Source organism: Citrobacter sp. Res13-Sevr-PEB04-36 (genome assembly GCF_015672735.1).
Classification (GTDB): Bacteria; Pseudomonadota; Gammaproteobacteria; order Enterobacterales; family Enterobacteriaceae; genus Citrobacter.
Map to the genome: position 1 here is coordinate 1 of NZ_JADABY010000076.1, position 57,671 is coordinate 57,671.

44 protein-coding genes and 1 pseudogene are annotated in these 57,671 nt (G+C 53.2%); 10 read left to right on the top strand and 35 right to left on the bottom strand.

The features are described from left to right. The coding region (locus IMQ48_RS21380) for an AAA family ATPase (RefSeq protein ID WP_196210567.1) at positions 1-472 on the bottom strand (472 nt) is incomplete at its 3' end. Positions 473-477: 5 nt separating this feature from the next. Next, positions 478-708 carry an AlpA family transcriptional regulator gene (locus tag IMQ48_RS21385; protein WP_023308174.1) on the bottom strand — a complete coding sequence of 77 codons (231 nt, stop codon included), beginning with the start codon at positions 706-708 and terminating at the stop codon, positions 478-480. Positions 709-785: 77 nt separating this feature from the next. Between IMQ48_RS21385 and IMQ48_RS21390 the strand changes: the two genes are divergently transcribed. Beyond that, positions 786-1,757: a LuxR family transcriptional regulator gene (locus IMQ48_RS21390; protein ID WP_370551874.1), complete on the top strand. Its 972-nt coding sequence runs from the start codon at positions 786-788 to the stop codon at positions 1,755-1,757. Between the two features lie 577 nt (positions 1,758-2,334). On the opposite strand, the gene IMQ48_RS21395 is transcribed toward IMQ48_RS21390, so the two are convergent. From IMQ48_RS21395 to guaB, 4 genes are all read right to left on the bottom strand, one after another. Then, positions 2,335-2,964, bottom strand: a complete 630-nt coding sequence (locus IMQ48_RS21395; RefSeq protein ID WP_096889733.1) for a hypothetical protein — start codon at positions 2,962-2,964, stop codon at positions 2,335-2,337. 123 nt (positions 2,965-3,087) lie between these two features. Further along, complete coding sequence (locus IMQ48_RS21400; RefSeq protein ID WP_096889731.1) at positions 3,088-4,278, bottom strand: site-specific integrase; 1,191 nt, start codon at positions 4,276-4,278, stop codon at positions 3,088-3,090. 307 nt (positions 4,279-4,585) lie between these two features. Beyond that, the gene (guaA, locus tag IMQ48_RS21405) at positions 4,586-6,163 is read right to left on the bottom strand and encodes a glutamine-hydrolyzing GMP synthase (protein ID WP_196210569.1); all 1,578 of its coding nucleotides are present in this window, start codon (positions 6,161-6,163) and stop codon (positions 4,586-4,588) included. A 64-nt stretch (positions 6,164-6,227) separates the two neighbouring features. After that, on the bottom strand, positions 6,228-7,694 hold the full coding sequence (guaB, locus tag IMQ48_RS21410) for an IMP dehydrogenase (RefSeq protein WP_196210570.1): 1,467 nt from the start codon (positions 7,692-7,694) through the stop codon (positions 6,228-6,230). A gap of 160 nt (positions 7,695-7,854) precedes the next feature. Between guaB and xseA the strand changes: the two genes are divergently transcribed. Beyond that, positions 7,855-9,225 carry an exodeoxyribonuclease VII large subunit gene (xseA, locus tag IMQ48_RS21415; RefSeq protein WP_196210571.1) on the top strand — a complete coding sequence of 457 codons (1,371 nt, stop codon included), beginning with the start codon at positions 7,855-7,857 and terminating at the stop codon, positions 9,223-9,225. A gap of 112 nt (positions 9,226-9,337) precedes the next feature. On the opposite strand, the gene IMQ48_RS21420 is transcribed toward xseA, so the two are convergent. The 16 genes and pseudogenes from IMQ48_RS21420 to IMQ48_RS21490 form a co-directional block, all read right to left on the bottom strand. After that, positions 9,338-14,959 carry an adhesion domain-containing protein gene (locus IMQ48_RS21420; RefSeq protein WP_370551873.1) on the bottom strand — a complete coding sequence of 1,874 codons (5,622 nt, stop codon included), beginning with the start codon at positions 14,957-14,959 and terminating at the stop codon, positions 9,338-9,340. A 143-nt stretch (positions 14,960-15,102) separates the two neighbouring features. Next, positions 15,103-16,071, bottom strand: coding sequence for a SinI family autotransporter-associated protein (locus IMQ48_RS21425; protein ID WP_196210573.1), 969 nt, complete (start codon positions 16,069-16,071; stop codon positions 15,103-15,105). A 57-nt stretch (positions 16,072-16,128) separates the two neighbouring features. Beyond that, complete coding sequence (gene sinH, locus IMQ48_RS21430; protein WP_196210574.1) at positions 16,129-18,321, bottom strand: intimin-like inverse autotransporter SinH; 2,193 nt, start codon at positions 18,319-18,321, stop codon at positions 16,129-16,131. Next, positions 18,311-18,358, bottom strand: a pseudogene (locus tag IMQ48_RS23245) (hypothetical protein); the annotation flags it as partial. The pseudogene IMQ48_RS23245 and the gene sinH, both read right to left, overlap by 11 nt. 156 nt (positions 18,359-18,514) lie before the next feature. Next, positions 18,515-18,733 carry a zinc ribbon domain-containing protein gene (locus IMQ48_RS21435; protein ID WP_196210575.1) on the bottom strand — a complete coding sequence of 73 codons (219 nt, stop codon included), beginning with the start codon at positions 18,731-18,733 and terminating at the stop codon, positions 18,515-18,517. A gap of 179 nt (positions 18,734-18,912) precedes the next feature. Continuing rightward, positions 18,913-20,457, bottom strand: a complete 1,545-nt coding sequence (locus tag IMQ48_RS21440) for a peptide MFS transporter (protein WP_196210576.1) — start codon at positions 20,455-20,457, stop codon at positions 18,913-18,915. A gap of 297 nt (positions 20,458-20,754) precedes the next feature. Then, positions 20,755-22,227 (bottom strand): ribosome biogenesis GTPase Der, encoded by a 1,473-nt coding sequence (der, locus tag IMQ48_RS21445; protein WP_135324767.1) that lies wholly within the window; start codon positions 22,225-22,227, stop codon positions 20,755-20,757. A gap of 117 nt (positions 22,228-22,344) precedes the next feature. Then, a complete protein-coding gene (bamB, locus tag IMQ48_RS21450; RefSeq protein WP_196210577.1) occupies positions 22,345-23,523 on the bottom strand; it encodes an outer membrane protein assembly factor BamB in 1,179 nt (392 codons plus the stop codon). A 10-nt stretch (positions 23,524-23,533) separates the two neighbouring features. After that, positions 23,534-24,154, bottom strand: coding sequence for a YfgM family protein (locus IMQ48_RS21455; protein ID WP_196210578.1), 621 nt, complete (start codon positions 24,152-24,154; stop codon positions 23,534-23,536). 13 nt (positions 24,155-24,167) lie between these two features. Continuing rightward, on the bottom strand, positions 24,168-25,442 hold the full coding sequence (gene hisS / locus IMQ48_RS21460) for a histidine--tRNA ligase (protein WP_196210579.1): 1,275 nt from the start codon (positions 25,440-25,442) through the stop codon (positions 24,168-24,170). Between the two features lie 110 nt (positions 25,443-25,552). Continuing rightward, positions 25,553-26,671 (bottom strand): flavodoxin-dependent (E)-4-hydroxy-3-methylbut-2-enyl-diphosphate synthase, encoded by a 1,119-nt coding sequence (ispG, locus tag IMQ48_RS21465; protein ID WP_181617588.1) that lies wholly within the window; start codon positions 26,669-26,671, stop codon positions 25,553-25,555. A 26-nt stretch (positions 26,672-26,697) separates the two neighbouring features. Beyond that, complete coding sequence (gene rodZ / locus IMQ48_RS21470) at positions 26,698-27,699, bottom strand: cytoskeleton protein RodZ (RefSeq protein WP_196210580.1); 1,002 nt, start codon at positions 27,697-27,699, stop codon at positions 26,698-26,700. Positions 27,700-27,984: 285 nt separating this feature from the next. Further along, positions 27,985-29,151, bottom strand: coding sequence for a bifunctional tRNA (adenosine(37)-C2)-methyltransferase TrmG/ribosomal RNA large subunit methyltransferase RlmN (locus IMQ48_RS21475; protein ID WP_196210581.1), 1,167 nt, complete (start codon positions 29,149-29,151; stop codon positions 27,985-27,987). A gap of 289 nt (positions 29,152-29,440) precedes the next feature. Beyond that, the gene (ndk, locus tag IMQ48_RS21480) at positions 29,441-29,872 is read right to left on the bottom strand and encodes a nucleoside-diphosphate kinase (RefSeq protein ID WP_196210582.1); all 432 of its coding nucleotides are present in this window, start codon (positions 29,870-29,872) and stop codon (positions 29,441-29,443) included. Positions 29,873-30,080: 208 nt separating this feature from the next. Continuing rightward, positions 30,081-32,387 (bottom strand): peptidoglycan glycosyltransferase PbpC, encoded by a 2,307-nt coding sequence (pbpC, locus tag IMQ48_RS21485; RefSeq protein ID WP_196210583.1) that lies wholly within the window; start codon positions 32,385-32,387, stop codon positions 30,081-30,083. After that, positions 32,388-37,319: an alpha-2-macroglobulin gene (locus IMQ48_RS21490; protein WP_196210584.1), complete on the bottom strand. Its 4,932-nt coding sequence runs from the start codon at positions 37,317-37,319 to the stop codon at positions 32,388-32,390. Positions 37,320-37,526: 207 nt separating this feature from the next. On the opposite strand from IMQ48_RS21490, the gene sseA reads away from it, so the two are divergent. Beyond that, the gene (gene sseA, locus IMQ48_RS21495) at positions 37,527-38,372 is read left to right on the top strand and encodes a 3-mercaptopyruvate sulfurtransferase (protein ID WP_196210585.1); all 846 of its coding nucleotides are present in this window, start codon (positions 37,527-37,529) and stop codon (positions 38,370-38,372) included. A gap of 98 nt (positions 38,373-38,470) precedes the next feature. Here sseA and sseB read toward each other — a convergent pair whose 3' ends face one another. The 11 genes from sseB to trmJ all read right to left on the bottom strand — a co-directional run bounded on the left by sseB (position 38,471) and on the right by trmJ (position 47,382). After that, positions 38,471-39,247: an enhanced serine sensitivity protein SseB gene (gene sseB, locus IMQ48_RS21500; protein ID WP_196210586.1), complete on the bottom strand. Its 777-nt coding sequence runs from the start codon at positions 39,245-39,247 to the stop codon at positions 38,471-38,473. A 109-nt stretch (positions 39,248-39,356) separates the two neighbouring features. Next, entirely contained in the window at positions 39,357-40,640 is a 1,284-nt protein-coding gene (pepB, locus tag IMQ48_RS21505; RefSeq protein WP_196210587.1) for an aminopeptidase PepB, read from the bottom strand. A gap of 178 nt (positions 40,641-40,818) precedes the next feature. After that, the gene (iscX, locus tag IMQ48_RS21510) at positions 40,819-41,019 is read right to left on the bottom strand and encodes a Fe-S cluster assembly protein IscX (RefSeq protein ID WP_196210588.1); all 201 of its coding nucleotides are present in this window, start codon (positions 41,017-41,019) and stop codon (positions 40,819-40,821) included. 11 nt (positions 41,020-41,030) lie between these two features. Beyond that, positions 41,031-41,366 carry an ISC system 2Fe-2S type ferredoxin gene (gene fdx, locus IMQ48_RS21515; RefSeq protein WP_003037690.1) on the bottom strand — a complete coding sequence of 112 codons (336 nt, stop codon included), beginning with the start codon at positions 41,364-41,366 and terminating at the stop codon, positions 41,031-41,033. Position 41,367: 1 nt separating this feature from the next. Beyond that, on the bottom strand, positions 41,368-43,218 hold the full coding sequence (gene hscA / locus IMQ48_RS21520; protein ID WP_196210589.1) for a Fe-S protein assembly chaperone HscA: 1,851 nt from the start codon (positions 43,216-43,218) through the stop codon (positions 41,368-41,370). A gap of 14 nt (positions 43,219-43,232) precedes the next feature. After that, positions 43,233-43,748 carry a co-chaperone HscB gene (gene hscB / locus IMQ48_RS21525; protein WP_196210590.1) on the bottom strand — a complete coding sequence of 172 codons (516 nt, stop codon included), beginning with the start codon at positions 43,746-43,748 and terminating at the stop codon, positions 43,233-43,235. A 79-nt stretch (positions 43,749-43,827) separates the two neighbouring features. Continuing rightward, on the bottom strand, positions 43,828-44,151 hold the full coding sequence (iscA, locus tag IMQ48_RS21530; protein ID WP_003835203.1) for an iron-sulfur cluster assembly protein IscA: 324 nt from the start codon (positions 44,149-44,151) through the stop codon (positions 43,828-43,830). A 20-nt stretch (positions 44,152-44,171) separates the two neighbouring features. Beyond that, the gene (gene iscU / locus IMQ48_RS21535; RefSeq protein ID WP_002913991.1) at positions 44,172-44,558 is read right to left on the bottom strand and encodes a Fe-S cluster assembly scaffold IscU; all 387 of its coding nucleotides are present in this window, start codon (positions 44,556-44,558) and stop codon (positions 44,172-44,174) included. A gap of 25 nt (positions 44,559-44,583) precedes the next feature. After that, on the bottom strand, positions 44,584-45,798 hold the full coding sequence (gene iscS, locus IMQ48_RS21540; protein WP_096756165.1) for a cysteine desulfurase: 1,215 nt from the start codon (positions 45,796-45,798) through the stop codon (positions 44,584-44,586). Between the two features lie 177 nt (positions 45,799-45,975). Beyond that, positions 45,976-46,467, bottom strand: a complete 492-nt coding sequence (iscR, locus tag IMQ48_RS21545; protein ID WP_196210591.1) for a Fe-S cluster assembly transcriptional regulator IscR — start codon at positions 46,465-46,467, stop codon at positions 45,976-45,978. A gap of 183 nt (positions 46,468-46,650) precedes the next feature. Next, positions 46,651-47,382, bottom strand: coding sequence for a tRNA (cytosine(32)/uridine(32)-2'-O)-methyltransferase TrmJ (gene trmJ / locus IMQ48_RS21550; protein ID WP_196210592.1), 732 nt, complete (start codon positions 47,380-47,382; stop codon positions 46,651-46,653). A gap of 118 nt (positions 47,383-47,500) precedes the next feature. On the opposite strand from trmJ, the gene suhB reads away from it, so the two are divergent. Beyond that, the gene (gene suhB, locus IMQ48_RS21555) at positions 47,501-48,304 is read left to right on the top strand and encodes an inositol-1-monophosphatase (RefSeq protein ID WP_182269359.1); all 804 of its coding nucleotides are present in this window, start codon (positions 47,501-47,503) and stop codon (positions 48,302-48,304) included. A 73-nt stretch (positions 48,305-48,377) separates the two neighbouring features. Here suhB and IMQ48_RS21560 read toward each other — a convergent pair whose 3' ends face one another. Continuing rightward, on the bottom strand, positions 48,378-49,358 hold the full coding sequence (locus IMQ48_RS21560) for a nickel/cobalt transporter (protein ID WP_196210593.1): 981 nt from the start codon (positions 49,356-49,358) through the stop codon (positions 48,378-48,380). Continuing rightward, positions 49,349-49,987, bottom strand: a complete 639-nt coding sequence (locus IMQ48_RS21565) for a DUF1007 family protein (protein ID WP_196210594.1) — start codon at positions 49,985-49,987, stop codon at positions 49,349-49,351. Before IMQ48_RS21565 ends, IMQ48_RS21560 begins: the two co-directional genes overlap by 10 nt. Before the next feature lie 414 nt (positions 49,988-50,401). Between IMQ48_RS21565 and IMQ48_RS21570 the strand changes: the two genes are divergently transcribed. The 6 genes from IMQ48_RS21570 (at position 50,402) to IMQ48_RS21595 (ending at position 57,185) form a co-directional block, all read left to right on the top strand. Further along, complete coding sequence (locus IMQ48_RS21570; RefSeq protein ID WP_135911600.1) at positions 50,402-51,385, top strand: autoinducer 2 ABC transporter substrate-binding protein; 984 nt, start codon at positions 50,402-50,404, stop codon at positions 51,383-51,385. A gap of 103 nt (positions 51,386-51,488) precedes the next feature. Beyond that, positions 51,489-52,997, top strand: a complete 1,509-nt coding sequence (locus IMQ48_RS21575; protein ID WP_196210595.1) for a sugar ABC transporter ATP-binding protein — start codon at positions 51,489-51,491, stop codon at positions 52,995-52,997. Further along, positions 52,990-53,979, top strand: a complete 990-nt coding sequence (locus IMQ48_RS21580; RefSeq protein ID WP_196210596.1) for an ABC transporter permease — start codon at positions 52,990-52,992, stop codon at positions 53,977-53,979. The genes IMQ48_RS21575 and IMQ48_RS21580 overlap by 8 nt, the downstream gene beginning before the upstream one ends. A gap of 1 nt (position 53,980) precedes the next feature. Next, the gene (locus IMQ48_RS21585) at positions 53,981-54,934 is read left to right on the top strand and encodes an ABC transporter permease (RefSeq protein ID WP_196210597.1); all 954 of its coding nucleotides are present in this window, start codon (positions 53,981-53,983) and stop codon (positions 54,932-54,934) included. 17 nt (positions 54,935-54,951) lie between these two features. Continuing rightward, the gene (locus IMQ48_RS21590) at positions 54,952-56,589 is read left to right on the top strand and encodes an FGGY-family carbohydrate kinase (RefSeq protein WP_196210598.1); all 1,638 of its coding nucleotides are present in this window, start codon (positions 54,952-54,954) and stop codon (positions 56,587-56,589) included. Next, a complete protein-coding gene (locus IMQ48_RS21595; protein ID WP_115257774.1) occupies positions 56,586-57,185 on the top strand; it encodes an SIS domain-containing protein in 600 nt (199 codons plus the stop codon). Before IMQ48_RS21590 ends, IMQ48_RS21595 begins: the two co-directional genes overlap by 4 nt. Positions 57,186-57,671: the final 486 nt, after the last annotated feature.

Here is a 57,671-nt window from a genome sequence, read left to right on the forward strand (position 1 = left end):
TTCCAATGACTTTGGACATTGCTGCGCTATTATTCTCATCCTCCTGGTGGAAACGGCGAAGAGTATCCAAAATTATTAAACGTCTACCTTTTGAAACTTCATTGATCAAGTTGCTCCAATCCGGCAAGAAAATATTTGGACACTTCCCTACTAAAGGTTCGACCAATAGCTTATCAGCTACAATCTGCTGCTGACGTGCTGTTAGATATTTCCCCAAAGAATATAAACGATGGTGAACGATGGTTTCAGAGTCCTCCACAGGTAAATATGCCACCAACCCAGTCGGATATTCACCAAAGTTTAAAAGATCTACACCACAAGTAATCTGCACAGCCAATTGTAATGCCAGCATTGACTTTCCAACGCCTCCCGGAGAAACCATCGCTCCGATAGTACCAATAGCCAAATTAGGCAAGACGTAATCAATTGGTTGTGGCTTAGCTTCAAATGCTTCCATTATGTTCAATGACATTGCTGTTACCTACCTAAAACAACACCGGGTCTGGCCGCTTTAAACATTGCTGATTTACGATCCGCAATCCACTGCTCTACTTCGGATAACTGCCATGCAACATTTCGGCTAGTAAGTGCTATACGGCGAGGAAACTCGCCTCGCTGTTCAAGGTTATAAATAGTGCGGGCTGATAATGGGATCATTTCCAGAAGTGTTTTTCTGTTAATGAGCGTGCTATGTGCTTTTGTTTGCATCTGCCTTCCTCCTGTTTCCAATCAGGCCTATACAATGCCAAGCATTACCACTTGCTAAAACCTATTCATTGGCTAAAATGGTTGACATGAAAATTACTATCTGGAAAGGCTGTGACCTCACAGTTGCAGCTGCAATTAAATTATTTGAAGAGCGTAGTTCTCCGTACTCCATATTTTCACGGAGGTATCCAATACTGCGTCTCATACAGGAAGTTATTGATCCAGCAGTAGCTGCTTATGTAAATTCCCTGTCACCAAGTCATAAAGACTACATTTCTGGAGTAAATCTAGGATTTAGCGAAATACTTAAAAAAGTGGGCTTAAACGTCGTAGTACAGGCACAAAGACTTCTTTTGCGTAATTTCGTTCTGACTTTAGATCAACAAACTTCTCTTGATAAATGCTTTACCGCTACGATTGAGTCTCTTATTGAATTAGTCAGTGAGTGCGCATCCAAGCGGCCGAAGAAATCCTCTCCTGCAAAAGGAGTAACTATAAATTCACAGCGCAAGCTCGGTTATTGCGAGTTCTGCGGTAATCTAACCGAATTTTCCAAGTTGATCAGTGAGATATCAGAATTTGTTGCTAACGATAATGAGTTCCCCGTTCATGAAAAACAGGTCCTTAGTCATCGATATTGTTCTGACCATAGGCCCAAACTCATCAATGGTCTATGGAATCCCAAATACAGACAAGGAAAGCGGTCTCTCGAACAGTTCAATAAAGAATTAATAAGGCTTAGACGGCAATGCGCTAAACCGCATAAAGCTAACGCAAACACAGGGGATATATTGATTGATACATATTTTCATGAGTGGATACAGGGTCAAACTTTAACCCCAGCAGATCTAGATAAACTTAGGAATATCGCCAGACGAATGGTTGACTCCAAACTCACTGATACTAAGAAAAAAATAATCATATTAAAACACCAAGGTTTTAACCAGTTTGAAACCGCACAGGTTTTAGAAAAAAATCACTACACAACTATGACAAAGCAGGCTGTGTCCAAGGCCTTAGCGTCGGTGAGGAAAGAATTTTATATTTAAAATAGTATATCCACGAACTATTATGGTGGCAGTTTAAGTCTTAATATCATCCACTTTATTAAATTATAACCAGCCACTTACAAGGGTTTTTCGCGATTACCCTGCTTCAAATTGATGATTTTGAAAATACAGTATTATAGTTTATTGTTTGTAGCGCAGCTGTAAGCGTTATGCAAAACGGATCACAGTGATACTACCTCACCAGTAAATCACTGAAGCCGATCTGTAATGACATAGAACGAATTGGTTTTATGGTTATGCAATGGCTCATCCCCTTACTTGTCCCTGACCATAAAAAGCATTCGCTTTCCTGAAAGCAAGTCTAAGCCAAGGGGCGTTTACAGTTGTCTTATCTTGGCTCATTAGATACTGGCTTAATTATTAGAATCATGTCGGTGGCATTTAAGTCAAAACATGCCCAAAATTTTAGCAGCTAAAATTCGTTTTCTCATGTAGGGTCAAGAAACTTATGACTTAACCTATTGATTATGTGAATTACCTTGTGAGTATTACTCGTAGGATGGAATCTTCCAAAACTCTGACAATTCACTCTAAATGTATGACAAAAAAGGATAGTTTAGACTATAGTTTGTCCAGCGTTAAATTTCTCCAGATAGACTTCCATTTCGCGAGTCCACCTTGGAGTAGGTACCGAGGTGGCCATTAGCCACGGAAACCACCATACAAGCATAAAGGCCATCATAAGCGGTGCGATCATTTCGGCCGAAGCATGAGAAACTATATAGACTATGAATACTATCAGTAGAACTGCGTTTGCAATCTGACCTGCCAGAAAAAGACGCCAGCGATAACAATGCCATTTCCTGTTGAACACAATCCGTCCATCCCGTTCTTCGAGCCAGTTACGCCACGGCTTGAGATAACCAGCCCGCAACCCATAACGATCACACATTATTACAGCCAAATCCTGCAGCCGATAGTTATACAAGCCTGTGAGCCGATGAAGGCTGCGCTGACGAAGCTCACGCTTTGCCAGACGGACCGCATTTTTATTCAAATATGGCTGTGTCAGCATTTGCTCTAGCCGGCGCTTCCTAAGATTGAATAGTCCACGAAATACACTTCCAGATTCAGCATTAATTACTCTGTGACGAACTACACCGAGTGCAATATAGACACACAGCAATAGCCAGCCGGTCTTAGGGTATTGATTCATCCATTGTATAATTACAGACAACTCAGGCACTCTTATTTTTCCTTTTTATGCAATCCAGATAAAACCAGTAAAGATTCAGTAAATTTTAGCGGCTAAAATTGCTCTCCTAGCGTAGATAAAAGAAGCATATCCACTTAACTTACTGATTGTTAACTACTTACTAGTCCATTCATCAATCATATTCGCCCAATCTTGTAGCATCTCAGCCCTCTGCTCACGATATTCAGCCTTGTTATAAACAGCTCGTACCCCTTTTTGTTCATGGGCAAGGCTCTTCTCAATCCAGTCAGTATTGTACCCGGCCTCATGTAGCAAGGTGCTGGCTGTACGCCGTAAGTCGTGGGGACCAAACTTAGGCAACAACTCCCCTTCTTTCTGAGCCAGGCGATACGTCAGTGTCAAAACCCGGTTTAAAGTAGCGCTACTCATTGGTGCATCGGAATCGTACCGCGAAGGAAGGATAAAATCAGAGCTACCGGCAAAGGTTTTGAGAGCAATCATAATATCCATTGCCTGTCTGGAAAGAAAAACCAAATGTGGATTACGTCGTTTCATCCTCTCCTTTGGTATCGTCCATAATGCCTCACTAAAATTGATCTCGTTCCAGGTTGCGTTAGTAAGCTCACTTTTACGTACCATCGTTAACAGCAATAGTTTAACCGCTGCTCTGATTGATGGCGTCGTTCCTACCCGTTCCATATACCGATACATCAGACCAATTTCAATTGGCGTCAATGCTCTGTCTCGAGGCTCAAATTTCGCTATGCTTGCAGGCCGTACCAGATCAGCTGGATTCTCCACCTTCTGACCGCGCTCAATAGCCCAGCGATAGACTTGCAATACAATCTCTCTGGCGTGTACAGCTGTCGCCGGTGCCCCTCTCTCGACAATGTTATCGGTTAATGCGCGTAAGTCTTCATGTGTAATCTCATTAAGTTTCTGCTGGGCAAATTTTGACTTCAACTCCCTTTGATATACCGAACGCCGCATATCACGCGTCGATTCAGCCATTTGATAACCGCGTAACCATTTCTCAGCCCACGCACCAAAAGTCTCCGCATCTTTGATACGCGCTTTATCTCTGGCTTTTTCCCTCGCAGGCGATCTTCCACTGGCAACCATTTTTTTAGCTTCATTGAGCCGTTCACGCGCTTCTGCAAGCGTGATCCCTCCAACACCATAGCGGCCAAAAGTAACGGTCTCCTGTCTTCCGTTTATTGAATAGTTATAACGAAATGAAATAGTTCCAGCCGGAGTGACCGCAACATACAGACCATCACGGTCATTAACTTTATAGAGTTTTTCCTTCGGCTTAAGGTGACGCAGCCTGGTGTCAGTCAACATGGTTTATTGTTTTCCTTTATCAAAAAATACCATGTTGTAAAAAATTCAGAAAAGTTGTTTAACTCTCTGTTTTTAATTGAGTTATAAAAAACAAATACCATAACTCAACCGAAATTTATCACATGGTACTTTTTCAAACCTGAATTCGAAATCAGAGAGTACCATCAAAAATTCCATTGAAAAAACCGTGCTTCCCGTTGCTAACAGCTGCCAGAAAGTGCCAGACATAAAAACAAAAAAGCCCGCAGTTACGCGGGCTTAGAGGTACTTTACTGCTTTTACGTGCAGGCTGTTGCCAGACGCGAAATCATTCCCACTCAATGGTAGCAGGCGGTTTACCGCTGATGTCATACACCACACGAGAAATACCGTTTACTTCGTTGATGATGCGGTTGGACACGCGCCCCAGGAAGTCATACGGCAGGTGTGCCCAGTGGGCGGTCATGAAGTCGATGGTTTCAACAGCACGCAGGGAAACCACCCAGTCGTACTTACGGCCATCGCCCATTACACCAACAGAACGGACCGGCAGGAATACAGTAAACGCCTGGCTGACTTTGTTATACAGGTCAGCTTTGTGCAGCTCTTCAATGAAGATAGCGTCCGCACGACGCAGCAGGTCGCAGTACTCTTTCTTCACTTCGCCCAGCACGCGTACGCCTAAACCTGGACCCGGGAACGGGTGACGGTACAGCATGTCATAAGGCAGACCCAGTTCCAGACCAATTTTACGCACTTCGTCTTTGAACAGCTCACGCAACGGTTCAACGAGGCCCATCTTCATCTCTTTCGGCAGACCGCCTACGTTGTGGTGAGATTTGATGACGTGTGCTTTCCCGGTTGCAGAAGCGGCAGATTCAATCACGTCAGGGTAGATGGTGCCCTGTGCCAGCCATTTAACATCTTGCAGTTTCAGCGCTTCTTCGTCGAACACTTCAACAAACACACGACCAATAATTTTGCGTTTCGCTTCCGGGTCGTTCTCGCCTTTCAGCGCGTCGAGGAAACGCTGCTCGCCTTTAACGTGAACGATGTTCAGACCGAAGTGGTCTCCGAACATGTCCATGACCTGCTCGGCTTCGTTCAAACGCAGCAGACCGTTATCAACGAATACACAGGTCAGGTTTTTACCAATTGCACGGTGCAGCAGCATGGCGGTTACGGAGGAGTCAACACCACCGGACAGGCCAAGGATCACTTTGTCGTCGCCAACCTGTTGACGGATACGCTCCACGGCGTCGTCAATGATTTTTGCCGGCGTCCACAGGGCCTCACACTGGCAGATGTCACGTACAAAACGCTCCAACATACGCAGCCCCTGACGGGTGTGAGTCACTTCCGGGTGGAACTGCACACCGTAGAAGCGTTTTTCTTCATGCGCCATAATGGCAAACGGGCAGCTTTCGGTGCTGGCAACAGTAACGAAGCCTTCCGGGATGGCGGTGACTTTATCGCCGTGGCTCATCCACACGTCCAGCAGCGGTTTGCCGTCTGCGGTCAGTGAATCTTCGATGCCACGGATCAGTGCGCTGTCGGTCTGAACTTCAACCTGTGCGTAGCCGAATTCACGCTCGTGAGACCCTTCAACATGGCCACCGAGCTGCATCGCCATGGTCTGCATTCCGTAGCAAACGCCGAATACAGGCACGCCTGCATTGAAGACGTACTCTGGTGCGCGCGGGCTGTTCGCTTCGGTGGTACTTTCCGGGCCACCGGAAAGAATAATACCGCTTGGGTTGAATTCGCGAATTTGTGCTTCCGTAACATCCCATGCCCACAGCTCACAATAGACGCCCAGTTCACGAACGCGACGTGCCACAAGTTGAGTGTACTGAGATCCGAAATCGAGGATGAGAATGCGATGTTTATGAATATTGTCTGTCATTGACGCTAATTCCGAGGCAAGTGAAACAAATTCGCCCGGCATAGAAGCCGGGCGCGGAAACTGATCAGGAGCCCATACGGTAGTTAGGGGACTCTTTGGTGATGGTCACATCATGAACGTGACTTTCCTGAATACCCGCACCGCTGATGCGTACAAACTCTGCTTGAGTGCGCAGCGCGTCGATAGTACCACAGCCGGTCAGACCCATACAGGACCGCAGACCGCCCATCTGCTGATGGATAATCTCTTTCAAGCGGCCTTTATAGGCAACGCGACCTTCGATACCTTCCGGAACAAGTTTGTCAGCGGCGTTATCGCTCTGGAAATAACGGTCAGAAGAACCTTTGGACATTGCTCCCAGAGAGCCCATGCCACGGTAGGATTTGTAAGAACGGCCCTGGTAGAGTTCAATTTCACCTGGGGATTCTTCGGTACCGGCCAGCATGGAGCCCACCATTACTGCCGCCGCACCGGCTGCGATTGCTTTCGCAATGTCACCGGAGAAACGGATACCGCCATCAGCGATAACCGGAATACCGGTACCTTCCAGCGCTTCAACCGCGTCAGAAACCGCAGTAATCTGCGGAACACCCACGCCGGTGACGATACGAGTCGTACAGATAGAACCTGGGCCGATACCTACTTTCACCGCGCTGCAACCGGCTTCAGCCAGCGCACGAGCGCCAGCGCCCGTTGCGACGTTACCGCCAATAATTTGCAGGTCCGGATATTTAGCACGGGTTTCACGGATACGCTGAAGTACGCCCTCAGAGTGGCCGTGAGAGGAGTCAATCAGCAGCACGTCAACACCTGCGGCGACCAGCGCATCAACGCGATCTTCGTTACCCGCACCCGCGCCGACTGCCGCACCAACACGCAGACGGCCATGCTCGTCTTTACAGGCGTTAGGTTTACGTTCAGCTTTCTGGAAGTCTTTTACGGTGATCATGCCGCGCAGATGGAAGCTGTCGTCAACAACCAACGCTTTCTCCACGCGTTTTTCGTGCATTTTTGCCAGCACGACATCACGGGCTTCGCCTTCGCGAACGGTAACCAGACGCTCTTTCGGCGTCATGTACACGCTAACCGGCTGGCTGAGGTCAGTCACAAAACGCACGTCACGACCAGTAATGATACCCACCAGCTCGTTATCATCCGTCACAACCGGATAGCCTGCAAAACCGTTACGCTCAGTCAGTTCTTTTACTTCACGCAGCGTGGTGGTTGGCAGTACGGTCTGTGGGTCAGTCACCACGCCAGATTCGTGTTTCTTCACGCGACGGACTTCTTCAGCCTGGCGCTCGATAGACATGTTTTTGTGGATAAAACCAATGCCGCCTTCCTGGGCCAGGGCAATCGCCAGGCGCGCTTCCGTCACGGTGTCCATGGCTGCGGAGAGCATAGGAATGTTCAGGCGAATGGTTTTCGTCAACTGCGTGCTGAGGTCAGCAGTATTCGGCAGAACGGTAGAATGAGCGGGAACGAGGAGGACGTCGTCAAACGTCAGGGCTTCTTTTGCGATACGTAGCATGGGCAATATCTCACCTGGGAGGTTATTAAATATTGCCGCGGCATTATACAGAGCGTAACCGATTGCATCCACACTTTTTTGCAAAAAAACCTTGCGATCCCCGGTGAGCGGGTTACTATCGATTGAATAACCTGCTGATTTAGAATTTGATCCCGCTCACATGTTATCCTCTCAAACCTCATCAATCTTTACCGTAAGTCGCCTTAACCAGACGGTGCGTCTGCTGCTCGAGCAAGAGATGGGGCAGGTGTGGATCAGCGGCGAAATTTCTAACTTTACTCAGCCCTCTTCCGGTCACTGGTACTTCACCTTAAAAGACGATACCGCCCAGGTACGCTGCGCGATGTTTCGCAATAGCAACCGCCGCGTCACGTTCCGTCCGCAGCACGGACAGCAGGTACTGGTACGTGCCAATATAACGCTGTACGAACCGCGCGGTGATTATCAAATCATCGTCGAGAGCATGCAGCCAGCGGGTGAAGGTTTATTACAACAGAAGTATGAACAGCTAAAAGCCAAATTGCAGGCAGAAGGGTTGTTTGATCAGCAGTTTAAACAATCACTCCCAACACCTGCTCATTGTGTCGGAGTGATCACCTCGAAAAGCGGGGCGGCGCTGCACGATATTCTCCAGGTTCTGAAACGTCGCGACCCTTCCCTGCCGGTGGTTATCTACCCCACAGCTGTGCAGGGCGACGATGCGCCGGGGCAAATTGTCCGCGCGATTGAACTGGCAAACCGGCGTAACGAGTGCGATGTGTTAATCGTCGGGCGCGGCGGCGGTTCGCTGGAAGATTTGTGGAGTTTTAACGATGAGCGCGTAGCACGGGCCATTTTCGCCAGCCGCATTCCTGTGGTAAGCGCAGTCGGCCATGAAACCGATGTAACCATCGCCGATTTTGTCGGTGACCTGCGCGCACCCACGCCGTCTGCAGCAGCAGAGATTGTCAGTCGTAATCAACAGGAATTGCTGCGCCAGATTCAGTCCGTCCAGCAACGTCTGGGTATGGCGATGGACTACTACCTTGCCAACCGCAGCCGTCGCTTTACGCAGACCTTCCACCGCCTGCAGCAGCAGCATCCACAGCTCCGCCTGGCTCGTCAGCAAACTACGCTGGAACGTTTGCATCAGCGGATGAACTTTGCGCTGGAAAATCAGATCAAGCAGGCCAATCAGCGCCAGCAGCGCATGCTGCAGCGTCTGAATCAGCAAAACCCGCAGCCGCGTATTTATCGTGCGCAAACTCGCATCCAGCAACTGGAATTTCGGCTGTCCGAAAACATTCGCGCACGCCTTAGCGAGCAACGCGAACGTTTTGGCAACGCAGTGACACACCTCGAGGCGGTGAGTCCACTAGCGACACTGGCTCGCGGCTATAGTGTTTCTACCAACACCGGCGGTGGCGTGGTGAAAAAGATCAAGCAGGTGAAAGCTGGCGATGTCATCACCACGCGCCTGGAAGACGGCTGGGTGGAGAGCGAAGTTATAACAATCACCTCACTGAAGAAAACTCGCCAACGTAAAACCTGACGCACAATGTCGGAATTCGGTGCCTGATGTCGGCTTCGCCTCCATCCGACTTACGCCCGTGTCTGTTTCCAAACGCGCATCACCTTATGGCAATGTGCGTTCCTCATAATCATCACTGCGCCAGACAGATGCCAAAGCCGAAACTGGCAGGGTTATCTGGTTTCGTACTTCGCACTCCGGTGGTTTCGTTAAACGAGTAGTAACCGGTGCCATCCTCCGCGAGAGTCTGCGACAGATAGTCATTTGATGATGAAGACGACGTCGGCCAGTGCAGTTTCCCAATAACACCCTGTAGCGCTTTCAGATCATCCAGCGTGGCAACGTTCTCCATGCCACAAAGATAATTCAACGCGGACTCGTTATGGCCAGAATCCTTATAACGCACTTTAGTCCAGTACTCATTGTCAGTGTACAAATATGAGGGCCCCACTACCGCTAATTCGGTTCTCAACGCCGGACGGTGGAATGTCTTGCCGTTTAGCACCACTGTATCCGGCAGATGGCCCCAGTATGTGGCATTAGGCGAATCCGGGCTGGTCTCGATGGTAAATATGGCATCCTGACTCGCCGTCATCGTGGGTTGATCCACAAGTGCGGCAGTAATGGCCGTTTTCCAGCCAAGCGACTTATCCTGGTTTAAAGTAAACTGTAGCGTCCCGTCATCTCCGGTCATAGCTAACCATTTACCCGAACTACTGTTAAAAGCCGTAGCGGTGCCTGCCGGCGATACCGGCGTCAGCGTCATGTACGTCGAGGAGGAGGTGCTAGACTCTGCCGGGCCAATCACCCATGGGAAGGCCGGAACGTTTGTGCCATATATCTTCCCGCGTGAGTAGGATTTCTCGCGCGTAATTTGCACAACCACCCCCTTCTGCGGCTGCCCGGCAGCGTTGATGACCGTCACGGCCATCGGCATTGACTCGCCTTTCTTCACATCGGCGGCGGATTTATCCGCATTCCATGCGGTCGAGGAGAGCGTCATCGATAACTGACGCGGCGCAGTCAGGCATATTTGAAAATAGTTTTCGTTCCCACCGTTATAACCACTGTCGCCGGACTTCATATCGACATACTGATAATTAACACTCTGATTAACCAATAGCGAATCACCTGACCACCATCGTGGCTTTGAAGAGCCAGTGACGGTCAATGGCATACCTAAGTCCATTTCCAGCTTGCCATTGGGATGATCGGCATACAATGAGGCAAGATCTGCCAGCAGTGGCATTTGATTCAAACCACAGGCTCCAATTCCTTGTGACTTGACCAGGCTTACTTTTAGCGAGAGCCACGACTCATTGTTTGCAATGATATAGGACGTATCGGAACTGGCCCCCTCTTCATTGCGCAGTTGAGGGCGTTTGAACTCCGCACCGTTGCTGGCACTGAAGGTTTCTGGCATATGGCCCCACATGTTGGCCAGTACGTTGTTCGGGCTGGTGATAGTAGTGAAAATCACTGGCAACGACGACGCCACCGTCGATCCCTGATACAGGCTGGCGGTGATAACGTTTTTCACACCAGGTGCATCAGATGAAGTCACACCCATAACGAATGTACCGTTGCTGCCGGTTACACCGTAGTAGGGATAACTGGAACCTTTGGTGGTGTTCCAGGTCCAGTCAACACCTCGACCATCTGACAACAGGTTTAACACCGAAGACGACTCTGGCTTATAACTGGTATTGCGCGCCGTTCCCGCATCACGCGTTAGCATAAAGGGCGCGTTGCCCACCGGATTACCCTGCACGTCAGTGGTGGTGATCACAGTTGGAATCATCTCGCTGCTGGTCACTTTAATCGCCTTAACGTCGGCGTCCTGCGCCAGAGAAGAAGAAAGCACTATCTGCGTCGCCAACGAGGAATTGGCGCTACAAATCTGATACTGCGTATCGTTAATACTGGAGTTGCTTATCAGACGGCGAGAGTCATCGTTAAGATCGACGATATAATATTGCGTTGGTTTACCGGTCGCGATCGGATTCCCGGTCGTACCCATACCCCCTGACCAGTAAGAACGGATAACCGGCCAGCCCTGCACACTTTTTATGCTGCCGTTCGGGTAGGCATTGTACAGCGCGTCCAGCGCCGTCAGCGTAGGATGATAGCCGCTGGCGCAGTTATCCGGGTTGGTCTTAGTCGTTCCCGGCCCGTAAAACGCTGCCCAGTATTCATGGTCCTCGAGATAGTGGACCATGTTAGTTCGACTTTGTAATTCATTTTCCAGCAGGGGGCGATGATACACCGCGCCGTCCTGGCCCGTCAGCGTATCCGGCATATGGCCCCACATCACCGCCACAGAGACGTCGGGGCTTGTGACCACGGTGAAGACGGTGTCAATACTGGCGCTGACGCTGGCGTTGTCGTACAGCGTGGCGATAACGGCGGTTTTGGTGCCGTTCGTGTCCGGCCGCGTGACGCTGATGGTTTTAGTGCCATCCGCACCGGTGACGGCCCCCATTTTAGTGGTGGTCCAGGCTATCGATTCGCCGTCGATCACCACTGGCGTGACGAGATGCTCCAGGTCGTTACCTTCCGAAGCCGTATGCTTTTCATTCTGCCGGGTATAACCGTCGCCGCGAGTGAACACAAACGGCGCTTCCGGCACCGGATTGCCGCTGGCGTCTTTGACCGTCACTTTAAGCTGCAACGTGTCGCCTTTTTTCACCTTCACCGCATGCTCACCGTTGCCGTCATACCATAGCGATGAATCTACCGGTTCAATGGTGATCGAGGCCGCCACCGGGTTATCGGTGGTCAGGCAACTGGTGTAAATAGTGGAGGTGCCGCCCGCAAATTCACTGCCGGTAGAAAGTGCAATCAGTTTCCACGTGCTGGCGGTCTGGTAGGTGGAAGACCAGTAGTTAATCAGCGTCGGCCAGCCATGGATGCTTTTAATAGCGCCGCCGCTGTTGTCGTTGTATAACGCTTCGAGTTGATCGATATGTGGCAGGCGGTTCACCGCGCAGCCGCCCGCATCCGTATTGCCTGCGGCATCAGCATGTGAAACGCGCGCCCAGGTTTCGTTGGCCTCCAACTGGGTTTTGGGGCTGGTGTTGGCAGAAACTTCTGACGCCAGCTTAGGCCGCTCAAAAGTCAGGTCGCCCACGGTGATGGTGTCTGCCATATGGCCCCACATATTGGCATTTGCCGTATCCGGGCTGGTGGCGACGGTAAACTTCACGCTGCGGGAAAGAGGGAGGTTAAGTAATGACTCCGCCGGCTCCACGGTTAACGGCGTCAGTATCCCCACGCCCTTCGGTTGCGTGAGAACAATTCTCGCGTCGCCGTGAGTATCGGTTATCCCGTGATACACCGCCGTCTGTGCGGCGCTATAGGCAACACCATCAAAAAACAACTGGCCGTTTGTGGGGTCGGTAAACCCGGTGGTCAGGCCATCACGCTGTTTACCGGGAGCCAGGGTAACGGTAAAGTCAGCATTGGGTATTGACTGCTGATTAAGGGCGTTTCTTGAGTGGACGTTCAGAATAATCTGCTCGCCCGCTTTGGCAACCGCAAGGCCATTCTGCGTAGGATCGTCATTGAAGTACGCATCAAGCCGCGCCACCATTTCGTTGGCGGAACAGGTCAGGTAGTTTGCGCTGCCGGTGCCGGGGTTCCCGTTCTCAAGATTCACGTTCGCCGGTGGCAGAACAGCACCTGAATCGGCATCAATATAGGCGTGAAGCCCGGTCGGCCAGCCGTGTTCGGTCAGCATTTCATTGTTGGGATGCTCGCCATACAGATGCGTGAGCGAGCCTGAATCCGGCACCTGGCCCGTACCGCACTGACCGGTCGCCGCCGTCACCGTGTCAAACGTGGCCCACTCTTCGTTATTTTCGCTTTGCCCGCCGCTGGCGCTGCTTGCCTCTGCCTTCAGCGGCGGGCGTTTATACAGGTTGCCCGCATCCACCACGCCGCGCATATGGCCCCACATATTGGCCACGGCCACGTCCGGGCTGGTGATAACGGTGAAAATCACGCTAAAGGGCAGCTCGACGCTTCCCCGTTCATCGTCAGGCATCACGATGCGAATCGGCGTCTGTACGCCCAAACCGTGATTGTGCTGTAGCGTTAAATGTGCCTGACCGTTGGCGTCGGTCACACCGGTATAGTGCTCCGGCGACGAGGCGCGTATATCTTCGGAGGAAATAGTGACCCGCAGGTTATCCCACTCATCCTTATGCACTCCCTGGCGGTTACTCGCCGGATCAACGAACAGTTCCATATAGCGGTAAGGCAGAGGTTTTTTGGTGTCTCTGTCCACCACACTCATCACCAGATCAATGGAATCACCGACCTCTGCTTCGTAAGGCCCTTCCGGGGAGAGCGTGATTTGCGGATGCGCCGCTGGCAGGGCTTTATCCACACAGCTAACCAGGAAAGAGGAACCGCTGCTTTCCCGCACCACCGAACCGCTGATCATCTGGACGGTATAATGGTACGAATCCAACTGATCTTTGGTGGATGACCAGTATTCAGCATTACCCGTTAGCGGCCAGCCGGTGTAGGTATCCAGAGTGTCATGGGCGTTTCTCATCGCTACCAGCTGTTCGGCGGCTGGCAGAATGTCGCAGTGGTTATCCGCCTTGCTCCAGTTAAACTGCGCCCAGGTTTCGTTAATACCATTAACGGTATCTCTGGTTCCGCCGATTTCTGCCGCCAGCTTCGGTCGGGTGAAAGTGTAAGTGATGCCGTTCAGATCCGCCGTGGTGCTGTCAATCATATGGCCGTACATATTGGCCAGATCGGTGTCAGGGCTGGTCAGGGTGGTGAAAATGACGTTAGCCTCGGCATGAAGCGTCGGGTAATTGACGGCGCTAACAATAAGGCGCGTTTTCACGCCGGGGCCTTTAGCCTGCGTCACCACCACCGTCGCCTTGCCGGTGTCGTCAGTGGTGCCGTGATATTCCGTGGCCGTGGTGGTCAGTTCGGTGTCGCCAACGTGTACCGGCTCGCTGTTGTTGACTTCACCCTGGCGATTTTTGGCATCGTCACGACGGATAACAAAAGATCCATTGGCGAAGATTTTGCCATCACAGCCGGTAGTGGTCACGGTCAGGGTAATGCTCTCCCCCACCTTCACCTTTGACGCTTTAAACGCCTCGTCAATATGATCGGCACTCACCGAAACCGGATTGTCTTCGGCGGCCTGGATATTAATGGTCACTTTCGGGTTAAGCAGTGGAATCGCAGAGCTATTGGGTTCACCCGTGAGGGTAGACAGAAACAGCGCGGGAACGGCGACTGAATCGTCCTCTTGTGGCCAGACAACCAGTTGCCGCCCGGACAGATTCTGGGCACAGAACGTCTGGTTAATCGCTGGCTGCGGGGAGAGCGGCGTATCAGGTGTTGCGGCGTCTGCCCATAACAGACCCACCGTCGGCGGCTGGTTGCCTTCCCAACTCACTATTGGTGTCGGCGACTGGGCAAATAGATCGCCTTCAGTATCGGATGGATTCACCACCTGCATCTGACTTGGCAAGGCGCTCGCACTAAAATCACGCGGCATAGCCGTGTAATTCACTGAATGAACCTCACCAGGCGGCAAGAGATGGCTGCCCTGATAAATCGGGATGGTGGCACCGTCGGCCTGCGGAATAGTGCCATTGATAGGATCCGTTGATGTATTCAGCTCTTGCCAGGTACCGCCTTTCAATAGCGCCTGCGCGGGTGGGCTCGCCGCAACCAACGCGACCAGCAATACCTGAAAGAAGCTAAAAACTTTATTCACTTGCCGATTCCCGTCCATGAGCAATAGCCACCTACCTGTTTGCCATATTCATTGTTCCAACACACTTTGCTTAACCCAAAACTAAGCAAAATACACTGCCAGTTCTGCCATTCCCTATTGGGAATGGCAGCAGTTGCATAGCCTTATTTAAGACGATAATCGATAGACAGACCGAAGCCCTGTACGCCGTCAGTACCAATAGTTACACCACCAGATGCGCCTTCAAATTCTGTCTTCGCTTCGGCGTTAGTAATTGGTATAACGAGATCTCTGTTGTTCCAGCTCTCGTTGACAATACCAGCTGCGCCCGTACCAGCAATTTTACTGGTACCCGTAAATTTCCAGCGGTAATCGTACTTGTCAGTAACCTCTTCACCCGCATCGTATCTATCTGCTGTACCACCCGCTTTATCTTTCCAAAGCAGAACTTTATAGGTGGCATTAGTTTTGAGATTCGTCGTCGTACCCAACAGGTTAGTGTTTGAGGTTGACTCGTAAATCACCACATGGACATTTTCATCGACTACCGGACCTTCCGGCACATCATCGCTATCCGAACCACCACCCGTATTGGTCGAAAGATCATTCAACAGCAGTTCCGTTGCAATATTCGGATCACCGGTAGTGGTGGTTGGTGTAATTTTAATACCGATATAACGGCCAGCATCAGAAGCCTGAACTTCATAGGTATCGCTGCCTGCAGTACCAATCTCCTGCCCATCGCTACCACTCTGATCGCTGTAGCTCATCCACTGAACCGTACCTTTGGTCGCGGTATTATTGGTGTCCAGATCCCCCTGTTCATCACCAATAGCCCAGTTAACCGTGACTTTATCACCCACATGAAACTGTTTATCACCATCACTAGTTACGGTGCGGGAACCGCGATCGATCGTCACCGAAACATGCGCTTTGTCAGTTTCGGCGATCTCGGTAGCTGAACGGGTGATCCACGGCACAGTCCCCTGAATAGTACCCGTGGTTTTCGTGACAATTTGCCATTGGCCACTCTTGAGATTGCCATCGGCCGCCATGGCCGGGATGGAACAATATCCTGCGACCACAAGTGCAAGAGCGACCTTGGTCAACCGTTGTCGTAATAATGCCTGCATTAAGACTCTCCTTTTCTTTGTGTATCAGCGATTGGCCGCCCAGCCACTACGCTGTCGCTATTTCTGGCTATACGAAACCTGTATGCCATATCCCTGAACCCCATCCTCGACATTCGCGCCAAACTTCTGCGCGGCATCTTTATTGGTTACAGGAAGAACGAGATCATCATTGATGGTATTTGGCTGGGCGCCGGTATGCCCGTTGGTGCTCTGCCCAGTGAACTCCCACTGGTAGTCGTACTGCTCCATTTCTTCTTTCGTCAACTGCTCTGAGACCTGGAATACGCTATCGCTGTTGGCATCACGCCAAAGTACGAAGCGGTAGGTATTGTTAAGCGTGGGGTGTTCTTCTTCTTTGCCAATCAGGTTTACCGGATGTGCGGCTTTTACCTGGTAGATGATGCCGTTGACATCACCGGAGTCGCTTTTCAGGAAGGTAACGTCAACATAGTTACTGTCGCCATAAACATCGGCTTTCGCTTTCCAGCGGTAGGTCCCTGGCAACGTGCTTGACAGCGTCACCGTGCCTGCCGTTTTGTCACGATTGGCGATAAAAACACAGGGACTCTCTACAGTACAAGCCGTGGTCGACAGCGCGACTTTTTTATCATTACTGTCGTACAACCCGGGCGTCATGACGTCATCGACCAGTTCGTTGCCGTTACGATCGGTAGTATCACCATTAGAGTCGGTTAACAGTACGTCCAACACCACACCATCAGCACCATCAGCCTGTGCGCTGGCATCATGGCTGTGATCGGTACGATCGGTATCGGCAATGTTATCGACTATCAGCTCAATTTTACGGTCCTGCTGTACAGTGATTTCCGCAATCCCCGAGTTCTGCTTATTACCTTTCTCATCTTCCAGCGTGATACGGACTTTCCAGGTATTCAACGCCGTACGTTCTTCTTCCGTGCTGGCATTGATCCACGCAGGCAGTACCAGGTTCCAGCGGTTATTGTTACCTTCTGTAAGCATGTTCGCTTTTACTACCGGCATCACCAGTGTGCGGTTAGCATTGTTCTTTGCCTGCCATGATGCGGTAATAATTTTGTAGCGATGATTAATGAGAGCGTTGATCGTCCACTTGCATTTTTCCAGGCCAATGCCAGCTTCCGGTTTGTCCTGAATGACGCATTCAGGGTTTTCATTGGTTTCATCAGCTTTCAGCCACAATGTGACATCCAGCGGATCCTTTTCGCGGTACTCAAGAATGATAAAGTTATTACGATCGACAAAGTCGGTACGGCTACCGGTTAACGAATGCTGAGTCTTCACATTTTCGGGATCAAGCTGTGCAGTCAGTGGAGTGCCAAACTGGTAGGTCATTGAAGCCGTGACGCTTAAATCCGTATTGTCTCCCGTACCGGCTTTGTAATCCGTCCCTACTGTAAATAAAGGAATCGGTGTATAACTCATCCCAACAGTCACGGCATGAGGATTTTTTTGCAGATTATCCGTACCGAACAGCGCAACTTCATCACCATAATACTGTTCATAAATCAGCTTTCCACCAAGCTGTGGATAAAATGGTAGCCACACTTCCGTTCGAATATCCCAGCCGCGCGCCGGGCGTTCCTCATAGAATTCAAAATCTTTAGAGTCTTTCCAATCTGACAGAGGATGGTAATAGTTACCGGAGAAATGCAAAAAATCGGTCCATGCCTCGCTGCCTAAACCTATACGGCGATGTCCACGCGTAAAGTCGTAGTCATAAAACACGTTACTCCCCAGCAGCCAATCTCCGACATTTTGACGCACGCCGAAGCCCATATTGCCAATGGTACGATCCTCTTTGCGCTGAGCTGAAAACTGACTAAAAAACAATGTGCTTTGGTTATCGTACCAGGGAACAAAATAATCCAGCGAACTGCCTTCCAGATCACCATCTTCACCTATTGCCAGGCTGGTACGCACTTTACCATAGGGCGACATTAATGCTTCAATTCCGGATTGTGCTGATGAAGTTATTTGGCTCTGAAGATAGCTACGAGCCTGAGATTCCATTGCTTCTGGCGTTAGATTATCAAACCCTTGCGTGGCAGAATTCGTAATATAATCTGCACCTTTTTCTTTAAAAGATTGCCCTTTATTTTCTTGTTCTTCTCTTTCTACCGCGCCACTGGACAGATCGGGTAATGTGGATTCATTAATATTATTTACAGAGACAGGGACGCTAATATTGGTCTCGGCGCTTACTACACCAGATACCAACAATAAAATAAATAAGCGCACGCCTGAAACCATAGATTATCCCTGTGTTAGAACTATCCTCCGCACACAAAAATATTATATCTATGATTTAGACCAAACTATAATTTAGTGGCCTAAATATATTCCTAAAAAGCTGACATTAAGAAAAGCAACGCATAGATTCACGTGGAGTATATAACCACCTTGAAATATAGTTTATTCCTACTAAACGATTCAATTTATACAACTAATTTCCAATAATGAAAACAACGCGTTTTTTTGAAATAAGCCCATGCCCATTCTGACAAAAGTAGTCCACCGCACCACAGGCTTTTAACACCTGGAGTAGCTGATGGCACTCCGGGCAGCGCGCTTCAAGTAGCACGTCCTTTTGACAACTGTCGCAGTGCGCCACACCATTTTGGTGCTCCAGTTCCGCATGACAATCCGGGCAAATAATCGACATAATGGCTCCTTGAGATAATTGGTACTGACTGGATTTTAACACAATTCACCAAATGAATGAGACCCGCACCTGCACAGGTCACTCAAAATAGTGCAACGATGTCGTCGTGATAAAAAAGGAACGATAGGGGGTCTGGCGGGATTGCCGGGGCATATCGCCACCCCGGCAAAATCGAGGAATTACTTCGCGGTAGCTGCCGGTTTGGTCTGTGTATTTTCCAGCATACGACGAATTGGAACAATGAGAACAGTCAGTACTGCGGCGCAGATAAGCAGCGCGATAGAGCAACGCGCAAATAAGTCTGGCAGCATATCGAGCTGGTCGGCCTTCACGTGCCCCCCAATCAGACCCGCTGCAAGGTTGCCCAGCGCACTTGCGCAGAACCACAGCCCCATCATCTGGCCACGCATTCTTTCAGGTGCCAGAAGCGTCATGGTCGCCAGACCAATTGGGCTCAGGCATAGTTCGCCTAGCGTCAGCATCAGGATGCTACCCACCAGCCAGAATGGAGATACGCCCGCGCCGCCATTTGCCAGCACGTCCTGCGCCGCCAGCATCATCACACCAAAGCCCGCCGCAGCACAGAGAATGCCGATAACAAACTTAGTGATGCTGCTCGGGCGAATATTCATGCTCGCCAGTTTTGGCCACGCCCAGCTGAATACCGGGGCCAGCAGGATGATAAACAGCGCGTTTACCGACTGGAACCAGACGGCCGGGATTTCAAAATCGCCGATCATACGGTTGGTGTAATCGTTGGCAAACAAGTTGAACGAGGTAGGTTTCTGCTCAAACGCAGACCAGAAGAACGCCGCAGAAACCAGCAGGATAAAGCAGACCAGCAATCTGGCGCGCTCTTTACGGTTCAGACCAGCAAAGATGAACAGGTAGATAAAGTAGAGTGCAACGGACGCTGCAATCACATACACCAGCATACTGGCAACCGCGACCGGGTTAATCACAATCACGCCCTGCGCAATCAGTGTAACGATAACCGCCACACCGACGGCCAGCGCCAGCAGCCACGCGCCCACACCGTTACGTTTCACTACCGGGCTGTTCCAGGTAGAATCCAGTCCCACTTCGCTGTCGTAGCGTTTCATCGATGGGACGGCAAACACGCGGAAGATGATCAACGCCACCAGCATCCCAATACCGCCGATGCCAAAGCCCCAGTGCCAGCCGTGAGTTTTAATCAGCCAGCCGGAGATCAGCGGCGCGATGAACGACCCCATGTTGATGCCCATATAGAACAGCGAAAAACCGCCGTCGCGGCGTGCATCGCCTTTTTTATACAGCGTGCCAACCATGACCGAAATACAGGTCTTAAACAGACCAGAGCCGAGCACGATGAACATCAGGCCGATAAAAAACAGGTTGTTACCCATAACGGCAGAGAGCGCAATCGACAGGTGCCCGAGCGCAATCAGAATGGATCCGTACCACACCGCTTTCTGCTGGCCGAGCCAGTTATCTGCCAGCCAGCCCCCCGGCAGCGCGGCAAGATACATAGTACCGGCAAATATACCGACAATCGCCGAGGCATTTTCACGCGCCAGCCCCATGCCACCGTCATAAACAGTGGCCGCCATAAACAGGATCAGTAAAGGACGGATACCGTAAAACGAAAAGCGCTCCCACATCTCAGTAAAAAATAGCGAGCCTAGCGGATAGGGATGGCCGAAGAACGTTCGGCTTTCTTTTTGATTAACAGAGGATTGCATAATTCTCCCGAAAAAGTATGTCGTTGTGCTTGTAAACACCGCAATGTACGCCAGCCAGTTATGTATCCGGCCGATTTTTTACATGCGACGAAGGGTTATTTAACCATTTGATAACCTGACGCTAGTTTTGTCTAGTACCAACCCCAGGACTTTAAGATGAAAGTTCGACAATTGTCTACTTTCTTAGATTTAAACTTGGCAAAAAACGAATAGTCATTGACATTGTACAGTCAAATAGAGGCTACAAACAGACGAAAAAAACCCGCGACGAGCGCGGGTTTTCAACATTATCAGGGGCTATTTACTTTTCTTTATGTGTTGAATCAGTCGCTTACGTTTGCGCATTTGCGTTGGCGTCAACGTATTACGTTTATTCGCATACGGGTTTTCCCCTTCTTTGAACTGAATACGGATCGGCGTACCCATCACTTCCAGTGACTTACGGAAGTAGTTCATCAGATAGCGTTTGTATGAGTCAGGCAGGTCTTTAACCTGGTTGCCGTGAATCACCACAATCGGCGGATTATAGCCACCGGCATGCGCATATTTCAGCTTCACACGACGACCGCGTACCAACGGTGGCTGATGATCTTCTGTCGCCATGGTCATGATGCGGGTCAGCATTGCCGTGCTGACACGGCGGGTTGAACTGTCATACGCTTCACGTACTGACTCAAATAAATTACCCACACCGCTGCCGTGCAGCGCAGAAATAAAGTGCACGCGGGCAAAATCGATAAAGCCCAGACGGAAGTCCAGCGTCTCTTTAACCTGCTCTTTCACTTCCTGGGTCAGGCCGTCCCACTTGTTGACGACAATAACAAGTGAGCGCCCACTATTGAGAATAAAGCCCAGCAGCGACAGATCCTGATCAGAAATACCTTCGCGAGCATCAATCACCAGCATCACCACGTTGGCGTCTTCAATAGCCTGCAGTGTCTTGATAACAGAGAATTTCTCTACCGCTTCGGTAATTTTGCCGCGCTTACGCACACCCGCGGTGTCAATCAGCACATATTCGCGCCCATCGCGTTCCATCGGAATATAAATACTGTCACGCGTGGTTCCCGGCATGTCGTAAACCACCACGCGGTCTTCGCCGAGAATACGGTTAGTGAGTGTGGACTTACCTACGTTCGGACGACCGACAATCGCCAGTTTAATTGGTAGATCCTGCGGGTTGAAGTCATCTTCTGGCTCTTCTTCACCGTTTTCTTCGGCTTCCAGTTTTGCCCAGTATTCCGCGTCTTCATCCACTTCTTCCTGCGGTGCAACATCATCCATCCACGGCAGCAAAACGTGTTCCAGCAGGCTGAGAACGCCACGACCATGCGACGCCGCGATCGGGTGAATTTCACCTAACCCCAGCGAATAAAAATCAACAACCGCCTGATCTGGATCGAGTCCGTCAGTTTTATTAGCGACCAGGAACGTCGGTTTTTGGCGCGAGCGCAGATGTTTGGCAATGGCTTCATCTGCAGGCATCAGTCCGGCACGTGCATCAACCATGAACAGCACAACGTCCGCTTCTTCGATGGCTAACAGCGACTGTTCAGCCATGCGGGTTTCGACACCATCTTCGGTGCCGTCAATACCGCCGGTATCAATACAAATAAACTCGCGGCCTTCAATCTCAGCACGACCGTACTTACGGTCACGAGTCAGACCCGGGAAATCCGCAACCAGCGCATCTCGGGTGCGAGTTAGACGGTTAAATAACGTGGATTTGCCAACGTTAGGGCGCCCGACAAGCGCGACCACAGGTACCATGTTTAAAGCCTCATTTAAAAAATCATCAGACAACAGTCGCATTTTTGCGCCATTGTTAAAAACAGTAAAACGGCCCCTGCACCAGGAGCCGTTTTTCAAAGCGGGCAGCCGGGACGATTAACGCGTAATGGAATACAGCGTACCGTCTTTCGCCTGGATCAGCAGTTTACCATCAGCCGATACCGGCTCGGTCAGAAAACCAGAGCTGTCGACTTTCTGCTGGGCCACAAAGCGGCCATCATCAACGTTGATCCAATGCAGGTAGCCTTCGCTATCGCCAACAACCAGGTTGCCATTATACAGCGCCGGAGACGTCAGCAGACGGTGCAGCAGATCGCTCTGCGTCCACAGCGTTACGCCACCGTCAGTGGTCAGTGCCAGCACGCGGTCATTCTGATCAACCAGATAGATACGGTTACCGTCAACGATGAAATCATTCACCGAGCCGAGCTCGCGTTTCCACATAATCTGGCCGCTACGCAGATCCAGCGCCGTCAGGTTACCATTATAAGCCAGGGCGTACACAACGCCATTAACGATAACCGGCGTGGTGTCGACATCACTCAGACGGTCGATTTCAGTTGGACCAGTCGCCTGAGAAATACGTTGCTGCCAAATCATCTGACCCTGTTGCATCAGCACGGCGCTCACACGGCCGTTATCACCACCGACAATCGCGGCACCGAAAGCGCTAGCCGGGGCAGATTCACCGCGTAACGAAAGCGATGGCATATCCAGGTTGACGGTCCATTTGACGGTGCCGTCAGCTTCGTTCAATGCCTGCAGCTGACCATTGCTGGTGTGAATCAATACCACGCCATCGCTCACCACCGGGCGAGACAGGGCTTCACCGGCGACTCGGGTCTGCCATGCAATAGTACCGTCACTGGTGTTAAGCGCATAAACCTGGGCTTTTTCACTGCCAATATAGACATGACCAGCGGAAACCGTCACACCACCGGAAAGCTGCGCAGATGCGCGGGAGAACCAGCCATCTTTCTCACCCAGATTAATCGACCAGACCTCTTTACCGTCGTCCGCGTTTAGCGCTTTAACGACACCTGCGCGATCGGCTGCATAGACAACGTTATCCGCCAGCGCAGGATGAAGATTGGAATAGAAATCACCAATACCGTTGCCTACAGACGTGCTCCAGTCAGTAGACGGGGTAAACTGGTTTTCAACCACCGGTAATGGGGACATCTTAACGACATCTTCTTCGCCACTAAACAGTGAACAGCCGCTCAATAGGGTAACGGAAAGCAGCCCTGGCAGAAGTAATTTACGCAATTGCATCGGGTCCCTCTCAGATGGACAAATTATTGATTTTCATCTGCATCATTTCGCTCAGAGCAGGAGAGGCATCGCTTTTCACGCCCGCTTCCCATGCGCTACGCGCACCTTGTTTATCGCCTTTGCTCAGCAATGCTTCGCCACGCAGATCGGCGACAATTGCCGCCCACCCTTCACCTTTAATGGCGTCGAGTGTTTTCAGCGCAGTATCGGCTTGTTTAAGCTGAATCTGAACACGCGCAAGACGCAGATTAATCACCGCCTTGAGATTCTCATCGCTGGTGGCCGCCAGCCCTTGTTGCAGCTGAGTAGCGGCTTTCTCAAGTTCGTTTTGATCAACAAACTGCTGCGCCAGTTCCATCGAAGCCAGCGCGCCGTATGTGTTTTTGTTCTCTGCCGCAAATTTCTCTGCGGCAGGAATGCTGTCCTGCTTACCAGCACTGACCGCAGTCACTGTATTTTGATACGCCAGAGAAGCAGAGCGTGTAGACTCCATCTGATGGCTGGTCCAGTAACGCCAGCCAACCAGTGCGCCAACCCCTAAAATAACCCCAACCACCAGCGCTTTGCCATTTTCAGCAAAGAAGCGTTTTACCGCATCAACCTGGTCGTTTTCGTTCTCGTAAATTTCCACGCTGTCCTTCTCCTTAGCAAGTCAAAGTGCGCAAATGCGCGGCAACGCTATCCTGCGCTACTGCCGTTTGCTCACCAGTGCGCAAATCCTTCACTACAACAGTACCGTCAGCCACTTCGGACTCACCCAGTACCAGTGCAACGCGAGCGCCCCACTTGTCGGCACGAGCAAACTGTTTCTTAAAGTTGCCGCCACCGTGGTTTGTCATCAGTTTCACACCCGGAACTTCATCGCGCAGACGTTCAGCCAGCATCATTGCTGCCGACTGCGTATCCGCACCTGAAGCGATCAGGTATATATCGACAACAGGAGAAGCAATAAATTCCGGATTAACTGCCTGAACTAACAAAACAAGTCGTTCCAGACCCATCGCGAAGCCAACCGCAGGCGTTGCACGACCGCCAAGTTGCTCTACCAGACCGTCGTAACGACCGCCCGCACACACGGTACCCTGCGAGCCCAGACTGCTGGTGACCCATTCAAATACGGTACGGTTGTAATAGTCGAGACCACGAACAAGGCGCTGGTTAACGGTGTAGGCAATACCTGCTGATTCCAGCAATTTGCACAGACCGATGAAATGCTCGCGTGAGTCGTCATCCAGGTAATCGCCCAACGCCGGAGCGTCATTGAGCAGTGCCTGGACTTCTGGATTTTTGGAGTCAAGTACACGCAGCGGGTTGGTATACATGCGGCGCTTGCAGTCTTCGTCCAGTTTCTCTTTATGCTGTTCCAGGTAGGCCACCAGCGCATCACGGTAGTTAGCGCGGGCGTCGAGTGAACCGATAGAGTTAAGCTCAAGGCTGACATGCTCAGAAATACCTAACGCACGCCACCAGCGGGCGGTCAGCATAATCAGTTCAGCATCAATGTCCGGGCCTTGCAGACCAAATACTTCGACACCCAGCTGATGGAATTGACGATAGCGACCTTTTTGCGGGCGCTCGTGGCGGAACATTGGCCCGATATACCACAGACGCTGTTCCTGATTGTACAGGAGACCATGTTCGATGCCGGCGCGTACGCAGCCAGCCGTCCCTTCAGGACGCAGAGTCAGGCTGTCGCCATTACGGTCCTCAAAGGTATACATCTCTTTTTCAACCACGTCGGTTACTTCACCGATCGCGCGTTTGAATAACGGGGTCTGCTCTACAATCGGCAAGCGGATTTCACTGTAACCGTAGCTGCCGAGCACGTTTTTAAGAGTGCCTTCAATGCGCTGCCAGATGGCGGTTTCGCCAGGCAGATAATCGTTCATGCCGCGAATGGCTTGAATGTTTTTTGCCACGTTTATTCTCTTTATGGATATAAAAATGAACCCTCAGCGCTAACCCCAACTATGCGGGCGCCATGCGGGTTCAATCATACACGGGAAGCACGCCGCTTCCCATCACGTTATTATTTTTCAACCTGCTGCACGTCAATCCGACGCGCTTCGTCCAGGATACTGGCTTTGGCACGAATACGGGCTTCAAGCTGGGTTATCATATCGTCGTTATCGATACGATCCTTGCGCACGCCGTCTTCATACAGGCCGCTTTTCTTGTTGCCGCCCGTCACACCGAGCGTGGAAACCAGCGCTTCGCCGGGGCCATTTACCACACATCCGATGATCGAAACGTCCATTGGCGTGATGATATCTTCCAGCCGCTGCTCCAGCGCGTTAACCGTGCCAATAACGTCGAACTCCTGGCGAGAACAGGTTGGACAGGCGATAAAGTTGATCCCGCGCGCGCGAATGCGCAGCGATTTCAGAATATCGAACCCTACTTTGATCTCTTCAACCGGATCGGCTGCCAGAGAAACGCGCAGTGTATCGCCGATCCCTTCCGACAACAGCAATCCAAGACCAATTGCGGATTTCACCGATCCACTGCGTGCACCACCGGCTTCGGTGATCCCCAAATGCAGTGGCTGATCGATCTGTTTGGCTAACAGACGATAAGATTCAACGGCGAGGAAAACGTCAGAGGCTTTAACGCTGACTTTGAACTGGTCGAAGTTCAGACGATCGAGATGATCCACATGACGCATGGCAGATTCCAGCAGCGCCTGCGGCGTGGGTTCGCCGTATTTTTCCTGCAGATCTTTTTCCAGCGATCCGGCATTAACGCCGATGCGGATGGGAATGTTGTTATCGCGAGCGCAGTCTACCACCATGCGAATACGCTCTTCATTGCCGATATTGCCGGGGTTGATACGCAGACAATCGACACCGTATTCCGCTACTTTCAGCGCGATGCGGTAGTCAAAGTGAATATCGGCAACCAGCGGGACAGAGACCTGCTGTTTGATTAGCTTGAACGCTTCTGCAGCATCCATTGTCGGTACAGAGACACGAACAATGTCAGCCCCAACACGTTCCAGCGCTTTGATTTGATTGACCGTCGCTGCCACGTCAGTGGTCCGCGTATTGGTCATAGACTGTACGGCGATGGGCGCGCCATCGCCAATCGGCACATTCCCAACGTAAATGCGTGTCGATTTTCTACGTTGAATTGGAGCCTGGTTATGCATTACAAAATCTCCCGCATTGCCGTCTGTTACTGAGCCGGTGATTGTTCGGCATTCACGGTCAGACGCGCAACCTGGTTAGTTCTGATAAAACGACTCAGGTCGACAGGTTTACCCTGATACTGAATCTGAACAGCTGCCGGAGCACCAATTTTCAGTTTGTACGGTGCCTGACCGGTAAGATTTAACGTACCGTCTTTACGCTGCATGCCGCTAAACAGTTTTTTACCGGTCGCATCGGTCACTTCCAGCCAGCAGTCGGCGGTAAAGTTCATCACCAGCGCGTTCGCATCGGCGGCTGGTGTTGTCACACCGGCTTGATCGGTCGGTAAAGGTGCCGCCGTAGCCGGTGCGGTTGGTGTAGTCGTCGCGGTGTCTACGTTGGCCTGAGAGGGTGCCACTACCGCATTCTGTTGCGCATCTGCAGTAGGTGCTGGCGTTGCGCTGACGTCAGGTGCTGGCGTAGCGTCTGCCACCGCGCCATCATCTGGCGCTGGCGGGACCGTGTCCTGGCTTGCTGCAGCACTGGTATCTAACGGCACGCTCTGAGCATTATCTTTGCCAGCATTCAGCTCAGCGGAGGATTGATCGGCCATCGTGGTGATCTCTTCCTGCTGCGCTTTATGGTTCTGCCACCACCAGGCTCCTGTCAGTCCAACCACGACAAACAGAACCAGCCAGGTAAAAGTCATTAACCAACCATCGCGCTTTTTACGACGCTTACCAAGCGAGTAGCTTTGCATCGGTTCCACTTTGGCTGGGCGAATTGGAGCCTGTTTTTCCAGCCCTGGTAACAGTTCTTCTTCAGGAATATGCACCAGACGCGCATAAGAACGGATATACCCGCGCAAGAATGTTGAAGCGAGATCGGCTGGTGCCTTATCGTCTTCAATATCGCGTACCGTGGAAACCTTCAGGCAAAGTCGCTCCGCGACAGCCTGCTGGCTGAATCCGAGTTGTTCACGGGCATTGCGTAGGCGAACGCCGGTGGAGAGTGCTTCATTTTTGTCGTGCGTGGCTTCAGTATTCATTCGCTACAGCTGCGTAAATATGGGCTCTGGCGCCGGTGAGTCACAATGCTCACCCACACCGCGAAACATCTGGTCAGTTAACCTTGGTCAGACAGTATAAAACGGCCAGACTATCAATGACAAAACAGCGTAAACCTGAGGGCTAAACTCTTGTTGCGCCGCTACATACTGCCTTAAAGTCGACTAAAACGCACCGTCTAATATTGACCCGACGAGTATAATAAAGGATCGCATGCTACTTACATTGCACTGCGGTACATTAATTATACCGCAGTGCACTCAACATCAAACGGTCTTGATGTCGATAGCATCACCCTGCATGCGCTTACGCAGGGTACGCTTAGTACGGTCAATGACATCGCCCGCCAGTTGACCACAGGCCGCATCAATATCGTCGCCGCGTGTTTTACGCACAATGGTCGTGAAACCATAACCCATCAACACTTTGGAGAAACGATCGATACGGCTGTTAGAGCTACGTCCGTACGGCGCGCCCGGGAACGGGTTCCATGGGATCAGGTTGATCTTACACGGCGTATCTTTCAACAGTTCCGCCAGTTGATGCGCGTGCTCGGTACCGTCGTTGATGTGATCTAACATCACGTATTCGATGGTAACGCGCCCCTGGTTGGCGTTCGACTTCGAAATGTAGCCACGCACTGACTCGAGGAATGTTGCAATATTATACTTTCTGTTGATCGGTACGATTTCGTCACGAATTTCATCATTTGGCGCATGCAGGGAAATCGCCAGCGCAACGTCAATCATATCGCCCAGCTTATCCAGTGCAGGGACCACGCCGGAGGTGGACAACGTGACGCGGCGTTTCGACAGCCCGAAGCCAAAGTCATCAAGCATGATTTCCATCGCCGGTACCACGTTGGTCAGGTTAAGCAACGGTTCACCCATGCCCATCATGACCACATTGGTGATTGGGCGCACGCCGGTTGCCTTCACCGCACCGACGATTTTCGCCGCGCGCCAAACCTGGCCAATAATTTCTGATACCCGCAGGTTACGGTTAAAGCCCTGCTGTGCCGTAGAGCAGAATTTACACTCTAATGCACAACCGACCTGTGAAGAAACGCACAAGGTGGCGCGATCGTCTTCCGGGATATACACGGTTTCTACGCGCTGATCGCCAACGGCAATGGCCCATTTGATGGTGCCGTCAGATGAACGCTGCTCTTCCACCACTTCCGGAGCGCGAATTTCAGCGACTTCTTTCAATTTATTGCGCAGCACTTTATTGATGTCAGTCATGTCATCAAAATTGTCGCTGCAATAGTGGTACATCCACTTCATGACCTGATCGGCACGAAACGGTTTTTCGCCCATATCTTTGAAGAATTCGCGCATCTGCTGACGGTTCAGATCCAGCAGGTTAATTTTTCCATTTTTATTTGGAACCGCAGCAATGACGACTTCAGAGGTGTTAACTAATTCAGACATAATTTTTTCCGGCCTCGTTGTTACACGTTATGGCCCGTGGAGGGTTAAAAAGAAACGCCCCGGTAAGCGGTCTGCTCTTCCGGGGCGTTGCATTGTACAAAGTCTGGCGCAGGGATGCCACGTTTGCACGAAGCATTAGCGAAAATAATATGTAAATGCTAATTCATCTCCAAAGGATTTCGCGTCGCAGGAAAACGGCAAGTTCGAGCATCCCCGGGAGCATAGAAAACTATGTGACCGGGGTAAACGAACGCTGCCAACGCATCGGCGACGTGAAAGACGCAGGAGATTAGCGCGTGCGCGGGCAAACCTCGCCTTCACCAAAGAAATAAGCGATTTCACGCGCGGCAGATTCAGCGGAGTCGGAACCGTGGGTGCCGTTCTCGGTGAAGCTGTCAGCGTAATCTGCACGCAGCGTGCCTGCCAGCGCATTCGCTGGGTTGGTTGCACCCAGCAGATCGCGGTGACGCTGAACGGCGTTTTCGCTTTCCAGTACGGAAACAACGATCGGACCAGAGGTCATGAATTCAACCAGGCCGTCAAAGAACGGTTTGCCGTCGTGCTCGGCATAAAAACCACGTGCCTGTTCAACGGTCAGGTGCAGCATTTTAGTACCCACAATTTTGAACCCTGCTGATTCAAAGCGCGCGAAGATGCTCCCAATAACGTTTTTTGCCACCGCGTTTGGTTTGATGATGGAAAAAGTACGTTCAATAGCCATGATAACCTCTGTAATTTGTTCTGTTGTTGTCTCCCCTTCCTACTTCAAGCTGCAGGTGTGTTAGCTTTCCTGCAACTCAAATTATTTTGGGGATATATCTCTACGACCTGGCGCGGATTATAAAGAGCATCCCGGCAATTGACTATTGATGAAGGTAACATTTCTTTAAAATAAGATGAGTTTCAGCAACAAATAACATCAAGCTGGTCTACTGCAAAGCAAATCTCACCGTGGCAACCTGCCCGCCATCACCCATAACCAACAGCTGGTATTCACCTATTACCGTTAAGCGTAGGGTCAGACTCCGCCCACGTTCCTCCAGCCGCTCACCGTTAAGAAACCACCAGCGTTCGCCCGTCCCACCGCTGGTTTGTACCGGTACTGAGACCGCCGGTGAACCGGGTAAGCGTTTCACAATCGCGCCATCGCGAACGCCTGTCAACTGCAGCGGTAAGAAAGCGTCCTGCCCCAACGGCGGGCAGGTTGAGGAAACTGGCGGTAGCCGCGCGGCTCGCCGCTCGGATTGCGATAGCCAGGGCTCCAGCGGCAACGGCCAAACGATTAACGTCTGTTCTCGCGCCTGGGGGCAGTCTGGCGCCACGCGTTTTCCTGCCTCATCTAACCAAACGGGAAAACGAATACCGTTAACCCCTTCCTGCTCAGGTAATAACAGTGTGGGCGGCTGGCTACCGTCCAGCAGCCAGGTGGCTAAGCGGCGGCGGCAGTTACCATCCCCGTTTGGCAAAAATTGCCCGCCCGGCCAACACACTACGCCCCGGCTGACCGACTCAGGGCGCGGGTCTTCAGGCTGATTTCCCCCCCGTGCCAACAGCAGGTTGTTAACCTGATTCAGCAAAGGCACAGCGCTGGCAAAACCAAACTGCCCCACCACTGGTGTGCCGTCGGGTCTGCCGGTCCAGATGCCAATCACGTAACGTGAGTTGATGCCAATCGCCCATGCATCACGATAACCATAACTGGTGCCCGTTTTCCATGCCAACGGCACCACGCGGCTTAGCGCATTATCCGGCAAAGGCTGCGCCTCGTCCGCCATAATTCGCCGAATAATCCACGCTGCGCCGGCAGACATCAGCGGGCGTTCCAGCAGTGGTTCTTCCGGCTGCAGGCGCAGCTTTCCTGCTTTTCCCTGACGGGCAAATGCGCTGTACGCCGCCGCCATATCTTCAAGCCTGGCTCCCGCGCCCCCGAGGATCAGCGACAAATTTGGCGCCGCCCCCGCCGGTAAATACAACGGTAACCCCACGTTACGCAGCCTGGCGGCAAAACGTTTCGGGCCATAGGCTTCCAGTACCTGGACTGCCGGGAGATTTAGCGAGCGCACCAGCGCCTCGCTCATGCTTACCGGACCATGAAAACCGCTGTCAAAATTCCCCGGACGATAGTCTCCGGTACGCCGCGGTACGTCCTGCAATAATGAGGCCGGGTGAACCAGTCCGTCCTCCAGCGCCAGCCCATAGACAAAGGGTTTCAGCACCGATCCCGGCGAGCGGATCGCGCTTACCATATCCACATGACCAAAGCGGGTGTCATCATTCATATCCACCGAGCCCACCCAGCCACGCACGCGCATATCGGTATGGTCGACGACAATCATCGCCAGCGAGCTGCGCGCCGGAAGCCGCCCCTTCCAGTTTTGCGCCAGCTCCTCCAGTTGACGTTGCAGCCCGGCGTCCAGCGTGGTGACAATTTTATTACTGCTGCTTTTGTTCAGCATCATGCGCGAAAATAACGGCGCCAATTGCGGCATCTGCCTCGGTGCCAGCCAGACCGGTTCTTCGCGTGATTCCTGCGCCTGTTTTGCCGACCAGACGCCCTGCGTCGCCATGCGATCGAGCACTTTATTGCGCGCGGCTTGCGCCCGCTCCGGCCAACGGTCCGGGCGCAAACGGCTCGGCGCCTGTGGCAGTACGGCCAGCAGCGCGGCATCGGAGTAACTGAGTTGTGCCGGTGATTTACCAAGATACGCCCAGCTTGCGGCACCGACGCCTTGCAGCGTCCCGCCAAACGGCGCGCGATTAAGATACAGCGTCAGAATGTCACGTTTGGAGAGATGCCACTCCAGCTGGAATGCGCGCCAGAGTTGGCGAAACTTACCGCCAAAGGTACGTGGATGCGGGTCAAGCAGTCTCGCCACCTGCATGGTGAGCGTACTGCCCCCGGAGACCACGCGCCCGGAGGTAAGATCCTGCCAGGCGGCGCGAAGCACGGAAAACGGATTGACGCCGGGATGTTTCCAGAACCAGCGATCTTCGTAGTTAATGAGCGCCTCAAGATAACGGGGCGAGACCTCTTCAAGAGTGACCGGATAACGCCAAATACCGTCCGCGTCGGCAAAGCGCCACAGCGGCGTCCCGTCCTGAGCCACCACCACTCGCGCAGGGTTAACCTCATGCAGCGGCAACGGCCAGATTTTATCCGCCGTCCACACTGCTGCCCCTGTTAGCAACGCAGCGACTACCAGCCAGCCGCTGCGTTTAACCCACCGATTCATCATCTACGGTCTGACAATCAGCAGGCCCTCAGCCGTGCCGGTGGCACGCCACTGCGGAACATACATCGATTCCACCTGGGGTACAGGTACCTGATACGTCCCCGGGGTGACCGCTCGTGCCAGATACACCAGCGTGACCGGTTGCCCTTCGTTGACCGCCACCGCCGCGACAAAACGATCGTCACGGAATTCAATGTGCTGGATATCCGCCTGCTGCATTTGATTAAGCAGATTCGCCACTTCACTGCCGCTATCCTGCAGGCTGGCGCTACCGTTGGCCAGATTCTGGTTTTCCAGTTCCAGACCGGCAGGCAGAAGATCGACCACCAGCGCATCCGGGACATTCTGGCTGGCTTTGACTGTCAACCAAACCAGCACCAGCTCACCACTGCGCAGAGACGAGAGCGATTTACTCTGCCCATCGGTGCCCAGAACCTGGCGTTCAATGTGCAGCACATTGCTGGCAGGCTGTGGCGGGGTCTGCGGGTAGCCGCTGACGTCCAGACGCAGCCACAACGGCAGGCTACCCGTGTTGGTTACCGCCAGTGTAGATAACTGTTCAACATCCAGATTTCGGGTTTGCGATTTATCACCCGCCAGCGGTTGTTCAGAGAACGAAGTCCGTGCCTGCCACGTGCCCGGCAAATCCTGCAGCGTGCGGGCAGCCAGGAACAGTGCATTGTTCTCCTGAGTGGAGAGCCAGCGCTGACCGAAAGCCTGCTCTGACAGCGTGTTCAGCAAGGTATTTTGCACGTCAGGTTTCAGTTTATTCTCTTCCAGCAAGGCCAGCATCAGCGCGTTGTCGCGTAGCTGACTGCCGTAATCCGCCATCCATTGTTGAGCATCGCGGCGCGGCGTATTGAGTGCCAGCATCAGCGCCTGTTCACTGCGATTCGCATCGCCCATGTTTTTCAGCGCAATGCCCAATTGCAGCAGCGGCAGACCAGAGGCGGCCTGAGCACGACGCTCCCAAATCTCACGCAGAGCACCCAACGGGGCTTTCTGCTGACGGGCCAGTACCAATGCGGCATAGGCCTGCACAGCAAACCGGCTGGCTGCGGTGTCGTCGGTGTAGCGAATCGACATCATGCCCGGATCCTGCAAATAACGCAGCAGCCGCGCATTGCCCCGGTTAATCACCTCACCTGGGACGCTGTAGCCCTGCTCATTTGCCCGGACGAGGAAGTCCATGACATAGGCACTCAGCCAGTACTCTTCCGGCCCGTTCTTATCCCACAACGCAAAACCCCCGTCGTCACGCTGCATTTGCAGTAACCGGGAAATACCAATTTCAACCGCAGCGCGGCGTTTTTCATCGCTGTCACCCGCAATGCCCAATGCCTTCAACTGCGCGGCATTGGTGTATAACGACGGGAACAATCCGCTGGCCGTCTGCTCCAGGCAGCCATAGGGATAGGCTTTCAATTCACGGATGTAGCGCGCCAGATTCAGCGGCGGCTTGCCGCTGAACAGCAACTGCCCCTGCACCGTCGTCGGAGAGAAATTGGTCAGTTCCCCGTCCGGTAACTGCCAGGTTTCACCGGATTGCAACGCCACGCCGCTATTGAGTGTTTGCGCCGGGAACGCCGGACGCACGCCAATCTTCCACTGTTTATGTTGAACGGGGAGCATTTCACCAGGCAGCGTCAGACCACTAATAACGGCCTGAATCTCACCATCGCCGAATCCCTCCAGCGCCCGCACAGGAATAAACAGCGTGGTACGCACACCTGGAGCCAGATTCACCGGGGCAGGATTTTGCCCCACCAGCTCCATTAAGCCACTGGCAGTAAGCTGAATATTCAGCGTCTGCGGCTGGTCTGTCAGGTTGGTCACATCCAGCGTCAGCCGGGAGGTGTCGCCTCCGGCCATAAAGCGCGGCGTATTAAGCTCAGCAATAACCGGCGCGGCAACAATCACTTTGCTTTCACTGCTGCCAAAATCATCTGCCGTCCAGGCCTGCGCCATCACCCGCAGCTCACCGTTGAAATCGCCAATTGGTAACGTCACCGAGCCTTCACCCTGCTCGTTGAGTGTGACCGGCAGCGCCTGTTGTGCCACGATATTGACGTGATTGACCGGCGGTTTGCCGCCGCGTTTTAGCTCATCGCCATCGCCACCGAAACGCAGCGCCGCCAGACGCCCTTGCCCTTCGATTACCTGGCCGTAAATGTCATAAATATCCGCGCCATAGCGTTTCTGGCCGAAAAATGCCTGCCACGGATCCGGGGTAGCGTAATCGGTGATATTCAACACCCCGCTGTCTACAGCGGAGACGAGGACGTTAACTTGTTTAGGCACGTCCCCATTTTTGACGCTGGCCTTCACTTTAACGGTCAGCGGTTGATTCGGGCGCATTTTGGCCGGATTTTCCAGCGTCAAATCCAGGCGACGATTTTCATCGCCCAGCGGCAAATGCAGTAATCCGACCGCGCGTTTTGGCGTAGCCGAGCGGGATTTGTCGCCAGGGCGGATCACCAGCGCGCTAAGATACAGGTCATGGCGGTTCCAGGTTTTGTCGACCGGAATAGAGAGATCCAGACCATTTGCAGGGACGTTAATCTCTTGCCACCACAGTGGGCCTTCGCTAGATTCCACCATCGCATAGCCTTTACCGGCGGCAGGCGCGGCAATGTGCAACTTCATGGTGTCGCCAGGACGATAATTGGGTTTATCCAGCTTCAGAGTGACACGATCCGGGCGCACCGCCCCGCTGCCGTCGCTGTTATCCTGCCAGCTGTATCCGGCCCAGAAACGTACGCTGCTCACCGTATCGTTTGGTGCTTTCACTTCCAGGCGGTAAGCGCCCCACTCCACCGGGAAACTGACCTTGCCGGTTTCATCGGCGGTAAGATCCAGCGATTGCTCGCCTTCGACCAGATCCTTTTGATCGAACTGCGACTGCCAGCCTTCACCTTCAGACCAGTTCCAGTAGTAATCACGACGTTCGCGGATCAACCGTACCTGCAAGCCGGAAACCGCTTTTTTCTCGCCTTTTGCATCGGCATAAACAATATCAAATGCGGCGTTGCTGTCTTCATCAACGATGGGTTGATTCACCGTGGTATCGGTGCGGTAATCATAAACGGCTTTCTCAGCAAACTGCGGGCGAATACCCGGCAGGGTATCCGCAGGCCAGATGGCCTGTTCTACCCGACGGGTCACCGGACGGCCACCCGATTCCAGCAGGCTGGCCTGCAAAATGACCTGTAACGGCGAGTGTGCTTCCTGCCACTGACTGCTGGTTGTGACTTCGCCACGACCGTGTTCATCCAGGGTCAGCTGAACTTCATCGAGACTGCGGGAAAGGTTCTCTTCGGCAATATTACCAAACTGGAATCCCGGCAATGCAGACACCGCTTCACGCTGTGGTCGCAGGAATAACTGACCTTGCAGGGCATTACCATTCGCAGGCGCGCCATAAAGGTAGTAACCCGCCACCGAAAACTTCACATCGTCAGCCGGTGCAATCGGCATTTTATTGGCGGTGAGGTTGAGCGCCATCCTCTCGGGCATAAAATCTTCGACGTGGAAATCCCACATCCGTGAGCGGTTATCGCCGGTGTTGGCGCGAATATGCCACATACCGGTTGGCGCACTGCTGTCCAACGGCCAGGTCAGACGGTACAGACCGTTTTCGGGTTGGCTGACCACCGTGCGTAATACCTGCCCGTCGGGCTTCACCACTTCCAGCTTCACCGGCTGATCGGGCAACGTTTTGCCGTCGCTGTCGCGTAGCAATCCGTTGAGGATCACCGTTTCCCCCGGACGATAGAGGTCGCGCGGGCCGAACATAAAGAACTGTTTGCTGTATCCCGGCGCACCCGCGATATCAAATTCAGCCAGATCCAGCGCCGGTAATTTCAGATCCAGCAGCGTGGTTTGCCCGTCTTTACGCGCCAGCAATAAGGCAGCATCTTTATCCGTCTCAAGCTTCACGTGGCCCTGTGCATCGCTGGTCGCCTGCGCCAGCGTCTGCCCTTTCTCATTGAGCAAGGTGACATCAATACCCTGCTGTGCAGCACCGTTTTCCAGGCTCTGAGTAAAGACATCCAGCTGATTGTGGTAACGGTGCGCGGAAACGCCAATATCGCTGAGCGTAAATAGCGTGGCGGCATTGCTGTAGTTGTATTTCCCGGCCTGATTCATCACCGCAATGTAAACCCCCGCCTGCTGCAATGGCTTGATGTCGCCCAGCGGCAGCAGAAGTTTCTCGCGGGTGTTACGCGCAGGATTAAGGTCAAAGCGTCCGGTATACACCAGTTCCGCCATCTTCAGCAGGTTGTCGGATTCCCAGTTAGACAGTGAATTGCGGTACTCCCACTGGCTGACAAACGCGCCGAGCGACTCCGGCTTCACACGAAAAAAGTTCACATCCACGCTGTTGACGTTCAGCGCCATCACCGGTAGTCCTTCAATCACTTTGCCTGGTAACAGCGAACCACGACTGGCAAATCCGACGCTCGGCTGAACATCGCGAGTGGTGATGTTTTTTTCATATTCAGTGCCAAACGTCGCCTTATTCAGCGCCAGCAAATCGCGCTCAATGGTTACCACCAGCTCACGGTTGGGTTCCAGATGACGTAAACGTAGCTCTTTCAGGTTGGGCGCCAATTCCCAGGCTCCGTCCACTTTGCCGCTTTTTTTATCGACAACGTGCAATACGCGAGAAAAATCTTGCTCAGGATTGAGGGGGATAGAGAACGTCAGCACCAGCGTTGCAGCACCGTCTAACTGGACTTCTGAGGCATCCAGTAGCGTCAACGGTTTACCCTGACTTTGCTGTTCCAGCTTGTCTAATTGCGCCGGATTTTTTGCCGGCGTAGTCTGGGGGGCAGGCGCATTATTTTTCGCGTCCGTCGACGGCTTATCATTATTATCGCACCCCGCCAGCGCAAGCATCAGCATACAGGCCGCTACGCGTAAATGTTTCATTTTTCATCCCTGGCCTGAGCGGCCTGTTAGCTACGTAGAACCCCTATTATGCGTCAGATTTCAGGATCTGGAAGTCTGTAACCAATCTACGTTATCTGAATTTTCGTGAAGAATGTCGATCCACCCTGACAAATCAGCCTCTTTTACTTGTCCCTTGACGGTAAACAGCCGACAATTTGCCGAAACCTGGTAAAAATGGAGATGCCTATGACCACCGCCTTCTTTGTCGCTGCCGACTGGCTTGTCGAACACATTGACGATCCGGAAATACAGATTCTTGATGCCCGGATGGCGCCTCCAGGACAGGAGGAGCGCGATGTTGGCGAGGAATATCGCGCTGGACATATCCCTGGCGCAGTCTTTTTTGATATCGAAGCGCTCTCCGACCATACATCAGCGTTACCGCATATGATGCCGCGCCCGGAGGCGTTCGCTGTAGCCATGCGCGAACTGGGCGTACATCAGGATAAACATCTGGTCATTTACGATGATGGCAACCTGTTCTCTGCCCCGCGCGCCTGGTGGATGCTGCGCACGTTCGGTGTGGAAAATGTCTCCATTTTGGCGGGCGGTTTCGCAAGCTGGCAGCGTGATGCATTCCCGCTGCAGGCAGGGAACGTTGATTTGTCAGAAGGCGAGTTTGACGTGGCGTTTACGCCGGAAGCCGTGGTGCGGGTGACCGATGTCCTGCTGGCCAGCCATGAAAAAACCGCACAGATTGTTGATGCACGCCCGGCAGCGCGTTTCAACGCGGAAGTCGACGAGCCACGTCCTGGCCTGAGGCGCGGCCATGTTCCCGGCGCGCTAAACGTACCGTGGACTGAACTGGTTCGCGACGGCGAGTTAAAAACCACCGAGGAACTGGACACCATCTTCTTTAGCCACGGCGTGAGCTTTGACAGACCGATTATCGCCAGCTGCGGCTCCGGCGTAACCGCCGCCGTGGTGGTGCTGGCGCTTGCCGCTCTGGGTGTCCCTAACGTGGCCCTGTATGACGGGGCGTGGAGCGAATGGGGCGCGCGTAACGATTTACCGGTAGAACCGATATTATAAAGCTGGAAATGCCGGATGGCGCGTCACTCATCCGGCCTACAAAATAGCGTAAATCGTAGGCTGGATAAGACGTATGCGTGGCCATTCGGCAAGGTCTTTTAGATAATCCGGTTCTGTTTAAAATCGCGCAGGAAACCGCCCCAGCGGCGTTCGTAGAACGGCGCGATGTGTTCGGTAATAAAGTGGCTGACCCCTTTCTCACCTTTCACCACCTGGCAGATATCAATCGGCTCATCACCCGGTAACGTATCGGTCGCTACGCTGCCCGTGGCATGAATAATCTCGTCAATATCGCCCTCGGCCTCAATGCCAATCAGCAGATTAGGCTGGGCATCCGGGCTGTCTTTAATTGAGCAAATAAACGCCCGTTTCACTGGCTTAATGGTTTTAAACAGCGTCGTGAGCGAGTCGATCATCTGCGCCGGAGGTTCCGCGACCTCGGAGAGGATCAGCGACTCGCCGCCTTCCAGCACTTCCTGGGTACTCAGCGGATTGCCTTCTTCACCGAGCAGCAGGCTGATTTCACGCGGCATAAATTCTTTGCCGGTCGGCAGTTTGGCGTTGAGAAACAGCGTCGCGCCCAGCGTCATTTCAAACAGCGTACGTACCGGCATCACAACAAACGCCTGTTCGTCTTCAACGGCTTGCTGCAGGGCTTCAAGGGAGGTGAAAAACGGGATCACGGTGGTGCCGTCTTCTTTTTCCCAGTGCTGCAGATCCAGTGCGCTGTCTTCAACTACCGCCTCGCCTTCTGCGGCCGTACCCGGAACCCAGACGGTGGATTCCAGCAACGTACGGAAAAAGGCCGGACGATGCGCAGGCTCCGTCGCTGCTTTTTCCAGCAACGTTTCTAATTCATTTTTTATTTCGGACATAAGATCACAAATTTTGTACATATGGGTTGTAGGCCTGATAAGACGCACCGCGTCGCATCAGGCAAAATGCCGGGTGGCGCTTCGCTTACCCGGCCTACAAAAACACCGTTCAGGCAGTCAGCAGATTCGCGATGGTGCGCACACCCAGACCGGTCGCGCCCGCGGACCACTGCTCAACCGGTGCCTTGCGATAGGTTGCAGAGCAGTCGATATGCAGCCAGCCTTGCTGATAGTTTTCCACGAAATGCGACAGGAAGCCCGCCGCGGTGCTTGCGCCCGCAGGATAGGCCGCGCTGCCGGTGTTGTTCAGCTCGGCAAAGTTGGACGGCAGCTGGTTACGGTGGAATTCCGCCAGCGGCAGGCGCCAGAACGGTTCGTTCTCCTGCGCCGCGCTTGCCATCAGACGGGCCGCCAGCTGGTCATCAAAGCTAAACAGCGCATGGTAATCGTTACCCAGTGCCGTTTTCGCCGCACCGGTCAACGTCGCGGCATCGATAATCAACTCAGGCTTCTGTGCGCTGGCATCAATCAGACCATCTGCCAGTACCAAACGGCCTTCGGCGTCGGTGTTCATCACTTCAACATTTTTGCCATTACGATAGCGAATGATATCGCCGAGCTTGAAGGCGTTGCCGCTGATCAGGTTATCCGCACAGCACAGATACAGCTTCACGCGTTTGTTCAGACCGCGAGTGATGGCGAATGCCAGTGCCCCCGTTACCGTTGCCGCGCCGCCCATATCGGACTTCATCGAGTCCATAAATGCGCTTTGCTTGATACTGTAACCGCCGGAGTCAAAGGTGATCCCTTTGCCGACCAGGCAGGCGTAAACCGGCGCTTCTTTATCGCCGGTCGGGTTAAAGTCCAGCGCCAGCAGCACCGGTGGCCGTTCAGACCCACGGCCTACCGTGTGCAGACCCATGTAATTCTGCTCGCGCAGATCTTCACCTTTGGTGATGCGATAAGAGACGTTATCGCACGCCACGCTGCACAGCAGATCAACCGCGCGCTGCGCCAGTTGTTCCGGGCCGAGTTCTTCCGCCGGGGCATTGATCGTGTCACGCACCCAGTCAATAATTTTCAGGCGGCTATCCAGTTCCTTCTGCTGCACGTCGTCCAGCGGGGCCCACTCAACTTTACGGCTGCCTTTAGGTCCTTTGTAACCCTGCCAGAATGCCCAGCTATGCTCGGTATCCCAGCCTTCGCCTTCCAGCTGAATATGTTTGATACCCAGACCGTCGATTTTCCGCGCGGCGCGCTGGATAAGGCTCAGATCGTCTTTCCCATTAAGATGTAGGGTAATGCCGTCGCTATTAACGCTGTAGGTCGCTTTTTCACCCCAGCGCGCGTCAGCTGGCTGCGTGGAAAGCGTAATTTTCATGGCTTCTGTCATTTTATTTATCCTTATTAGCAAACGGGCCGCCCTATGGCAGCCCGTTAGATCTTTTTGCTAAATGATTCGCGTTGCAGGAAGGCGGCAAGTGAGCGAATCCCCGGGAGCATAGATAACTATGTGACTGGGGTGAGCAAGCGTAGCCAACGCATCTGCGGCGCGAATCATGACGCAAAAATTATTCTGCTTCATCTAACCAGACTAGCAGAATCGCCTCCAGAATTTTTTCATTGGATGCGCCAGGGTCGTCATCAAATTCCTCAAGGTCGCAGATCCACTGATGGAGATCGGTGAAACGTACGGTCTTGGGATCGAGATCGGGGAACACGTCGTACAATGCCTCGCCAATTTCGCGGCTATCGGTCCACTTCAGTCCCATACTACCCTCTGTTAATGCTCACGCGCATGATTGATTGTGTAACGTGGGATTTCGACCACTAAATCGTCTTCGGTGACGCGTGCCTGACAGCTTAAACGGCTCTCAGGTTCCAGTCCCCAGGCTTTGTCCAGCATGTCATCTTCTTCTTCCGTGCTTTCCGGCAGGGAGTCGAAGCCTTCACGCACGATGCAGTGACAGGTGGTGCAGGCACAGGATTTTTCACAGGCGTGTTCAATCTCGATACCGTTACGCAGGGCAACGTCGAGAATGGTCTCACCGGTCTCAGCTTCCAGAACTGCGCCATCGGGACAGAGATCCTGATGAGGCAAAATAACAATCTTTGGCATATTAAACCTCGTCCACGGAATGGCCTTTCAGCGCGCTACGGACCGACTTGTCCATGCGGCGAGCGGCGAATTCCTGGGTTTGTTTGTCTACGTTTTTAATGGCTTGTTCGATAGCGTCAACATCGTCACCCTGTGCAACCTCGCTCAAATGCGCGGCGGCGGCGTCGATGGCCTGACGTTCTGCGGCGCTTAACAGCGCGGCATCAGCATTCAACGCACCGGATAAACTCTCCAGTACGCGTGCAGCTTCGACTTTCTGCTCTGCCAGCATGCGGGCTTTTACATCCTGCTCGGCAAAGCTCATCGAATCCTGAATCATGGAAGCGATTTCGTTGTCCGTCAGACCGTAAGACGGTTTGACCTGGATGGAGGATTCCACGCCGGTGGATTTCTCCATGGCGGTGACGCTCAGCAGCCCATCGGCATCAACCTGGAAGGTCACGCGAATATGCGCCCCACCTGCCGGCAGCGCCGGAATGCCGCGCAGTGCAAAACGCGCCAGAGAACGGCAATCCTGCACCAGTTCACGCTCGCCCTGCATGACGTGAATCGACATCGCCGTTTGGCCATCTTTGAAGGTGGTGAAGTCCTGCGCACGGGCCACCGGAATGGTGGTGTTACGTGGGATCACTTTTTCCACCAGACCACCCATGGTTTCCAGCCCCAGGGACAGCGGGATAACGTCCAGCAGCAGCATTTCACTGTCGGGTTTATTCCCAACCAGAATATCCGCCTGGATTGCCGCGCCAATGGCGACCACTTTATCCGGGTCAATGGAGGTCAGCGGCGTGCGGCCAAAAAATTCACCGACGCGTTCACGCACCAGCGGTACGCGCGTTGAACCACCGACCATCACCACTTCCAGAACATCCTGCGCCTCAACGCCGGCATCTTTCAGTGCGCGGCGGCAGGCCAGCAGCGTGCGCTTAACCAGAGCGGAAATCAGTTCGTTAAAAGTTTCGCGGGTAACGTCACCCTGCCATCCTGCCACGTTAACCGTGACGGACTCGGCATCGCTAAGCGCAATTTTAGCGGCAATCGCAGCATCGAGCAGCTCGCGCTGTACGCGGTTATCGCTGCGATCGGCCACGCCCGCCTGCTCACGAATATAATCAGCCAGCAGATGGTCGAAATCATCACCACCGAGCGCGGAATCCCCGCCCGTCGCCAGCACTTCAAACACGCCACGGCTCAGGCGCAGAATAGAAATATCAAACGTGCCGCCGCCGAGGTCATAGACCGCAATCACGCCTTCCTGACCCGAATCCAGACCATAGGCGATAGCGGCAGCGGTCGGTTCGTTCAGCAGACGCAGCACATGCAGGCCCGCCAGACGCGCGGCGTCTTTGGTACCCTGACGCTGTGCATCGTCAAAATAGGCCGGAACGGTAATCACCACGCCGTCCAGTTCACCGGACAGCGCTTCGGTTGCGCGTGCGGCTAGCGCTTTCAGAATATCGGCGGAAACCCGTACCGGATTGAGCAAACCCGCAGCGGTTTCGATCATCGGCAGACCGTTTTCGCTTGCCTGGAACGTATACGGCAGATGCGGATAACGCGTCTGAATATCCGCCAGCGAGCGGCCCATCATACGTTTTACCGAACTGACGGTGTTTGCTGTGTCCAGCGCCGCGTTGGCACGGGCATCGTAGCCAACAGCGTAGCCCTGCTGCTGATAGTGAACCACTGACGGCAGCAGGTGACGTCCTTCGTGGTCAGCCAGCGTTTCGGCCTGGCCGCTGCGTACAGTCGCGACCAGAGAGTTGGTGGTGCCTAAGTCAATGCCTACAGCCAGACGACGCTGGTGCGGTGCGGCACTCAGACCAGGCTCACTAATTTGTAATAAGGCCATTTTCGCTTCCGAAATTAAAAATCGAGCAGTTTTTCTTCGAGTTGTTCTGCACTGCTTCGCAGTTTATCGAGAAAACGCAGTTTACGCACGGTATCTGCCGCCACGTCCCACGCTTCGCTGTCCAGCTGTTCGACCATCAACTGATGGCGAACCTGGTACATCTCGTTGATGCGTTTCATCAACGCATCCAGACGTTCACTGTCTTTAGCCTGTTCAATCTCGTCCAGCTCTTCGCGCAGCTCGAGTTGCTCCATCAGGAACGCGGTATCGCGCACCGTGTGCTGCTCGTTTCTGATATCAAAGCCATGTAAAGACAGTAAGTATTCGGCGCGCATCAAGGGATGACGCAGCGTTTGCCAGGCCTGGTTGATCGTGGCGGACTGCGAAACTGCAGCAAGTTGTTCCGCCTGGGAACCGCTGGCAAATTTATCAGGATGATACTGACGTTGTAGATCCTGAAAACGGAGGCTCAGCGCCTGAATATCGAGCTGATAACGGGCCGGTAAGCCAAAGAGGGTGAAGTAGTCCATAACATTCTCAGGGGTAGCCTGTTAGAACAAACCCCACACGTAGCAGCAAGGCCACGGTGGGGTTTTCGGGTGACGCACGTTACACGTGGAAGCTTTCGCCGCATCCACACTCGTCTTTCACGTTAGGGTTAGTGAACTTAAACCCTTCGTTCAGACCTTCTTTGACGAAGTCTAACTGCGTACCGTCCAGAAATTGCAGGCTTTTACCGTCGATCACGACTTTAACGCCTTTGTCTTCAAACACGGTATCTTCAGCCGCCGGCTCGTCAACAAATTCCAGTACATAGGCCATACCTGAGCAGCCGGAGGTTCTCACACCCAGGCGCAGGCCAAACCCTTTACCACGGTTTGCCAGGAAGGTATTTACTCGCGCTGCTGCACTGTCGCTTAAGGTAATCGACATAATAAAACCTCAACTCTTAATTATTTTGCTTCACGTTTGCTTTTGTAATCCGCAATCGCGGCTTTAATCGCGTCTTCAGCCAGAATAGAACAGTGAATTTTCACCGGTGGCAGTTCAAGCTCGTCTGCGATATCGGTGTTTTTAATCGCCTGTGCTTCGTCCAGCGATTTCCCTTTCACCCATTCGGTAACCAGGGAGCTGGAGGCAATGGCGGAACCGCAGCCATAAGTCTTAAAACGCGCGTCTTCAATGATACCTTCATTGTTGACTTTGATCTGCAACTTCATCACGTCGCCACAGGCCGGTGCACCCACCATACCGCTGCCCACGTTCTCGTCGCTGTTGTCAAAAGAACCCACGTTACGTGGATTCTCATAATGATCGATTACTTTTTCGCTGTAAGCCATGATGAATTCTCCTTATCGGTACCGATTAATGATGTGACCATTCGATGCTGTTGATGTCTACGCCCTGTTTGAACATGTCCCACAGCGGGGAAAGTTCACGCAGACGGCCGATAGACTTGCGAACCAGATCGATGGTGTAGTCAATCTCTTCTTCGGTAGTGAAACGACCTAAAGAGAAACGGATTGAGCTGTGTGCCAGCTCGTCAGTCATACCCAACGCGCGCAGCACGTAGGAAGGTTCCAGGCTTGCAGACGTACAGGCAGAACCGGAAGAAACGGCCAGATCTTTCAGCGCCATGATCAGCGACTCGCCTTCAACGTAGTTAAAGCTGACGTTAAGGATGTTCGGTGCGCCATGCTCAAGATCACCATTCAGGTAGACCTCTTCCATGTCTTTCACGCCGTTCCACAGACGGTTACGCAGACTGCGCAGGCGCGCCATCTCGGTTTCCATCTCTTCTTTCGCGATACGGTAAGCTTCACCCATACCCACGATCTGGTGGACAGGCAGCGTACCAGAACGCATGCCGCGCTCGTGACCACCGCCGTGCATCTGTGCTTCGATGCGGATACGCGGTTTACGACGAACATACAGTGCGCCGATACCTTTCGGACCGTAGATTTTGTGACCGGAGAAGGACATCAGGTCAACTTTCAGCTGGCTCAGGTCGATAGGCAGTTTGCCCACGCTCTGGGTCGCATCAACGTGATAGATGATGCCGCGCGCACGGCACATTTCGCCGATAGCCGCAATATCCTGCACCACGCCAATTTCGTTATTCACATGCATGATGGAAACGAGGATGGTGTCGTCACGCATCGCCGCTTCGAGTTCTTTCAGGTCAATAATACCGTTACGCTGTGGGGCGAGATAGGTCACTTCAAACCCTTCGCGCTCCAGCTGACGACAGGTGTCCAGCACGGCTTTGTGTTCCGTTTTGCTGGTGATGATGTGCTTGCCTTTTTTCTGATAAAAGTTGGCCGCACCTTTAATCGCCAGGTTGTCGGATTCGGTCGCACCGGAAGTAAAGACGATTTCACGCGGATCGGCACCCACCAGGTCAGCAATCTGATTACGGGCGATATCTACCGCCTCTTCAGCATGCCAGCCAAAACGGTGAGAACGGGACGCTGGATTACCAAAGTTTCCGTCCAGGGTCAGACACTGCATCATTTTCTCGGCAACACGCGGGTCCACCGGCGTGGTTGCGGAGTAGTCGAGATAGATCGGTAATTTCATTGCTCTATAAACTCCGTACATCGCTTCAATGCAAGGAACCAGGCAACCGGCTGGATGTACGGCCGAGTTAACGGGGTGTCCAACACCCCGGCCTGATTCTAATATCTTATTATCTTTAACCTAACTGTTTCGCGTTTCAGCAAGGCTGCACATGCAGCCCGAAACAGGACGGTTAAATTAGGCACGCAGTTTAACGTCGATCGCGTCTTGCGTGCGGGTACTGCGTGGAGCCTCATGCGTGTGCTGGCGACCAGACACATCCAGGACTTCCTGATTATTTACCAGCTCACCCAACGTAATATTGTTGAGGAAACCCGTCAGACGGTCACTCAGATCGCGCCACAGCGCGTGGGTCAGGCACTTATCGCCGCCCTGACAACCACCTTTACCCTGACAACGGGTGGCATCTACCGACTCGTCAACAGCGCTAATGACTTCACCTACTGCGATGCTGCCTGCATCTTTACCCAGCAGATACCCGCCGCCTGGTCCACGTACGCTTGAAACCAGACCGTTTTTACGCAAACGGGAAAACAGCTGCTCCAGATACGACAGGGAAATGCCCTGACGTTCAGAAATATCAGCCAACGGTACCGGGCCCGTTTCGGAGTTGAGCGCAACGTCCAACATTGCGGTCACGGCATAACGCCCTTTTGATGTCAGTCTCATGTCTTACTTAGCCTCAAACTCGCCCCTGCCCGGGGTTTTTTATTGTAAAATGGGGGTATTGCATAGCAGGGGCAAGTCTGACATTCCCGACTAAATCAGTCAACTATTTACTTGACTAAATTAGTCAGGTATTTAACCTTCAGTGCCGTTTTTCCTCTCCGGGCAGCGCTTCGCTTATCCGGCTTACTTTCCTTTATTCTGCTGCTCTATAGAAGCAAGCATTCCACGCAGAATATTCAGTTCCTGGCTCTCAGGACGCGCACGCGTGAACAGACGTCGCAGTTTGTTCATCACCTGCCCCGGATGATTCTCGCGGATAAAACCCGTCGACAATAACGTTTGTTCCAGATGACCGTAAAAACGCTCTAAATCATCGACCAGCGGATACTCGGTGTCTTCGTATTCTGTCGTCTTAGCGCTTTCCTGCGTTGCCAACCAGGCCATACGCACTTCATAAGAAATGACCTGTACCGCCATCGCCAGGTTCAGCGAACTGTATTCCGGGTTCGCGGCAATCGCGACGTGATAATGGCATTTTTGCAGTTCGTCGTTGGTCAGCCCTACGCGTTCACGACCAAACACCAGCGCAACCGGGGTGTTCGCCGCTTCGGCGACGCTTTTTAAACCGCATTCGCGCGGGTCGAGCATCGGCCACGGCAAAGTACGGGAACGCGCGCTGGTTCCGACCACCAGGCTACAGCCAGCCAGTGCTTCATCGAGGGTGTCAACGATCTGCGCATTACCGATCACATCGCTGGCTCCGGCCGCCAGGGCGATGGCCTGGGAGTCAGGTTTTACCAGTGGATTCACCAGCCACAGATTGGTTAAACCCATGGTTTTCATTGCGCGGGCAACGGAGCCCATATTGCCGGTGTGAGAGGTCTCCACCAGCACAATTCGAATATTTTGCAGCATTGTCTTTCTTCGGCTAAAGATTATTCGGTCATATTATCATAAAACGAAGACATATACCGAACTCGCTGCTATACTCTGCGCCGTTTTCCCGTTCTTTAACATCCAGTGAGAGAGACCGATGCATCCGATGCTGACCATCGCCGTGCGCGCAGCGCGCAAGGCGGGTAATGTAATTGCCAAACACTACGAAACACCAGACTCTGTAGAAACCAGCCAGAAAGGCAGCAATGATTTCGTGACTAACGTCGATAAAGCCGCAGAAGCGATTATTATCGAAACAATCCGCAAATCTTACCCTCAGCACACCATCATCACCGAAGAAAGCGGTGAACATGTTGGTGAAGATCTGGATGTTCAATGGGTTATCGATCCACTGGATGGCACCACCAACTTCGTAAAACGTCTGCCGCACTTCGCGGTATCCATCGCAGTACGCATTAAAGGCCGTACTGAAGTCGCTGTTGTTTACGATCCAATGCGTAATGAACTGTTCACCGCAACACGCGGCCAGGGCGCACAGCTGAACGGCTACCGTCTGCGTGGCAGCACCGCTCGCGATCTGGATGGCACCATCATCGCCACCGGCTTCCCGTTCAAAGCCAAACAGCACGCACCTTCTTATATGAAGATCCTCGGCAAAATGTACACCGAATGCGCTGACTTCCGTCGCACCGGTTCTGCTGCGCTGGATCTGGCTTATGTTGCTGCAGCCCGCGTTGATGGCTACTTCGAAATCGGCCTGAAACCGTGGGATTTTGCCGCAGGTGAGCTGATTGCTCGTGAAGCAGGCGCACTGGTATGCGACTTCACCGGCGGTCATAACTACCTGTCTACTGGCAACATCGTTGCGGGTAACCCGCGCGTAGTGAAAGCCATGCTGGCGAATATGCGTGACGAACTGAGCGACGCGCTGAAGCGTTAATCGGTTGTGGTGCCGGATGCAACGCTTACGCGTCTTATCCGGCCTACATTTCATACTCATACCGCTCACTAACCTAAAACGGCCGTAATCCCCTTCCTACCGGCACCGCACTCCCCCACATCACCACCGCAGCAACCACTAAAATCGTGCCGCCGGCCAGTGCCAGCGTGGTCCAGGCTATTTGTCGCCACAATATAGGCGCTTTATTTCCGCTGAGTTTCACCGCCAGCCGACGGAAACTGTGTACCAGCAATGCCAGAGAACTGATGGTCAGGGAGGTTCCCGCTGCCATCGCCAGCGCCGACGCCATGCCCCAGCCAAAAACCCCCACCACTTTACTGAACAACAGCACCATAATTGCGCCGGAACAAGGGCGCATACCCATCGAGAAAATAATCATCAGCCGGGCGCGCCAGTCATCGCCACTTTGCAGCTGTTGCGGGTTGGGCAGATGCTGATGCCCGCAACCGCAGCGTTCATCATGCACATGATGTGGCGTGAAAGCAGTAAATGTTGGTCGACGCAGCAGCGCGCGTAATTTTTTTAACGCCCGCCAGCACAGCAGTATCCCCAGCACGCCGACCAGCGCATAACTGCCCTTCTCCAGCCAGAAACTGCTCATATGCAGTTGCCGGGCGGGCAGTTGCAGTACCGTAAGCACCACAACGACCAGACCGATCGCCACCAGCCCCTGTAATAAGGACGAGGCCAGCGTCAGCCCAATGCTCGACCTCAGCTTCGAGGGATGCGTTGCCAGCCAGGTGGTGATAACTATTTTCCCGTGTCCCGGCCCCAGCGCGTGTAATACCCCATAAATAAAGCTAAACAGCAGCAGCGATCCGCCCGCACGGGTGGGATTGGCGGCCACCGCTTTCAGCAAGCCGCTCATCTGCTGGTTAACGTCCCGTTGCCAGAGAATACTTTGCACCATCACCTGCGGCCAGGCCTGCCATAACCACAGCGCGCCGCAGATCGCCAGCAGCAAGAAGGCCGCCAGCGGCCACAAGGTGAGCCAGCGGCGACCGGCTGTACGTTGTTGATAAATTACTGACATTGCACCGTCACCGTCTGCGCAAACTGCTTACCCAAATCCATATCCTCCGGCGGCGCGTCTTCTTTATCCAGCGACTGCGCAAAGCTCAGCGTTTGTTCATTGGGCGTCGGAGTATGCACGCTAATCCGGCATTGCTTGCTGAAGCCTGGCGCCAGCGCGGCATCGCTGTCCTGGTCGTAGCTCATATCCACGTAGTAGGTGGGGTCGAACGTGGAAATACTATAGGTCTGTCCGGCAAGCGGCTGTGGCTGGGCCAGCGGCAGGACGAACGTCAGCACCGCCTGGTGTTCCTCGCGTTCCATGCCATATTCCGTCGGGCGATTTTTAAATTTTACCTTTTGCCCGTTGTGCCACACTTCGGTGAAATAGTGCTGTCCGAGGACATTGGCCATCACTTCCGCAGCCAGTTTTTTCCAGATCTCATCTCCCGGTCTGGCATTGCCCGCATCGTACAGCAGGTCAGCGGAGGTGATTTCATCCATCGTCCAGCGCATTTTCATCGCCACAAACTGGTTATTTTCACTCACCAGCTCTGTTTTCAGATGAATGAAGCTGTGGGGATGTGCGCCCGCGCCAAAGGACAGGACGACCAAAAACAACGTGACAATGATGCGTTTTACACGCGGCATGAGTTCTCCACAATAAATTCAGCCCGCCATTAAAAGGACGTTGTTGGCGAGAATGCGCAGAGGATAGCATTGAACGCTAAAATATTAAGCCTCCTTTTCCGGTATCGATTCAGTTCTCAATTTCGAAAGTTTGTTCCTTGTCGGCAACGGCAAAAATGGCGTTTTACCGCATCCCCTTAATGCAAATGATAATAAAATGTTAATTTATATTTTGATTTTAATAATTTGATAACAATAAATTTGATTACCTGCGCACACAACCCTTCACATTTAACTAAAAATTAACCCAAAGAGATCCTGTTTTTTACAAAAACGGGCACGGATCACATTCACCACATTTATGATTCATTCCCTATTCCCTTCGTTGTTAACCTCACGCCGTGACATGCCCTGCCCCCTACTAAAGGTACAACTATGAAATTCAAACTCGCGTTACTCAGTGCAACTCTGGTTTCTGCATGCATGTTGTCCGGTACGTCCTTTGCGGCGGAAAAATATGAAATTGCGGTGGTTGCCAAAGTCACCGGTATTCCCTGGTTTAACCGTATGGAGACCGGCGTTAACGAAGCCGCAAAAAAACTGGATGTGAACGCTTACCAGACCGGTCCGTCTACACCGGATCCAGCTCAGCAAGTCAAAGTGATTGAAGATCTGATCGCCAAAAACGTGAATGCGATAATCGTAGTGCCAAACGATGCCAAAGTCCTTGAGCCGGTACTGAAAAAAGCGCGCGAGAAAGGCATTGTGGTCCTGACGCACGAATCCCCGGACGAGCAAATCGGCCAGTGGGATATCGAAACTATCGACAGTGAAAAGTATGCGCAGGCCAACGTTGATGAGCTGGCGAAAAGTATGGGCGGCAAAGGGGGGTATGCCATCTATGTCGGTTCGCTGACCGTGCCATTGCATAACGCATGGGCCGACTACGCGATTAAGTATCAGAAAGAAAAATACCCGGAGATGTTCGAAGTGACCTCGCGTCTGCCGGTAGCGGAAAGTATTGATAAGTCCTACTCCACGACGCTGGACCTGATGAAAACCTATCCGCAAATGAAAGGGATTATCGGCTTCGGTTCGCTGGGTCCGATCGGGGCAGGCCAGGCCGTACAGAAAAAACGCGCCAAGGATAAAATTGCCGTCGTCGGTATCGCCATGCCAGCCCAGGCTGCACCTTACCTGATGCGTGGGGATATCAAAAAAGCACTGCTGTGGGACCCGAAAGATGCGGGCTACGCACTGGTGACGGTTGCTGACCAACTGCTGCAAGGCAAAGAGGTCAATGACTCTCTGAGTATTGATGGTTTAGGGAAAGCCGATATCGACATGGAGAAGAAAGTGATCCGTTTTAACAAGATCCTCGAAGTCACCAAAGACAACGCGCAATCACTCGGTTTCTAAGGCTTTAGCCAACACCAGGGAACCTTAACGCCGACCAGCTGGTCGGCGCTATCCACCACACTCACATTCAGCGTCCGTCAGGACGCTCGCAGGGGTATTGTCCATGGCAGACACCACCGCATTTATCACTCTTGAGAATATCAGCAAACAATTCCCGGGCGTGCTGGCGCTGGATAACGTGAATCTGACGCTGAAAAAAGGCGAAGTTCACTGTCTGGCGGGCCAAAACGGCTGTGGCAAGAGCACCATCATTAAAGTGATCTCCGGGGTCTATCACCCTGAAAAAGGCGCGCAGATTTTACTCGATGGCAAGCTGTTCCATCACCTGACGCCGCAGCTTTCTTCTCACTATGGCATCCAGGTTATCTATCAGGATCTGTCGCTGTTCCCCAATTTTAGCGTCGCGGAAAATATTGCGGTTAACCGCTACCTGCCCGGCGGTGATATCTGGGTACGTCGCGGCGCCATGAAACAACAAGCGCTGGCAGCCATGAAGCGCATTGGCGTAACCCTCGATCCGGACAAAAAGGTCGAGAAACTCTCCATCGCCGACCGCCAACTGGTAGCGATTTGCCGGGCGATTGCCGCCGACGCACGGCTGGTCATCATGGATGAACCCACCGCCTCATTAACCCGTCAGGAAGTCAACGGCCTGCTGCGGGTGGTTAACGAACTGAAAGCCGCCGGCATTTGCGTGGTATTTGTCAGCCATCGTCTTGATGAAGTGATGGAAGTAGCCGACCGGATCAGCGTGATGCGCGACGGGAAACTGGTCGGCACGTATCCTGCCAGCGAACTGGACAGCCATGAACTGGCCTTCCTGATGACCGGGCAACGCTTCCATTACAGCCCGCTGCCGGAGAAGTCGTTCGACTCCAACGAACCATTGCTGGAACTGCGCAACCTGAGCCGTCGCGGAAAATACCAGAATATTAATTTGTCGCTGCATGGCGGTGAGATTGTCTCGATTGTTGGCCTGCTGGGTGCCGGGCGCACCGAGCTGTGTCTGAGTCTGTTTGGCATGACCCACCCAGAAAGCGGTGAAATGCGCATTAACGGTCAGCCGGTCCGGCTGCGTAATAACCACGATGCCATTCAGCACGGGATCGGCTACGTCTCAGAAGATCGCCTGACGCAGGGATTGATCATGGAGCAGTCGATCTACGACAACACTATCGTCACGGTCTTCGATCAACTGCACACCCGCAGCGGCCTGCTCGACCATGCTAAAGCACAGAAGCTGGTCGCTGATTTGATCCGCGAGCTGAACATCAAAGTGTCCGATCCGCACTTGCCGGTCAAAACGCTCTCCGGCGGCAACGCCCAACGTATCGCCATTGCCAAATGGGTGGCAACCCATCCGCGCATCCTGATCCTCGACTCCCCCACCGTTGGCGTCGACATTGCCAACAAAGAGGGCATTTACCAGATTGCCCGCGACCTGGCCGAACAGGGGATGGCGGTACTGATGATCTGCGATGAGATCCCGGAAGCCTATTACAACAGCCACCGCGTGCTGGTGATGCGTCGCGGCAAACTGGTGGCGGAATTTAATCCTCATCAGTGTCGTGAAGAGGAAATTGCTGAAGTGGTCGAGGTCATCAATGAATAGTCTGCGTTTCTCCCGTTTGCTCGGGCAACATGAATTCTGGCTGGGGCTACTGGTAGTGGCACTCGCCGTCGGTCTGAGCGTCAGTACCGATGAGTTCCTGTCACTGGGGAACCTGACAGACGTCGCCACCAGTTATGCCATTCTCGGCATTCTGGCCTGCGGCCTGTTTGTGGTGCTGATTTCCGGCGGGATCGACATTTCATTCCCGGCGATGACCGCCATTGCCCAGTACGCGATGGCCAGTTGGGTGATCGGTCACGGCGGCAACTTTGCGCTGGCGCTGGTTATTGCCATTGCCGTTGGACTGCTACTCGGGCTTATTAACGGCTTTCTGGTCTACTGGCTGCGCGTACCGGCGATCATCATTACCATCGCCACGCTGAACGTCTACTACGGCCTGCTGGTGTACGCCACTAAAGGTACCTGGCTGTATGGCTTCCCGGACTGGTTCATGAACGGCATTAACTGGTTCTCGTTCACCGCAGCGGACGGCTACGACTACGGACTGACCCTGCCCCTGCTGTGTCTGGCGACGGTGATTATTGTGACTGCCGTACTGATGAACTATACCCGCCTCGGTCGCCAGGTTTACGCCATGGGCGGCAACCGCGACGCGGCGTCGCGCCTGGGTCTGAATTTGCTGAAGCTGCATTTCTATGTGTACGGCTACATGGGGATTCTGGCAGGCGTTGCCGCCGTGGTGCAGGCGCAAATCACCCAATCCGTGGCGCCCAACTCCCTGCTCGGTTTTGAGTTGACGGTACTGGCGGCGGTCGTGCTCGGGGGAACCAGCATGAGCGGTGGACGCGGTACCCTGACCGGAACGCTGCTCGGCGTTGTCCTGCTGGCCTTCTTACAAAACGGCCTGACGCTGCTGAGCGTCTCCTCTTACTGGCACACCGTGTTCAGCGGCGCCATTATCCTGGTCAGCATTAGCGCCACGGCCTGGAACGAAAAACGCAAACTGGCAAGGGAGCTTTGAGATGAAAACAATCGCCAGATTTTTACCCGGTGATGCCATTATTCGTCTGCAATGCATCATTATTGTGGTCGTCGCGCTGGTCTTCTCAGCCCTGCTTGGCAGCCGTTTTTTCAGCGTAGCTAACTTTCAGTCCATCAGTTCACAACTACCGATCCTCGGCATGCTGGCGCTGGGAATGGGCATGACCATGCTGACCGGCGGCATTAACCTGTCCATTATTGCCGGGGCTAATGCCTGCTCGCTGGTAATGGCGGCAATCATCGTCACCCATCCGGATAACCCTCTGTTCCTGGTCATCGCCCTGCTGGCGGGAGCTGCCGTGGCGGTAGCCATTGGTACACTGAACGGCGTGCTGATCGCCTGGGTCGGCGTGTCGCCGATCCTCGCCACGCTCGGCACCATGACGCTTATCTCCGGGCTGAATATTCTGCTCTCCAACGGCACGGTCATTTCCGGCTTCCCGACCGCTATTCAATACCTGGGTAACGGCACGATTGCCGGTATCCCGGTGGCGCTGCTGCTCTTTTTCTTCGTGGCTATCCTGCTATGGGTACTGCTGGAACACACCACGCTTGGACGCAGCCTGTATCTCGTTGGGTCCAACGAACAGGCAACCCGCTACAGCGGCGTGAATACGGTACGGGTACAGATCTCCGTGTACGTCATTTCTGCCCTGCTCGGCTGGGTGGCCGCCATCCTGATGATGGCGAAATTTAACTCGGCAAAAGCCGGATACGGCGAATCCTATCTGCTGGTCACCATCCTCGCCTCGGTGCTGGGTGGCATCAACCCGGATGGCGGCTTCGGCCGTATTATCGGCCTGGTGCTGGCACTCATTGTGCTGCAAATGCTGGAAAGCGGCCTTAACTTGCTGGGGGTCAGTAGCTATCTGACGATGGCGCTGTGGGGCGCGGTGCTGATCCTCTTTATCGCATTACAGAATCGTAAAGCCTGATTCCAGGAGAAAAAATTATGGCAAGTTACTTTATTGGTGTAGATGTCGGAACCGGTAGCGCCCGTGCAGGCGTGTTTGATCTCAACGGCAGAATGGTCGGTCAGGCCAGTCGGGCGATTGAGATTTACCGTCCGCAGGCCGATTTCGTTGAGCAATCCTCAGATAACATCTGGCAGGCAGTGTGTAACGCAGTTCGTGATGCGATTAACCAGTCAGATATCAACCCGATTCAGGTGAAAGGTCTGGGCTTCGACGCCACCTGCTCGCTGGTGGTGCTGGATAAAGAAGGCAAACCGCTGACCATCAGCCCGTCCGGGCGCAGCGAGCAAAACATTATTGTGTGGATGGATCACCGCGCCATTACTCAAGCCGAGCGCATTAACGCCCTGCATCATCGAGTGCTGGACTACGTCGGCGGGATTATCTCGCCGGAAATGCAAACGCCAAAACTGCTGTGGCTGAAGCAGCATATGCCCAACACCTGGGCCAATGCGGGCTACTATTTTGACCTGCCAGATTTCCTCACCTGGCGCGCGACCGGCGATGACACGCGCTCGCTGTGCTCGACGGTGTGTAAATGGACCTATATGGGTCATGAGGACAAATGGGATGCCAGCTATTTCCGCCAGATTGGGCTGGAAGACTTGCTGGAGCACGATGCCGCCAAAATTGGCCGCTACGTGAAAACCATGGGAGAACCGCTCGGTCACGGCCTTTCTGCGCGGGCAGCCAGCGAAATGGGTCTAATCCCAGGAACCGCGGTAAGCGTGTCGATTATCGATGCCCACGCCGGAACGCTGGGCACCCTCGGCGCCTGCGGTGTTACCGGCGAAGTGGCTGATTTCGATCGCCGCGTCGCGCTGATTGGCGGCACATCCACCGGTCATATGGCAATATCGAAAGAGCCGCGCTTTATTGGTGGCGTCTGGGGTCCGTACTACTCTGCCGTTCTGCCGCAATACTGGCTCAACGAAGGCGGACAGTCGGCCACCGGCGCGTTAATCGACCACGTTATTCAGTCACACCCGTGCTATGACACGCTGTTGGCACAGGCAAAATCACAGGGGCAGACCATTTACGAAGTGCTGAATGCGCTGCTGCGTAAAATGGCCGGCGAACCGGAAGATATCGCATTTCTGACCCGCGATATGCATATTCTGCCCTATTTCCACGGTAACCGTTCCCCGCGCGCCAACCCAACGCTCACCGGCGCGATTACCGGGCTGAAGCTGTCTCGAACGCCGGAAGATATGGCACTGCAGTATCTGGCGACCATTCAGGCCATTGCGCTGGGGACGCGGCATATTATCGAAACGATGAACCAAAGCGGTTATACCATCGATACTATTATGGCCAGCGGCGGCGGCACGAAAAACCCGATTTTCGTGCAGGAACATGCTAACGCCACCGGCTGCGCGATGCTGCTGCCTGAAGAAAGTGAAGCAATGCTGCTGGGCAGCGCCATGATGGGAACCCTCGCCGCAGGCGTGTTCGACACCTTCCCGGAAGCAATGTCAGCGATGAGCCGCATTGGTAAAACGGTCACCCCGCAAACCAACCGTATTAAGCAGTACTACGATCGAAAATACCGGGTTTTCCACGAGATGTACCAGGACCATATGAAATACCGCCAGTTGATGCAGGAGGACGCATGAGTGATTCATGGTCCCAGGCGACCGGCGTGTGGCAGCTCTACAGTGAGGCTCTGGCGGGATTGGGCCAGCATCTGACAGAGCAGACCTGGCAGTCTTTAATGACGGAACTGCGCGACTGCACAGGAAAAATCGTCGTCACCGGCGTCGGTACGTCCGGCATTGCCGCGCGTAAAGTGGCGCATATGCTGGCCTGCGTCGAACGCCCGGCGATTTACCTCAATGCCACCGATGCCGCCCATGGCGACCTGGGTTTTTTACGCGCAGACGATCGGGTTATTATGCTGTCGCGCGGAGGGAATTCAGATGAGCTTACCCGGTTGCTGCCGGGACTGGCTGCGCGGAACGTACCGATAATTAGCGTGACGGAAAACCCAAACTCCGCCATCGCCAGCGCCTCCCGGCTGGTGATTTCCACCGGCGTTCAGCGCGAGGCCGATCCGCTGGACATGCTGGCGACCACCTCCATTATTCTGGTGCTGGCGATATTTGATGCCGCCTGCGCCTGTCTGATGAGCGAAAGTGGTTACTCAAAGGAGACGCTGTTAGCCGTGCATCCTGGCGGCGATGTGGGATTAACGCTGAGCCGTGGGCAGTAATGCCAGACAGCGCTCTTTTTAATACCCCCTATCCGCAGGTGTAATGGCGGTAAGTTAAACATGTAGGGAGAACGTTTTACTCTGATTAATTTTCCGTTCACTTTATGTGCGTCGCTTCTCTGATATCGCTATACCCGTGAACGTGCAAGGGAGGCTCGCCACCTCCCTTGCATCCCAGGCTCCCGGCACGGAAAATCGTCGCTACGCGATTATTCGTCCCATCCCAGGGACTCCCCCCTTACGGGGCCAGCGCAAGCGCTGTTCAAAATTGCTCCCGGCAATTTTGTCATTCACCTTATTCCGTCTGCCTGTCGGGTCGGGTACGGCCTGCATCCCTGCGGGCAGACCCGGTCAGCCGTCAACGCCTCATCGATTTTCAGCCGGACCGGAGACATCGCTTCAACTCTCTGGTTTTCAGTTAAATCTGTTTTGCTGTTCAGAGATATTCAAATAAAGATACAGGTGGTCAGGCTTGGCTGGTCCGGC

Bases quoted from the DNA above. Each gene is read 5' to 3' on its own strand.
- IMQ48_RS21385 (WP_023308174.1), bottom strand. From the start codon at position 708: ATGCAAACAAAAGCACATAGCACGCTCATTAACAGAAAAACACTTCTG.
- IMQ48_RS21390 (WP_370551874.1), top strand. From the start codon at position 786: ATGGTTGACATGAAAATTACTATCTGGAAAGGCTGTGACCTCACAGTT.
- IMQ48_RS21400 (WP_096889731.1), bottom strand. From the start codon at position 4,278: ATGTTGACTGACACCAGGCTGCGTCACCTTAAGCCGAAGGAAAAACTC.
- guaA (WP_196210569.1), bottom strand. From the start codon at position 6,163: ATGACAGACAATATTCATAAACATCGCATTCTCATCCTCGATTTCGGA.
- guaB (WP_196210570.1), bottom strand. From the start codon at position 7,694: ATGCTACGTATCGCAAAAGAAGCCCTGACGTTTGACGACGTCCTCCTC.
- xseA (WP_196210571.1), top strand. From the start codon at position 7,855: ATGTTATCCTCTCAAACCTCATCAATCTTTACCGTAAGTCGCCTTAAC.
- IMQ48_RS21425 (WP_196210573.1), bottom strand. From the start codon at position 16,071: ATGCAGGCATTATTACGACAACGGTTGACCAAGGTCGCTCTTGCACTT.
- sinH (WP_196210574.1), bottom strand. From the start codon at position 18,321: ATGGTTTCAGGCGTGCGCTTATTTATTTTATTGTTGGTATCTGGTGTA.
- IMQ48_RS21435 (WP_196210575.1), bottom strand. From the start codon at position 18,733: ATGTCGATTATTTGCCCGGATTGTCATGCGGAACTGGAGCACCAAAAT.
- IMQ48_RS21440 (WP_196210576.1), bottom strand. From the start codon at position 20,457: ATGCAATCCTCTGTTAATCAAAAAGAAAGCCGAACGTTCTTCGGCCAT.
- der (WP_135324767.1), bottom strand. From the start codon at position 22,227: ATGGTACCTGTGGTCGCGCTTGTCGGGCGCCCTAACGTTGGCAAATCC.
- bamB (WP_196210577.1), bottom strand. From the start codon at position 23,523: ATGCAATTGCGTAAATTACTTCTGCCAGGGCTGCTTTCCGTTACCCTA.
- ispG (WP_181617588.1), bottom strand. From the start codon at position 26,671: ATGCATAACCAGGCTCCAATTCAACGTAGAAAATCGACACGCATTTAC.
- rodZ (WP_196210580.1), bottom strand. From the start codon at position 27,699: ATGAATACTGAAGCCACGCACGACAAAAATGAAGCACTCTCCACCGGC.
- IMQ48_RS21475 (WP_196210581.1), bottom strand. From the start codon at position 29,151: ATGTCTGAATTAGTTAACACCTCTGAAGTCGTCATTGCTGCGGTTCCA.
- ndk (WP_196210582.1), bottom strand. From the start codon at position 29,872: ATGGCTATTGAACGTACTTTTTCCATCATCAAACCAAACGCGGTGGCA.
- pbpC (WP_196210583.1), bottom strand. From the start codon at position 32,387: ATGATGAATCGGTGGGTTAAACGCAGCGGCTGGCTGGTAGTCGCTGCG.
- IMQ48_RS21490 (WP_196210584.1), bottom strand. From the start codon at position 37,319: ATGAAACATTTACGCGTAGCGGCCTGTATGCTGATGCTTGCGCTGGCG.
- sseA (WP_196210585.1), top strand. From the start codon at position 37,527: ATGACCACCGCCTTCTTTGTCGCTGCCGACTGGCTTGTCGAACACATT.
- sseB (WP_196210586.1), bottom strand. From the start codon at position 39,247: ATGTCCGAAATAAAAAATGAATTAGAAACGTTGCTGGAAAAAGCAGCG.
- pepB (WP_196210587.1), bottom strand. From the start codon at position 40,640: ATGACAGAAGCCATGAAAATTACGCTTTCCACGCAGCCAGCTGACGCG.
- iscX (WP_196210588.1), bottom strand. From the start codon at position 41,019: ATGGGACTGAAGTGGACCGATAGCCGCGAAATTGGCGAGGCATTGTAC.
- fdx (WP_003037690.1), bottom strand. From the start codon at position 41,366: ATGCCAAAGATTGTTATTTTGCCTCATCAGGATCTCTGTCCCGATGGC.
- hscA (WP_196210589.1), bottom strand. From the start codon at position 43,218: ATGGCCTTATTACAAATTAGTGAGCCTGGTCTGAGTGCCGCACCGCAC.
- hscB (WP_196210590.1), bottom strand. From the start codon at position 43,748: ATGGACTACTTCACCCTCTTTGGCTTACCGGCCCGTTATCAGCTCGAT.
- iscA (WP_003835203.1), bottom strand. From the start codon at position 44,151: ATGTCGATTACCTTAAGCGACAGTGCAGCAGCGCGAGTAAATACCTTC.
- iscU (WP_002913991.1), bottom strand. From the start codon at position 44,558: ATGGCTTACAGCGAAAAAGTAATCGATCATTATGAGAATCCACGTAAC.
- iscS (WP_096756165.1), bottom strand. From the start codon at position 45,798: ATGAAATTACCGATCTATCTCGACTACTCCGCAACCACGCCGGTGGAC.
- iscR (WP_196210591.1), bottom strand. From the start codon at position 46,467: ATGAGACTGACATCAAAAGGGCGTTATGCCGTGACCGCAATGTTGGAC.
- trmJ (WP_196210592.1), bottom strand. From the start codon at position 47,382: ATGCTGCAAAATATTCGAATTGTGCTGGTGGAGACCTCTCACACCGGC.
- suhB (WP_182269359.1), top strand. From the start codon at position 47,501: ATGCATCCGATGCTGACCATCGCCGTGCGCGCAGCGCGCAAGGCGGGT.
- IMQ48_RS21560 (WP_196210593.1), bottom strand. From the start codon at position 49,358: ATGTCAGTAATTTATCAACAACGTACAGCCGGTCGCCGCTGGCTCACC.
- IMQ48_RS21565 (WP_196210594.1), bottom strand. From the start codon at position 49,987: ATGCCGCGTGTAAAACGCATCATTGTCACGTTGTTTTTGGTCGTCCTG.
- IMQ48_RS21570 (WP_135911600.1), top strand. From the start codon at position 50,402: ATGAAATTCAAACTCGCGTTACTCAGTGCAACTCTGGTTTCTGCATGC.
- IMQ48_RS21575 (WP_196210595.1), top strand. From the start codon at position 51,489: ATGGCAGACACCACCGCATTTATCACTCTTGAGAATATCAGCAAACAA.
- IMQ48_RS21580 (WP_196210596.1), top strand. From the start codon at position 52,990: ATGAATAGTCTGCGTTTCTCCCGTTTGCTCGGGCAACATGAATTCTGG.
- IMQ48_RS21585 (WP_196210597.1), top strand. From the start codon at position 53,981: ATGAAAACAATCGCCAGATTTTTACCCGGTGATGCCATTATTCGTCTG.
- IMQ48_RS21590 (WP_196210598.1), top strand. From the start codon at position 54,952: ATGGCAAGTTACTTTATTGGTGTAGATGTCGGAACCGGTAGCGCCCGT.
- IMQ48_RS21595 (WP_115257774.1), top strand. From the start codon at position 56,586: ATGAGTGATTCATGGTCCCAGGCGACCGGCGTGTGGCAGCTCTACAGT.